Here is a 55,975-nt window from a genome sequence, read left to right as displayed (position 1 = left end):
CCGCAAGCTGCACGCGGCGCTCGATCTTCAGGCCGCGCGCGGCCAATGCATCGGCGGGCACCACATCGCGTGCGCCAGACCATTCGCCATTGGGCTCGACGACGGCCTCGGCCTTGAGCACCACGGCAAGCGGCGACGCGCCGGTGTTGCGCAGGCTGAGCTTCTGCACGATGGCATCGTCCGCGCGCAGCAGCTCGGGCAGGCCGCTGAAGATCTGCAGCGGCTGCGTGCTGGTGATGGTGGTCTCGCCCTGGCCGAATTGCGCCTCGCCCGCACTGGCGATGGCGACGATGCGGAACTGGGTGAGTGCGTCGTTGAGCGGGACGGTGGCGCGGGCGATGCCTTGGGCGTCGGTGCGCAGGTCGGTGCGCCAGAGGATGAGCGAGGAGAGGTCAGTGCGCGGGGGCGGTTCGTCCGGCGCGTCCGGCTTCGAGGCGCGCATCGCGGCGGCCGCGACCGGGGCCGGAGCGCCCGGTACGGCGCCGAACAAGCCGCGCGCGGCCTCGTCGTCCGGCCGGTGCTGCGGCTGCAGACCGAGCTCGACCCGGCGCAACAGGCGGGCATCGAGCGCCGTGCTGGTGACCGAGTTGCCGCGCGCCGCGAACATCGCCCGGGCCAGCGCCCAGGTGCCATTGGGCTTGAGCGCCAGCAGGGCCTGGTCCACCGCGACCAGTGTGACGCGCGCGCCCCCCACGGGCTGGCCGGCGACATCGCGCACCGCCACCTCCATCGGCAGCTGCGTGCGCGGCCGCGCCGTTGCAGCCTCGGGACGCAAACCGACGGAAAGCGTCCACGCGTCGGGACGCACCGGCACCTCCGCGCGCTGCACGCTCGCCAGCGGTGCGTCCTTGCCTGCGTCCTGCAGCGGATACACATAGCGCGCCGCCAGATGCACGTTGGGCGCATGTTGCGCAGTCAGCGGCAGTTCGATGCGCTGCGCCATCGCGGTGATCGCATGCACGCTGGCTGCCATCACACCTTCGCGTTCCACGGTGAGCAGCAGGTTCGCCGGCAGACGCTCGGGACGCGCGATCACGATGGCGGTCTCGCCAGGGCCGAAGGCCGGTCCGTTCTCCAGCTGCAGCGCTGAACGGGCCAGCGCCTCCTGCCAGCCCAGTGTCCAGCGGTACTGCAGCATGTCGGTGCGCACGACGGCGCGGCTGTGCTTCAGGCTGCTGGCGCTCGCGCTGAACAGCCATTGCTCGGGCACCTGCTGGCCCGACACCGCGGCGGGTAACTGCCACTCGCAGGCCCACCGCCCTTGCGCGTCGGTGCGGGTGCTGCACACATCCACCTCGGGGCCGAGGTCGGTGATTCGCGTCTGTCCGTTGTTCCAGTTCCGCTGCACCGGCTTGACACGCACGCTCACGGGTTCGTCGGCCACCGGCCGGTTCTGGTCGTCGAGTGCAATGCCTTCGATGGCCTGCGGCCGATCCCGGTCTTTCGCCCGCACGCGCAGGCCGAGCTTCATGCGGTCGGGCCACAGCATGGTGCTGGCGCCGACGGTCTGGGTTTCGCCGTTGGGGTCCTGGAACTTCAGCTCGGTCTGCAGCAGCATCGGCCGTTCCAGCGATGGCGCCTTGAGCCGCAGTTGCGTCCTGCCAGCGGCATCGAGCTTCGTGGCCTGCGGTGGAATGGACGGCGGCATGGCAGGCACGGCATCGAGCGTTTCGTCGTAGAACGCGTAGCCGGGCTGCGGACCTTGCACCTGGCGCGCCCAGCCCTGCTGCACGGTCACCGGCAGCCCGGCCGCGGCGCCGCCGGCGAAGTAGCTCAGCCGCGCATCGACCACCGCGAGTTGAGCATCACGCTCCCACAGCGCCTTGGTGCGCAGTTCGCTGTCGAACACCGGCGTGCGGAACTCCTCGACCTGGAACTGCGCACTGGCCAGCTGCCGGCCGCCCTGCAACACCAACACGGTGTAGTTGCCGAGCTTGGCGTCGAACGGGATCGTCCATTGGCTGGTGGCGCTCCCGTCGGGGCCGAGCGGCACACTGGACGTGCTCACCTTGTCGCTCCAGCTGTAGCGAATCTCGATATCGAGCGTGCCTGCCGGCGGCAGCGCGAAGCCGCGGCTTTCAAGCAGCCGCACGACGTGCTGCATGCTGACGGTCTCGCCTGCCTTGAACAGCGTGCGGTCGAGCACGGTGTGGGCACGGAAGTTCTGCGCATCGCGGCCTACGGAAAAGCCGTTCCACCCTGCGAAGACCTGCATCAGCGCCATGTCGTCGCCGGCGCGCACCACCACCCAAGGGCTGTTGTTGCCGCCGCCACCGTAGCGTGGCGTCACGGCGCGGGTGTTGTTGCTGCACGCCAGCTTGCCGCGCAAGGCCTCGTCCGGCCGGGCCAGGCCCTGCGCGTCGGTCTTGCCGCGCCAAAGCAGTTCGCGGTTGCACGAGTACACGGCCACGTCGGCGCCCGCCACCGGCTTGGCGCTGTCGAACGCGGTGACCCAGATCACCGAAGCACCTGCATTGCCGAAGCTCGCGCCGGGGTTGAGGTTGGTGGCCTGCACCACCGCATAGCGCTGGCGTGGCGAGGCATCCCGGGTTTCGTTCGGACCAAGCGGGCGTGTGTCGATGTATTGCGTGAAGGCGGCGCTGTCGGCGCGCACCACGTGCAAGCCGGGCGCGGCGAGCGGCACACCGACGAATTCCATTGCATCGCCCTGCGTGGCCAGCGTCGATGTACGCGGTGCCCCTGCCTTGGCGTTCAGCTCTTCGGTGGGCCACTGGCCGGCCTGCTGGTTCTGCAGCAGTTCGATGGCGTAGGCCTCGATGCCCACGCCCATCTCGCCGCCGAGCCGCCATTGCCGCAGCGGCACCGACTTCTCGACGCGGCGCACGGCAAAGGCCGCCACTGCGTCGGACTTGCCGGCTTGCCACGGCATGACGGCGAGAGAGTTGGCCACACCCAGATATGGCGGCAGGCGAGCGAATTCGACTGTCTTGGGAAACTCCGACGCGTTGACCAGCGGCCGGCCGAGCACGTCGCGGAAGTCTTCGGGCAGGCGCACAGTGAAGCGGGTTCCCTCGCCGAAGCTGCCCTTGGGCGGCATCACGCGCAACTGCCGAACCTCGTCACGACGCCATGTGTCGACGGCATCGAAAGACAGGTCGGCGCCCGACGCGTCGGTCAGGCGAATGCCGCCGGACCTCATGAGGCCGATGCCGGCGGAGAAAGTCAGTTCGACCGGCCGTCGCGGGTCGCAGGCCTTCTGTCCCTGGGGGTAATCGAGCACCGTGCACTCGACACGCGCGGTGAAGCGCGGACGAGTGGTGTAGTTGAAGAGCTTCGGCTCGGCACCGCCCACGGGCGCCTGGCGCAAGCGCAATTGCACGCCTTCGGGCAGCGGCTGCGCACAGCGCAGTGCCAAGGCATAGGTACCCGACTGGGCTGCGCGCAGCGCCGAGGCCAGGGCGGCCCCGGTGACCAGCTCTGCCGGCTGGCTCTGCACCTTGTCGCCGTCGCGCAGCTCGCAGGTGAAGCCGGCCGCCAGCGTCTGCGGATCACCCACGGGCTGGGGGTCGTAATGGCGCAGCAGGAAGACCTGGTCGGGCGCAACCTGCGAGCCCTCGGCCGGAAAGGAAGTAGAGAAACCATGGGGGCCGGCCACGAAGCTCGCAGCCGGCGGCGTGGTCACCGCCTCGCCCGCCAGCGTCTTCAGCCCAGCCTTGAACACGACATTGCATCGCGTCCCACCACGCACATCCTTCTCGAACTCAAAGGCCCAGGCGCGCGGACCGATCCAGCGCGCGCGACCTGCTGGCGTCTGCGGCGAGCACTGCACGTTCGCGGGCTCGGCGCCTTCGCTCTGGCCCAGTGGCACCATGTCGGCGTCGAAGCGGATCGACACCTGCCGCACGTCGCGCGCTTCGCCTTGCGGGCTCACGCTGAGCACGCCGGCAGCGTGCAGCGTCGGCGCCGCGACGAGCGCCACGGCCAGGGCCAGCAGCCGCCAGAGCGCGCCGCCGGCCGAAGCCGGGTTTCGGAAAGTCCTCGTGTTGTTGTTCGCAGCCATGTCTCCTCGGTCCTCTCTGGTCTTCTGATGCTGGACGCGGGATGCGTCCGGGTTTCTAGGCGGTCATGGCGAACTCTACGGAAGAAACGTTTCAGAACCCGAAGGATCGGAGAGACCCCGGCGACGGTGGCCGGGGGGCCTGCTTTTACTTGGCAGTCGGCATCACGAACTCGGCGCCCTTGCCGATGCTCTCGGGCCAGCGCTGCATCACCGACTTCTGCTTGGTATAGAAGCGCACGCCCTCTTCGCCGTAGGCATGCATGTCGCCGAACAGCGAGCGCTTCCAGCCGCCGAAGCCGTGCCAGGCCATGGGCACCGGGATCGGCACGTTGATGCCGACCATGCCGACCTGGATGCGGCGGCTGAACTCGCGCGCCACGTTGCCGTCGCGGGTGAAGCAGCTCACGCCGTTGCCGAACTCATGCGCGTTGACAAGGTCGACTGCGTCCTTGAAGTTGGCCACGCGCACGCAGCTGAGCACCGGGCCGAAGATTTCTTCCTTGTAGATGCGCATCTCGGGCGTGACGTTGTCGAACAGCGTGCCGCCCATCCAGAAACCGTCGCCGCAGCCTTCGCCAGCGGTGCTTCCATTGAAGTTGCGGCCGTCGACCAGCAGCTTCGCGCCTTCCTTCTCGCCCAGGTCGATGTAGCCGGTGATGCGCTCGTGCGCGGCGCGCGTGACGATCGGGCCCATCTCGGCGGCGAGATTGGTGCCGTTGAGCACCTTCAGTGTCTTCGTGCGTTCGATGAGCTTGGGAATGATCTTGTCGGCCACGTCGCCGACCAGCACCGCCACGCTGATGGCCATGCAGCGCTCGCCGGCAGAGCCGTAGCCCGCGCCGATGAGGGCGTCGACCGTCTGGTCGATGTCGGCGTCGGGCAGCACCACCATGTGGTTCTTCGCGCCGCCCAGGGCCTGCACGCGCTTGCCGTGACGGGCGCCGGTTTCGTAGATGTAGTTGGCGATGGGCGTGGAGCCGACGAAGCTGATGGCCTTGACGTCCGGATGCTCGAGCAGTGCGTCGACGGCGGCCTTGTCGCCCTGCACGACGTTGAACACGCCGTCGGGCAGGCCGGCTTCCGTCAGCAGTTCGGCCATGCGCAGCGAGGCGCTCGGGTCGGTCGGGCTGGGCTTGAGCACGAAGGTGTTGCCCGCGGCAATGGCCACCGGGAACATCCACATCGGCACCATCACCGGGAAGTTGAAGGGCGTGATGCCGGCAACCACGCCCAGCGGCTGGCGCAGCGTCCAGTTGTCGATGCCGGTGCTCACCTGGTCGGTGAAGTCGCCCTTGAGCAGTTGCGGAATGCCGCAGGCGAACTCGACGATGTCGATGCCGCGGCTGACTTCGCCCTGCGCGTCGGTGAAGACCTTGCCGTGCTCGGCGGTGATGAGGTGGGCCAGCTCGTCCTTGTGCTCGTTGAGCAGCTGCAGGAACTTGAACATGACGCGCGCGCGGCGGATGGGCGGGGTGTCGGCCCAGGCCGGGAAGGCGGCCTGCGCGGCGGCGACGGCGGCCGCGACCTGCGCGGTGTCGGCCAGGCCGACCTTGCCGGTGACGGCACCGGTGGCGGGGTTGGTCACGTCCTGCGTGCGGCCGGAGGTGTTGGCGGCAGGCTTGCCGGCGATGAAGTGGTCGATGGAGGTGGGCATGGGGAGGGCTTTGAGAAGGCTTTGCTGGCGGAAGAGTGCAATCAGTTTAGGCAGCACCTTGTTCCGCGCCTAGTCACGAAGACTGAACTTATTGTTCACAATAGCGAACAATAGAACCATGAAACCCCAAAATATCGAGTCGCTCTGGACGCACCTGCACTGGCTCACGGTGCTGGCGCAACAGGGCAGCTTCACGGCGGCGGCGCTGCGCCTGGGTGTGAGCAAGGCAGCCATGAGCCAGCGCATTGCCGAACTGGAGCGCGCGGCCGGCGCGCCATTGGTGCAGCGCACCACGCGCAGCGTGCGGCTCACCGAGGCCGGCCAGCGGCTGGTGGAAGACATGCGCGGCCCCTTCGAGCAGATTGCCCACAGCTTCGCGGGCGTGCGCGATCTCGCGGGGGTGCCGCGCGGGTTGGTGCGGGTAACGGCGCCGGTGGCCTTCGCGCGCCAGCAGCTGGTGCCGCGGCTGGCCGACTTCCTGCGCGCGCAGCCCGAGGTGCGCCTCGAGCTCGATCTGTCGGACCGGCTCAGCTCGCTGGCGATGGAGGGCTTCGACCTGGCCATCCGCCACACGGCCGCGCCGCCCGACACGCACGTGGCCTGGACGCTGTGCGAAACCCGCTCGGTGCTGGTGGCCAGCCGTGCCTACCTGCGCCGCCGCGGCACGCCGCGCGAGCCGCAGGCGCTGGCGGAGCACGACTGCCTGCACTACCCGCGCGCGCAGGAAACGCCGACCTGGCACTTCGAGGCAAAGGCCTCGGCGCCGCGCATCACGGTGCCGGTCTCGGGGCCGCTGGTCGCGAACAACAGCGAGGCGCTGCGCGATGCGGCCCTGAGCGGGCTTGGCATTGCGCTGGTGCCCGATTTCAGCGCGCAGGCGGCGCTGCAGTCGGGCAAGCTGCAGCAGGTGCTGCCGCAGTGGCGCTCGGTGGGTGCTTTCGGCGAGCGGCTGTATGCAATACGGCCCTACGCCACGCATGTGCCGCAGGCTGTGACGGCCTTTGTGGGGTGGTTGCGTGAAGCCCTGTCCGAGGGCTTTTCAGCGTGATCGCACCTGCCCTGAAGAAAACCTGAAGAAACGGCGTTGTGCCCTACGCAAACGAGGGGTCTGGAGCACCTTCACACAGGATGCACCCGGTTACGATGCGCGATTCCACCCCCGCCTTTGTTAACTTTCCCGCTCACCCGCCCTATGTCCCCTGCCACATCGACTGCCGACGCCTCCGCCGCCGACAGCGCGTGGCCTCGCGTCGAGCAGCGGGAGCAGGAAGGCCGCCAGTGGACGGTGGCCAGCGGCTGCTGGACCACGCTGGCGATGTCGTCCAAGCCGGCATGGCAGGCGCTGGCGAAAAGCCTGGAAACCGCCCCGCCCGCCGACGACCGCGCGTGGGACCTGCGCCCCATCGGGCAGCTCGACCACATCGGCGCGCAGTTGCTGTGGGAACACTGGCGCCACCAGTGGCCGGCCACGCTCGAAATGTTGCCGCAGCACAAGGCCGTGCTCGACCAGGTGGCGCAGTACACCGTCGCCACGCCGGACGAGCCCCCGCCCTCGCTGAGCGACCGCATCCGCGCGTTCTCGCACAACGGGCCGCGCGCGATGTACGTGGTGCGCGACTTCACGAGCCTGATCGGCCAGCTGGCGCTCGACGTGGGCCGGCTGATTCGCGCGCCGCACCGCGGGCCGTGGCGCGATTTCTCGGGGCACCTGTATCAGTTCGGCGCCACGGCGCTGCACATCACGGCGCTGGTCGGGCTGCTGATCGGCGTGGTGCTGGCCTACCTGATCTCGCAGCAATTGCGGCAGTACGGCGCCGAGACTTTCGTGGTGAACATCCTCGGGCTCTCGCTGATCCGCGAACTGGGGCCGGTGCTGGCAGCCGTGCTGATCGCCGGGCGATCGGGCTCGGCCATCACGGCGCAGATCGGCGTGATGCGGGTAACGGAAGAACTCGACGCAATGCGCGTGATGGGCATCCCGCACGGCTTTCGCCTCGTGATGCCGCGCGTGCTGGCGCTGGCCATTGCAATGCCGCTGATCAGCCTCTGGACTTCGATGGCGGCGCTCGCGGGCGGCATGCTGGCGGCCGATGCGGCGCTCAATATTTCGCCCGCCTACTTTCTTTCGGCGCTGCCGCGCGCGGTGCCGATTTCAAACCTCTGGCTGGCGCTGGCCAAGTCGGCGGTGTTCGGCATTCTGATTGCGCTGATCGGCTGCTACTTCGGCATGAAGGTCAAGCCCAACACCGAGAGCCTCGGGCGCGGCACCACGCAGTCGGTCGTCACGTCGATCACCGCGGTGATCCTCGTAGACGCGCTCTTCGCCGTGCTCTTCAAGGGCATCGGATTCAGGGCCTGACACCATGAGCATGCCCGTACGCTCCGACACCTACACCACCGTGGTGGACATCCGCGGCCTGTGGACGGTGTTCCAGAGCCCCGACGGCGAGCAGGTGGTGCACCGCGACCTGCAGCTGCACATCGACCGTGGCGAGGTGCTGTCGCTGGTCGGCGGCTCGGGCACCGGCAAGACGGTGCTGTTGCGCCAGATTCTCGGGCTCGAGAAACCCACGCGCGGCCACGTCGAGGTGCTGGGCCAGGAGCCTGGCGAGCTCAGCGCATCGGGCGCGGCCAACGTGGGCATGCTGTTCCAGCACGGCGCGTTGTTCTCGGCCTTCAGCGTGCTGGAGAACATCGCCTTTCCGCTGCGCGAGCTGAAGCTGCTGCCCGACGAGCTGATCCGCCACGCGGCGCTGGTGAAGCTGCAGATGGTGGGCCTGGGCCCGCAGCATGCGAACAAGAGTCCATCAGACCTCTCGGGCGGCATGATCAAGCGCGTGGCGCTGGCGCGCGCGCTCATCATGGACCCGCCGCTGCTGCTGCTCGACGAGCCCACGGCCGGCCTCGACCCCGAGGCGTCCGACAGTTTCTGCGACCTGCTGCGCGGCCTGCACCGCGAGCTGGGCCTCACGGTGGTGATGGTCACGCACGACCTGGACACGCTGTTCGACCTGAGCACCCGCATCGCGGTGCTGGCCGACCAGAAGGTGATCGTCACCGGCGCGGCACGCGAAGTCATCGCGTACCCGCATCCCTTCATCCACGAATACTTTCTCGGCGGGCGCGGCCAGCGCGCCCTGGAGGCTCTGCACGACAAGCCCGCCGAACAATCTCCGTCGCAGCCCGCCGCCGAGGCGGGCCGCTGAAAGGTAGGTAGCCACCATGGAAAACAAGGCTCACGCCCTCGCCGCCGGCGCCTTCGTGCTCGGCCTGATCGCCGCGCTCGTCGGGCTGGTGATCTGGTTCACACGCGACAACACCGTGCGCAACATCTACGAGCTGTCCACGCGCGACGCCGTCAGCGGCCTGCAGCCGCAGGCCATGGTGCGCTACCGCGGCATCGCGGTGGGCAAGGTGGCGTCGATCGACTTCGACCCCAAGGTGAAAGGCAATGTGCGCGTGCGCATCACGGTCGACGAGCGCGTACCGCTCACCACCTCCAGCTTTGCCACGCTGAGCTACCAGGGCGTGACCGGCCTGGCCTTCATCGCGCTGGACGACAAGGGCGAGTCGACGGTGTCGCTGAAGCCGGACGACGACAACCCGCCGCGCATTCCGCTCAAGCCATCGATGCTGGCGCAGCTGCAGGACCGCGGCGAGGCCATCATCAACCAGGTCGAGGAAGTGACGAAGCGCGCCAACCAGCTGCTGAGCGACCCCAACCAGAAGCGCGCGGCCGAAGCGCTGGAGAACATCGCGGCCGCCTCGTCCAGCGCCAACACGCTGCTCAAGACGCTCGACAACACGGTGAAGACCGGACTGAACCCCGCACTGACGAAGCTGCCCGACACGCTGGCCTCGGTGAAGAAGGCGGCCGGCGACGTCTCGCGCGTGGCCACCAACTTCAACACCACCGTGGGCCGGCTGAACGCACCCGACGGCCCGGTCGAGCGGCTGAGCGACGGCACCAAGGCGCTGGCGCAGGCGGTCGATTCGTTCAACGCGGCGACGCTGCCGCGCGTGAACCGCGTGGCCGACGACACCTCGCACGCCGTGCGCCGGCTGGGCCGCGCGGCGGACAACATCAACGACAACCCGCAATCGCTGCTGTTCGGCAACGGCGGCGCAGTCGCGGGCCCGGGCGAGCCGGGGTTCAGCGCGCCCGCTGCGACGCGGCCCTGAGCAGCATCCAGGGAGGACCATCCACCATGAAGAACGCCATTCGCTCCTTGATGAACCCGGCCGGCATCGCGCTCGGCGCCGCGCTGCTGGTCGCAGGCTGCGGTGCGCTGCCGGACAAGCCCGCACGCACCACGCTGTACGACTTCGGCCCCGGCCTGACGGCGCCTGCTGCTGCCGCTGCGCCTGCCGCGGCCACCCTTCCCACGCTGGCGCTCGCCGAGTTCGACAGCAACTCCCGCCTGGACGGCACGCAGATCCTCTACCGGCTGGGGTACGCCGACGCCAACGAGCTGCGCCCCTACGGCCAGTCGCGCTGGAGCCTGCCGCCCGCGCAGCTGCTGCGCCAGCGGCTGCGCGACACGCTGTCGGAACGCCGCACCGTGCTCGGCCCCGAAGAAAGCGCCACCATCTCGCGCAGCCGGGGCGAGACGCCCGACACGCTGCGCATCTCGCTCGACGAGTTCAGCCACTACTTCGATTCGGCCAGCGCCAGCGTGGGCCTGGTGCGCCTGCGCGCCACGCTGGTCCGCAGCGCGCCCGCCGGCGACCGCGTGCTCGGCCAGCGCACTTTCACCGTGCGCCGCCCTGCTTCCAGCGCCGACGCACCCGGCGGCGTGAAGGCGCTGATCTCGGCCAGCGATGCCGCGATGGCCGAGGTGGTGCAATGGGTGGACCAGCTGCAACAGCAGACACCGCAGCAACCCCGGCAATAGCAGCCATTCAACGGACGGAGGATCGACCCCATGAACGCAACACGCATCGTCGGCATCCTGCTGATCGTGGCCGGCATCGCCGCCCTGGGCCTCGGCAGCTTCAGCTTCACCAAGGAAACCCACGAGGCCAAGCTCGGCCCGCTGGAGTTCTCGATGAAGGAGAAGCAGACGGTCAACTTCCCCACCTGGGCCAGCGTGGCCGTGATCGTGGTGGGCGGAGCGCTGGTGCTGCTGGGCGGCAAGAAGGGCTGATCGCCCTCAGCCCCTGAGGCCTGGCAAGGCTGCCAGCAGCTGTGGCAGCAGGTCTTCCGAGGCGCCGCGCAGCACCACGGTCGCCGCCTCGTCCAGGTGCGGCAGCGGCTCCAGGTTGAGCGTGATGAGCTGCGCGCCATGCGCCAGCGCGGTCTGCGGCAGCTCGGCCGCCGGGTAGACGATGGTCGTGCTGCCGACCACCATGAACAGATCGCACTCCTGAGCGGCCACCTGCGCATCGAGCAGCACGCCTTCGTTCAGCATCTCGCCGAACATCACCACGTCGGGCCGCGCGTGCGAGCCGCAGCGCAGGCAGCGGTGAAAGGGCCATGGGCCGCTGCGGTTGCCACAGCGGTCGCAGCGCCAGCGGCGCAATGAGCCGTGGAGTTCGAGCACGTCTAGCCCGCCCGCCTGGGTCAGCAAGCCGTCGACGTTCTGCGTGACCAGCCGGGTGGCAGGGCGCAGCCTTTGCAGCAGCGCCAGCGCGGTGTGGCCCGGGTTGGGCTGCGCAGACTCGATCAGCGACAGGCGCTGCGCCCAGAATTTCGTGAAGCCCGAAGGGTCGCGCTGAAGGTCTTCGGCATGCGAGAACTGCAGCGCGTTCTGGTTCTTCCACAGGCCGTCGGCGTCGCGGTAGGTCGGGATGCCCGAGGCGCGAGACAGGCCGGCGCCGGAGAAGACGACGATGCGCCGGGCGTTGCGCAGCAGCTCGATGGCCGCGTGGAGAGGAGAAGAAGAGATGTCTGGTGTGACTGGCGTCATCGCTCTGTTCTGAGGGGATTCGCGGCAGGCGGGTTGGCGGTGGCGCCCAGGCGCTGCGACACGGTGTCCGCGCAGGCCTTGAGCGCGCGGGAAATCTCGCCGTCCCACGCGGTATTGAAGATACCGGCAGGGCCGATGGCGGTCACGGCCAGCACGATGGCGCCAGTGTGGTCGAAGACGGGCGCCGCCATGGCGCTCACGCCTTCGATGACCTCGCCGTCGGAGCGGCTGATGCCGTGCGCGCGCACTTCCTGCAGCTGGCCCTCGAAGTCGCTCCACGAGGGCAGCGGCTGCACCGGCGGCATGCCGGCGGCCGGAACGGGCTCGGAGCCCTTGCGCTGCTTCTGGCGCTGGCGCTCGTCCTCGAGCAGCTGGCGCACCGCGTCGGCATCGAGGAAGGCTGCGAACACACGGCCCGAGGCCGTGTTGGTCAGCGAGAACACCGTGCCGTGCCGCATGTTCACGTGCACCGGCGAGGGCGATTCGGCCGTGCGCACGATGGTCGCGCCGCGCGCGCCCCACACGGCCAGCGCCACGGTGTGGCCGGTCTGCTGGGCCAGCTGGGCGATCAGCGGGGTGGCAATGTGCACCGGGTCGGCCTGCTGCAGGCTGATGAGCCCCAGTTGCAAGGCGAGCGGGCCGAGCAGATAGTGGCCGCTGGCACGGTCCTGCTCGATCAGGCCCAGGCGCCCGAAGCTGACCATGTACGGGTGCGCCTTGGCGGCCGTCATATCGGCTTCCCGCGCCAGGTCTTTCAGCGCCATGGGCCGGCCGTGGTGCACCAGCGCGCGCAGCAGCTGGCCGCCGACTTCGATGCTCTGGATGCCGCGCTGGGCGCGGTCGGTGTCACTGGCTGCCATGGCCGGCCTCGCCTTCTGGTCGTTCGTTCATGAAGAAGGGATTAGACATTAACTGATCAGCGGCTTACACTGCGGAAAATTCGTTCACCGCGAATTCGTTCAGATTAGACGAATCCCAAATCCCGAAACTCACCCACCCCCACCCCACAGACGGAGACAACCGATGAGCCAAGCCAAGAAATTCGCCAGCCAGGCCGACATGGAAGAAAAGAAGATCACCTTCAGCCAGATCTCCGAACATGCCTGGGCCTACACCGCCGAGGGCGACCCCAACACCGGCATCGTCATCGGCGACGACTGCGTGCTGGTGGCCGACACCCAGGCCACCCCCGCCATGGCGGCCGACGTGGTGCGCCGCATCCGCGAAGTGACCGACAAGCCCATCAAGTACGTGGTGCTCACGCACTACCACGCGGTGCGCGTGCTGGGCGCGGCGGGCTACGGTGCCGAACACATCCTGGCCAGCCAGGACACGCGCGACCTGATCGTCGAGCGCGGCGAGCAGGACAAGGCCAGCGAAATCGGCCGCTTCCCGCGCCTGTTCCAGAACGTCGAGACAGTGCCGCCCGGCCTGACCTGGCCCACCATGACCTTCACCGGCAAGATGACGCTGTGGCTCGGCAAGCTTGAAGTGCAGCTGATCCAGCTCGGCCGCGGCCACACCAAGGGTGACACCGTCGTCTGGCTGCCGGGCGAGAAGACGCTGCTGTCGGGCGACCTGGTCGAGTTCGGTGCCACGCCGTATGCGGGCGACGCCTACTTCAAGGACTGGCCGCAGACGCTGGACAACATCGCCGCGCTCAAGCCCGCCGCGCTGGTGCCGGGCCGCGGCGCCGCGCTGACCACGCCTGCCGAAGTGGCCGAGGGCCTGACCGGCACGCGCAACTTCATCTCCGACGTGTACGCCAGCGTGCAGGAAGGCGTGAAGGCCGGGCGCGACCTGAACGCGGTCTACAAGGACACCTACGAGAAGCTCAAGCCCAAGTACAGCCAGTGGGTGATCTTCGACCACTGCATGCCCTTCGACGTGAGCCGCGCCTACGACGAGGCCTCGGGCCATGCCGACCCGCGCGTGTGGACGGCCGAGCGCGACATCGAGATGTGGAAGGCACTGGAAGGCTGATTGCGCGAGACGACAGAAGAAGACACGGAGACAACACGTGATCGACTATCAGAGCCTGCGCTTCGACTATCGCCGCCACGCTGACCAGGACTCGGCCACGCCCGCCCGCCACCCGGTGGTGATCGTCGGCGCCGGCCCGGTCGGCCTCGCGCTGGCCATCGACCTTGCGCTGCGGCAAGTGCCCGTGGTGCTGCTCGACAACGACAACACCCTCTCAAGCGGCTCGCGCGCGATCTGCTTCGCCAAGCGCACGCTGGAGATCTTCGACCGCCTCGGCTGCGGCGACCGCATGGTCGACAAGGGCGTGTCGTGGAACGTCGGCAAGGTGTTCTTCCACGACGAGCAGGTCTACCGCTTCGACCTGCTGCCCGAGCCCGGCCACGAGCGCCCGGCCTTCATCAACCTGCAGCAGTACTACGTCGAGGGCTACCTCGTCGAGCGCGCGGCCACGCTGCCGCTGATCGACCTGCGCTGGAACAGCAAGGTCACGGGCATCGAGCAACGCGACGACGGTGCGGTGCTGACCGTGGAGACGCCCGAGGGCGACTACCGGCTGCACGCGGACTACGTTGCCGCCTGCGACGGCTCGCGCTCCAACCTGCGCCAGCTGCTGGGCCAGGAAGCAAAAGGCCGCGTGTTCCGCGACCGCTTCCTGATCGCCGACATCACGATGGACGCGCACCTGCCCACCGAGCGGCGCTTCTGGTTCGACCCTTCGTTCCACCCCGGCCAGAGCGTGCTGCTGCACAAGCAGGCCGACGGCATGTGGCGCGTGGACTTCCAGCTCGGCTGGGACGCCGACCCGGTGGAAGAACGCAAGCCCGAGAACATCACGCCGCGCGTGCGTGCGCTGCTCGACAGCATCGGCTTCGAAGGCGTGCAGTTCCAGATCGGCTGGGCCAGCGTCTACACCTTCGCCTGCCAGCGCATGGAGCACTTCCGCCACGGCCGCGTGCTGTTCGCGGGCGACTCGGCGCACGGCGTGTCGCCCTTCGGCGCGCGCGGCGCCAACTCGGGTGTGCAGGACGCGGACAACCTCGCATGGAAGCTCGCGGCGGTGGTGCGGGGCGACGCGCCCGATGCGCTGCTCGACAGCTACGCCAGCGAGCGCGAGTTCGCGGCCGACGAGAACATCCGCAATTCCACACGCGCCACCGACTTCATCACGCCCAAGAGCGAGGTGAGCCGCCTCTTCCGCGACGCGGTGCTGGAGCTGACCAAGCGCCACGCCTTTGCGCGCACGCTGGTCAACAGCGGGCGGCTGTCGGTGGCCACGGTGCTGCGCGATTCGCCGCTCAACACAGCCGATGCCGAAGCCTTCGCCGGCGTGATGGTGCCGGGCGCCGCAGCGGCCGATGCGCCTGTCGTACGCGCCGATGGCAGCACCGGCTGGCTGCTGCGCGAGTGCCATGTCTCGCAGTTCACCGCACTCGTGTTCGGCCAGGGTGAGACGGCCGAGCGGAGCCTGCAGGCGCTGAAGGCGAGCGACTTTCCGCTGCACGTGGTGCACGTGGAAGGCGGCGGCGCCGACGTCGCACTCGCCACCCGGCGCTACGACGCGCAGCCCGGCACCGTCTACCTGCTGCGGCCCGACCAGCACGTTTGCGCGCGCTGGAGGCGACCCACGGCGGCAAACATCCGCGCAGCCGTCGGCCGCGCACTGGCAAAGGCGTGAACACCATGCAGCAGCAACAGCACCTGACCACCGCACCGAACCTCGAAGCGCCCGACGACTTCTACGAAGCGCTCATCGAGGCGCATCAAGGGCTTTCCACCGAGGAAAGCCATGCCTTCAATGCGCGCCTCGTGCTCGTGCTGGCCAACCACGTCGGCTCGCTCGCCGTGCTGCGCGAAGCCTTCGAGGCGGCGCGTGCCGGCTAGGCTGCACGCATTCCGACCTCCTCATTGCGACTTTCGAAAGAGAAGCCCATGACCCCAGCAACCCCAGCCTCCGAACGGCGCTACCAGAGCGGCTTCGGCAACGAATACGCCTCCGAGGCGGTGCCCGGCGCCCTGCCCCAGGGCCGCAACAACCCGCAGCGCGGGCCCTTCGACCTGTACACCGAGCTGATCTCCGGCACCGCCTTCACCGCGCCGCGCCACGAGAACCGCCGCACCTGGCTGTACCGTCGCCAGCCCTCGGTGGTCTCGGGCCGCTACCAGCCCTACGCGCAGGCGCACTGGACGACCGGCGCCGACCGCGAGATCCCCCTGCCGCCCGAGCCCCTGCGCTGGCATCCGCAGCCACTCGACGGCGCGGCCGACATCGACTTCGTCGACGGCATGCGCACCATCGCGGCCAACGGCGATGCCGAGTCGCAGGTCGGCATCGGCTCGCTGATGTATCTCGCGGGCCGCTCGATGGAGCGCCGCGCCTTCGTCAACGCCGACGGCGAGATGTTGCTGGTGCCGCAGCAGGGCCGCCTCGTCATCACCACCGAACTGGGCGTGCTCGACGTGAAGCCCGGCGAAATCGCGGTGCTACCGCGCGGCATGGCCTTCAAGGTGGCGTTGCCCGACGGGCTCTCGCGCGGCTACGTGTGCGAGAACTACGGCGCGCACTTCCGCCTGCCCGAGCTCGGCCCCATCGGCTCGAACGGCCTGGCCAACGCGCGTGACTTCCAGGCGCCCGTGGCAGCTTTCGAATCGGAAGAAGGCGCCTACGAAATCGTCAAGAAGTTCGGCGGCCGCTTCTGGCAGGCGCCGATGAAGCAGTCGCCCTTCAACGTGGTCGCCTGGCACGGCAACCTGTCGCCGGTGAAGTACGACACGGCGCATTTCATGGTGATCGGCTCGATCAGCTTCGACCATCCCGATCCGTCGATCTTCACCGTGCTGACTTCGCCCAGCGACACGCCCGGCACGGCCAATTGCGACTTCGTGATCTTCCCGCCGCGCTGGATGGTGATGGAAAACACATTCCGCCCGCCATGGTTCCACCGCAACCTGATGAGCGAGTTCATGGGCCTGGTGCTGGGCGAGTACGACGCCAAGCCGGGCGGCTTCAAGCCCGGCGGCGCGAGCCTGCACAACTGCATGGTGCCGCACGGCCCCGACGAGGAAGCCTTCGACAAGGCCACGCACGCCGACCTGAAGCCGCACAAGCTGGACAACACGCTGGCCTTCATGTTCGAGAGCCGCTACCGCTTCATTCCGACGGACTTCGCGCTGAAGAGCCCTGCGCTGGACACCGACTACGCGGACTGCTGGGCAGGACTGAAGGACCAGTTCAAGGCATGAAGAACGCATTCACCCTCACCCGCCGGGCGGCGGCCGTGGCGCTGCTGGCGGCGCCCTTCCTCGTGCACGTCGCACAGGCCGCAGACTTTCCGTCCAAGCCCATCCGCTTCATCGTGCCCTACACGCCGGGCGGCACCACCGACCTGGTGGCGCGCACCGTAGGCCAGAAGGTGTCGGAGAAGCTGGGCCAGCCGGTGCTGATCGACAACCGCGGCGGCGCGGGCGGCAACATCGGCATGGACGCCGTGGCCAAGGCCGCGCCCGACGGCTACACCATCGGCTTCGGTGCCATCTCGACCAACGCGCTGAACCCGCACATCTACAAATCGATGGCCTTCGATCCGCGTAAGGATTTCACGGCCATCAGCCTGCTGGGCACCTCGACCATCGTGCTCGAAGTGCCGGCGGCCTCGGCCATCAGGACCGTGCCCGACCTCGTTGCCGCCGCGAAGAAGAACCCCGGCCTGCCCTACGCCACCGCGGGCGCCGGCACCTCGATGAACCTGGCCGGCGTGATGTTCGCGCAGATGACCGGCACCGAGCTCGTGCACGTCGCCTACAAGGGCAGCGGCCCGGCCATCACCGACATGCTGGGCAACAACATCGGCGTGATGTTCGACAACCTGCCGGCCTCGCTGCCGCACATACAGGCGGGCAAGCTGCGCGCGCTGGCAGTGGCGGGCCCCACGCGCTCGCCTTCGCTGCCCGACGTGCCGACGATGGTCGAAGCCGGGCTCAAGGGCTACGCGCTGGAGCCATGGTTCGGCGTGTACGGCCCAGCGAAGCTGCCGGCGCCGATCGTCAAGGCGCTGAACGAGGCCTTCGTCGAAGCGCTTGCCATGCCTGACGTGAAGGCCAAGCTGGCGCAGGCCGGCTTCTCGCCGCGCGGCTCGACCGCGCAGGAGCTGACCACGCTGACCGAGACCGAATACAAGCGCCTGGGCGATGTGGCCAAGAAGGCCGGCATGACCGCAGACTGAACCAATTCACAGAAAGACATCCATGACCGCACTGAACGCCACCCATGACCCGAAGCTGCGCAGTTGGGTCGCCTCGGCCAATGAAGCTGGCACCGACTTTCCGATCCAGAACCTGCCCCTCGGCCGCTTCCGCACGGCCGGCAGCAGCGAGGCTTTCCGCATCGGCGTCGCCATCGGCGACCAGGTGCTGGACCTGCGCGCAGCGGGCCTCGTCGACACCGACGACATGAACGTGCTGATGAACGCCAGCATCAAGGACCGCCAGGCCCTGCGCGCCGCAATCTCCGCTGGCCTCGCCGAAGGCAGCGACAAGCAGGCCGCGTGGTCGAAGGCGCTGCTGGCGCAGGCCAAGGCCGAGATGACGGTGCCCTGCCGCATCGGCGACTACACCGACTTCTACACGGGCATCCATCACGCGACCACCGTCGGCAAGCTGTTCCGCCCCGACCAGCCGCTGCTGCCCAACTACAAGTGGGTGCCCATCGGGTATCACGGCCGCGCCTCGTCCATCGTCGTGAGCGGCCAGAGCTTCAAGCGCCCGCAGGGCCAGACCAAGGCGCCCGACGCCGCATCGCCGAGCTTCGGCCCCTCGAAGCGGCTCGACTACGAGCTGGAACTGGGCTTCCTTGTGGGCCGCGGCAACGCGCAGGGCGAACCCATTGCCATCGGCGAGGCCGAAGACCACCTGTTCGGCGTGACGCTGCTCAACGACTGGTCGGCGCGCGACGTTCAGGCCTGGGAGTACCAGCCGCTCGGCCCCTTCCTCTCGAAGAATTTCGCGAGCTCGCTGTCGCCGTGGATCGTGACGATGGAGGCGCTGGCGCCGTTCCGCGCGAAGTTCGAGCGGCCCGCGGAAGACCCGCAGCCGCTGCCGTATCTCGACTCGGCATCGAACCGCGAGAGCGGCGCGCTCGACATCACGCTCGAAGTGCTGCTGCAGACCGCGAAGATGCGCGCCGAGGGCGTTGCACCGGCGCTGCTCACGCGCGGCAACACCACCGAGGCCGCCTACTGGACGGCCGCGCAGCTCATCGCTCATCACACGGTGAACGGCTGCAACCTGCAGCCGGGCGACCTGCTGGGCTCGGGCACGCTGTCGGGCCCGAAGCCCGACGAGGCCGGCTCGATGATGGAACTGACGCTGGGCGGCAAGCAGCCGATCACGCTGCCGAATGGCGAGAAGCGCACGTTCCTGGAAGACGGGGACACGCTGATCATTCGCGGTTACTGCGAGCGCGCGGGCGCCGTGCGCATCGGCCTCGGCGAAGTCAGCGGAACGGTGGTCTGAAGGGGTATCAGGGCGCGGTGGCGGGCGTCGCCACGGGCGCCGGCCACGCCACTTCACTTGCCACGCGCGGCTTGCCGATCGGCGCGGTCGCCTTGCCGGTCTTGATGGCCGCCAGGTCGGCCTCGCTCGGGTACTGGTTCGCAAGCCAGTAGTCGAACACCCGGCGCGCGATGGGGGCCGCGGCGCCCGCGCCCCAGCCGGCGTTTTCCACGATCACGGCCACGGCGATCTTCGGGTCGTTCACGGGCGCGAAGGCCATGAAGAGGGCGTGGTCGCGCTGGTGTTCTTCGAGGGCGCGCGCGTTGTACTTGGTGTTCTGCGCCTGCGTTACCGCCTGCGCCGTGCCCGTCTTGCCGGCTGCCTGGTAGGCTGCGCCCGCAAACACGCCGCGCGCAGTGCCGGCAGTGACCACGCTGGTCAGGCCGTCGCGGACCACCGCGACGTTGGCGGCCGAGAAGCCGAGGTTTTCCGCCGGCGGCTGTGGCAGCGGCACCACCTGCCCGCTCACGGTGTTGCGCGTGGCCAGCACGAGGTGCGGCTTGTGCTTCAAGCCACCGTCGGCCACGATGGCCGTGGCCTGCGCCAGCTGCAGCATCGTGAAGGCGTTGTAGCCCTGTCCGATGCCCAGCGAGATGGTCTCGCCCGCGTACCACTTCTTTTGCTCGGGACGCTTGTAGGTGTTGCGCTTCCACTCGGTGCTGGGCAGCACGCCGCGCACCTCGCCACCCAGGTCGATGCCGGTGATCTGGCCGAAGCCCAATGGCTTCATGAAGTCGTGGATCAGGTCCACGCCCATCTCGTTGGCCAGCGAGTAGTAGTAGATGTTGCTCGACAGCTGGATCGAGCGGCGCATGTCGACGCCGCCCAGGTTGCCTTCGGGGCTGCCGAAGCGGTGGCCGCCGAAGTTGAAATAGCCGGGGTCGTTCACCACCACGTTGGGTCCGCGCTTGCCGGTTTGCAAGGCCGCCATTGCCATGAAGGGCTTGTAGGTGGAGCCGGGCGGGTAGGTGCCGCGCAGGGCGCGGTTCAGGAGCGGCTTGTCGAGGGACTCGGTCAGCGCCGCCCAGCTTTCGTTGTCGATGCCTTCGACGAACAGGTTGGGGTCGAAGGTGGGCTTGCTCACGAAGGCCAGCACCTCGCCGGTCTTGGGGTCGATGGCCACCAGCGCGCCGCGCCGGTCGCCGTACATGTCTTCCACCAGCTTCTGCAGCTTGATGTCGAGTGACAGCATCACGGTGTTGCCGGGCGTGGCCGGGTGGCTGGCCAGGCGACGCACGGCGCGGCCGCCCGCGGAGGTTTCCATCTGCTCGACGCCGGTCTGGCCGTGCAGCGTCTTCTCGTAGCTCTGCTCGATGCCGAGCTTGCCGATGTAGTCGGTGCCCTTGTAGTTGGCCTGGTCTTCTTCGTCCCAGTCTTCCATCGCGGTCTTCTCACGCTGGTTGATGCGGCCGATGTAGCCGAGCACGTGCGAGGCCAGCTCGCCCTGCGGGTAGTTGCGGAACAGGCGCGCCTTGATTTCCACGCCCGGGAAGCGGTAGCGCTGGGCCGCGAAGCGCGCCACCTCTTCGTCGCTCAGGCGGGTGCGGATCGGAATGGAGTCGAAGCTGCGCGAGTCTTCGCGCAGGCGCTTGAAGCGGCGGCGGTCGCGCGGCGAGACTTCGAGCACCTGGGTCAGGCTGTCGATGGTTTCCTCGACGTCGTTCACCTTCGAGGGCGTGATCTCCAGCGTGTAGGCCGAATAGTTCGAGGCCAGCACGATGCCGTTGCGGTCGAGGATCAGGCCCCGGTTGGGCACCACCGGCACCACGGCCGTGCGATTGCTCTCGGCCTGCTCGGCCAGGTCTTCGTGGCGCGTGACCTGCAGGTACACCAGCCGCGCGCACAGCAGGCTGAACGCGAAGAGCACCGCCAGGCCAATGACGATCACGCGGCGCTTGAAGCGCGCGAGGTCGGCGGCGACGTTGCGGATTTCGGTCATGGCGGTGGGAGCTTAGGCGCGTGCAGTCGCTTTTGGCAAATGCGGCAGGCAGGGCTTAGAGGGGGCGGTTCTCGTCCGGTTCCGGGGTGCGGCGCTGGGGCGCGAGCAACAACGCCGTGACCAGCGGCCACAGCGCAGCCTCGATGGCGGGCGAGATCAGCACAGACCACCCCGGGAACACGCCGCCGCCGATCATCCGCGTGACGACCTCGATCAGCTGCGACAGCGCAAAGAGCGGCAGCACCTGCAGCGCCTGCGACAGCACCGGATACCAGAGCAGGCGCCGGTGGATGGTGATCGCGAAGAAGCCCAGCGTGGTGTAGGACAGCGCATGCTGGCCCAGCATCGACGACTGATGCACGTCCATGCACAAGCCGAACACGAAGGCCGCGCCGATGCCCACGCGCGCGGGCTGGTGCACGCCCCAGAACACGATCACCAGCGCCAGCAGGTCAGGCATCCAGACCGCGCGGCCGATGGGGATCATGTTGATGAGCAGCGCCACCACGAGGCTGCTCCACATGAAGAGCGGGCTGACGGGCAGCAGGAGCTGCTGCTGGCCTGGACGCTTGATCATGGGCGTGCTCCCGCAGGCTTCTTTTCGTTCTTGCCCGCGCCGGGCTTGCCTTCAGGCCGCTTGCGCTGGGCGGCGGCGGGCGCGGCAGGCGGCGGCGCGGCCGGCGTGCCGGTGGGCTCGAGCACCAGCACGTAGCGCGCAGCCGTCACATGGGCCAGCGGCACGCAGTAGATGCGGGCGAAGGCCGAGTCGGCGCGCCGCTCGATGCGCTCGATCTTCGCCACCGGCAGGCCGGCGGGGTAGATGCCGTCGACGCCGCTGGTGGAGAGCAGGTCGCCCTCCTGCAGGTCGGCATTGGCGGCCATGAAGCGCAGCTCCAGCCCGCCGCCGTGGGCCGAGGCGTCGCCGAAGGCCACGCTACGCACGCCGGTGCGGGTGTTCTGCACGGGAATGGAAAGATCGCGGTCGATCACCAGCGTGACCTCGCTCGTGAAGGGCAGCACCTGCGTGACCTGGCCGAGCACGCCGCGCGCGTCGATCACCGGCGAGCCGGGCGCCACGCCCTGGGTCAGGCCCTGGTCGATGACGATCTTGCGGGTGTAGGGGTCGGCCGCGTCGTAGAGCACCTCGGCCGCGCGGCCCGGCGTGGCCGTGGTCTGGCGCAATTCGAGCAGCTCGCGCAGGCGGGCGTTGTCCTGCAGCAGCGTGTCGGCCTGGGCGGCTCGTTCGGCCTGCATCATCAGCGCCTTGCGGGCGTCTTCCTCGTTGCGCTGCGCGGTCTGCAGGTCTTCGAGGTAGCGCCCGCCCCCCAGCACGGCCTGCACCGGCTTCAGCGCCACCCATTGCACCGGGTAGAGCACCGCGCCGATGGCCGCGCGGATCGGCTGCACGATGTGAAAGCGCGCATCGGCCACCATGAGGAACAGGGACAGCGCGCCGAAGAAGATCAGCTTGCTGAGCGCCGACTGCCCCTGGTTGAACAGGGGTGGCGCTGTGCGATCGAGCGTGCCCAGAGGCATGAATTCAGACCCGGCGGTGGTGCGGAATCAAATAACAAAAAGCCGGCCTGCGCAAGCAGAGGCCGGCCGATGATGGCTTTCGCCTTTTACTCGCTCGTGAAGATGCTGCCGAGACGGTCCATGCGCTCCAGCGCAATGCCGCAGCCGCGCACCACGCAGGTCAGCGGGTCTTCGGCCACCAGCACCGGCAGGCCGGTTTCCTCGGCCAGCAGGCGGTCGAGGTCGCGCAGCAGCGCGCCGCCGCCGGTCAGCATCATGCCGCGCTCGGCGATGTCGGCGCCCAGCTCGGGCGGCGTCTGTTCCAGCGCGTTCTTCACGGCCGAGACGATGTTGTTGAGCGGATCGGTCAGGGCTTCCAGCACTTCGTTGCTGCTGATGGTGAAGCTGCGCGGCACGCCCTCGGAAAGGTTGCGGCCCTTGACTTCCATTTCCTTGACTTCGGAGCCCGGGAAGGCCGAGCCGATGTTCTTCTTGATGACTTCGGCCGTCGGCTCGCCGATCAGCATGCCGTAGTTGCGGCGGATGTAGTTGATGATGGCTTCGTCGAAGCGGTCGCCGCCGACGCGCACCGAGCCCTTGTAGACCATGCCGCCCAGGCTGATGACGCCCACTTCGGTGGTACCGCCGCCGATGTCCACCACCATCGAGCCCGAGGCTTCGCTGACGGGCAGGCCCGCGCCGATGGCCGCGGCCATGGGTTCTTCGATGAGGTAGACGGAGGTGGCGCCTGCTGCTTCGGCCGCGTCCTTGATGGCGCGGCGCTCGACCTGGGTGGAGCCGCAGGGCACGCAGATGATGATGCGCGGACTCGGCGTGAGCAGCGTGCGCGGGTGCACCATCTTGATGAACTGCTTGATCATCTGCTCGGTGATCACGAAGTCGGCAATGACGCCGTCCTTCATCGGGCGGATCGCCTCGATGTTGCCGGGCACCTTGCCCAGCATGGCCTTGGCCTCGCGGCCGACGGCCTGGATCACCTTCTTGCCGTGGGGGCCACCTTCGTGGCGAATGGCGACAACCGAGGGTTCGTCCAGCACGATGCCCTTGTTACGGGCAAATATCAGGGTGTTGGCGGTGCCGAGGTCGATCGCAAGGTCGGTGGAAAAGTACCGACGGAAAGCTCCAAACATGTGCGGAATTCCTCTGAGTACGGCCTGCGCATCGGCAGGTCGTCACTCTATTTTTTGGGTCGTTTGACGGGGTGAATTGATCGTTTTTGGCGCAAAAGCCGGCGCGTTCGCGGGGGTTGCGGCAAAGGCGGGATAATACCCGAATCCCCTCTGATTCCTGTATTAGCACCCGCTTCGGCGTGCGATTACCTTCGCTTTTTTGGGCCGTTCCGACCTATGTCACTCTCCGCTTCCGATATCGAGCGCATTGCCTCTCTGGCGAGGCTGCAGCTTGCCTCCGATGAAAGCGAGCGCATGCTCAGCCAGATCAACGGCTTTTTCGATTTAGTCGAACGTATGCGTTCCGTGGACACCACGGGCGTCGAACCGCTGGCCCATCCGGTGGCCGCGCTCGAAGACATCACGCTGCGCCTGCGCGACGACGTGGTGAGCGAACCCAATAACCGCGAAGCCAACCAGAAGAGCGCCCCGGCCGTCGAAGCCGGCCTGTTTCTCGTGCCGAAGGTGATCGAATAATGAGCAGCGGTGAATTGCACCAGATGAGCGTGGTCGCGCTGGCCAAGGCGCTGGCCGAGCGCAAGGTCTCGGCCGTCGAGGCCTCGCAGGTTTTTCTCGGCCGCATGAAGGCGCACGAGTCGCTCGGCACCTTCGTCGACGTCAATGAAGAAGTCACGCTGGCCCAGGCCCGCGCCGCCGACGCATTGATTGCCACCGGCAACGCACCGGCGCTGGCCGGCGTGCCGATCGCGCACAAGGACATCTTCGTCACCGCCGATTTCGCCACCACTGCCGGCTCGAAGATGCTCGCGGGCTACCGCTCGCCCTTCGACGCCACCGTGGTCAGGCGCCTGGCCGAAGCCGGCGCGGTCACGCTCGGCAAGCTGAGCTGCGACGAGTTCGCCATGGGCTCGGCCAACGAGAACATCGCCGTGCCCGCCGTGGGCCACGACAAGGCCGTGCCCGTGCAGAACCCCTGGAACCGCGAGCGCATTCCGGGCGGCTCTTCCGGCGCCAGCGCGGCTGCAGTCGCGGCACGCCTGGCCCCCGCAGCCACCGGCACCGACACCGGCGGCTCGATCCGCCAGCCCGCGTCGTTCTGCGGCGTGACCGGCATCAAGCCCACCTACGGCCGCGCCTCGCGCTACGGCATGGTGGCCTTTGCGTCGAGCCTCGACCAGGCCGGCCCGATGGCCCGCTCGGCCGAAGACTGCGCGCTGCTGCTGTCGGCCTTCTGCGGCCCTGACCTCGACCGCGATTCGACCTCGCTCGACAAGCCCGCCGAGAACTTCGGCCGCTCGCTGAACGACTCGCTCGAAGGCCTGCGCATCGGCGTGCCGAAGGAGTTCTTCGGCGAAGGCGTGGCGCCCGGCGTGCGCGCGGCCATCGACGCGGCGCTCGCGCAGTACGAGAAGCTCGGTGCCAAGCGCGTCGAGGTCACGCTGCCGCGCACCGAGCTGTCGATTCCCGTGTACTACATCATTGCCGCGGCCGAAGCCTCGAGCAACCTGAGCCGCTTCGACGGCGTGAAGTTCGGGCACCGCACGCAAGCCTCCTACGATCCGAAGGACGAACAAGAGAGAAGCGCGCTCACGCAGATGTACGAACGCACGCGCGCCGAAGGCTTCGGCGACGAAGTAAAGCGCCGCATCATGATCGGCACCTACGTGCTCTCGCACGGCTACTACGACGCCTACTACCTGCAGGCGCAGAAGGTGCGCCGCATGATCGCCGACGACTTCCAGCAGGCCTTCAAGCAGTGCGACGTGATCGCCGGCCCCGCTGCGCCCACCACCGCATGGAAGCTCGGCGAACACGGCGACGACCCCGTGGCCGACTACCTCGCCGACATCTTCACGCTGCCCGCCTCTCTGGCTGGCCTGCCCGGCATGAGCGTGCCCGCGGGCTTCGACGGCGGCATGCCCGTGGGCCTGCAGCTGATCGGCAACTACTTCGGCGAAGCGAAGCTGCTAAATGCGGCGCACCGCTTCCAGCAGGCCACCGACTGGCACGCACGCACGCCGGAGGGCTTTTGAGATGAGCGAGACCGTGAACACATTCGAAGCACAACAACAGGGCCGCCCGACCGGTCCGCTGGTGCGCGGCTATGAAGTCATCATCGGCTTCGAGACGCACGCGCAGCTGTCGACCGCGAGCAAGATCTTCAGCCGCGCCTCCACCGCCTTCGGCGCCGAGCCCAACACGCAGGCTTGCGCGGTCGACCTGGCACTGCCCGGCACGCTGCCCGTGATGAACAAGGGCGCCGTCGAGCGCGCCATCAAGCTCGGCCTCGCGCTGGGCTCGCACATCGCGCCGCGCAGCGTGTTCGCGCGCAAGAACTACTTCTACCCCGACCTGCCCAAGGGCTACCAGATCAGCCAGTTCGAGATCCCGGTCGTCCAGGGCGGCTCGGTTTCGTTCTTCCTCGGCGAAGAACAGAAGACCGTGCGCCTCGTGCGCGCCCACCTCGAGGAAGACGCGGGCAAGTCGCTGCACGAGGACTTCATCGGCCAGAGCGGCATCGACCTGAACCGCGCCGGCACGCCGCTGCTTGAAATCGTGACCGAGCCCGACATGCGCTCCACTGCCGAGGCCGTGGCCTACGCGAAGGAGCTGCACAAGATCGTCACGTGGATCGGCATCTGCGACGGCAACATGCAGGAAGGCAGCTTCCGCTGCGACGCCAACGTGTCGGTGCGCAAGCCCGGCGACAAGCTCGGCACGCGCCGCGAGATCAAGAACCTGAACAGCTTCAAGTTCATGCAGCAGGCGATCGACTACGAGATCCGCTGGCAGATCGAAGAGATCGAGGACGGCCGCGAGATCGAACAGGCCACCGTGCTGTTCGACCCCGACACAGGCGAGACGCGCGCGATGCGTGCCAAGGAAGACTCGGCCGACTACCGTTACTTCCCTGACCCCGACCTGCCCCCGCTGGTCATCGCCGCCGACTGGATCGAGCGCGTGAAGGCCACCATGCCCGAGCTGCCGCGCGCGATGGCCGAGCGCTACGTGCGCGACCACGGCCTGTCGGAATACGACGCGGCGCAGCTCACGCAGAGCGCCGCGCTCGCCGCCTACTTCGACGAAGCCGTGAACGCGGGCGCCACGCCCAAGCTCGCGAGCAACTGGATCACCGGCGAAATGGCGCGCCGCCTGAACGCCGCCGAAATCGGCATCGAAGCCGCACCGGTGAAGGCACAGCAACTGGCCCAGCTGGTGAAGCGCATCGCCGACGGCACGCTGCCCAACAACGCCGCGCGCCAAGTGTTCGAAGCCCTGTGGACCGGCGAAGGCAGCGATGTCGACGCGATCATCGAGGCCAAAGACCTGAAGCCGATGAACGACACCGGCGCGCTCGACAAGATCCTCGACGAAGTGATCGCGAAGAACGCCAAGAACGTCGAGGAATACCGCGGCGGCAAGGAGAAGGCGCTCAACGCCCTCGTGGGTCAGGTCATGAAGGCCAGCGGCGGCAAGGCCAATCCGGCGCAGGTCACCGAGCTGCTGAAAGCCAAGCTGGGCTGATGGCAGGAAACCGGGGCCTTGGTGCAAGGCCCCGGCAGGTTCATCAGCGGGGATTCCCGCCGTTCTGCGGCGACCAGAGCGTCTTCAGACGCGTGCGCTCTTCGTCGAAGCGCGCATTCACCCGCTTCTTCTCTTCTTCCTGCTCCGCAATGAAGCGGTTCTGCACCGCCACGCTCTGCGTGTTGTCTTCGAGCTTGCGGCGCACAGCGCCCGGCGCCTTGGTGGTGTCCTGCTTGTAGAACTCCATCTCCTCGTCGATCTTCTTGCGGTCTTCGCTCAGCTCGGCAATGCGCTTGCGCGCCGCCTGGGTCACCGCATCGATCTGCGCCAGCGCCTCGCTGCGCTCGCGGTCGTGCGTGGCGAGGTTGGGGTAGCGCACCAGCAGCGCACGTTCACGGCGCCGCTCGTCGGTCAGGCGCGCGGTCTGGATGGCGGCTTCGCGGGCGCGGTCTTCGCGCTCCTGCAGCTCGCGCGCGGTGTAGGTCGGCTCGACCTTGCGGCGCACCGAGCCGCTCGGGTTCAGTTCGCGCTGCTCGCGGTCGGTGCACTCGGCAATCGGCCGGTCGGCCGTCAGCGTGCGGCCGCGGGCGTCGGTGCAGGTATAGATGCCGGGGGAGGCGCCTTCCACTTTCTGCGGTTGCGCTTGCAAGGCGCCGCAGAACGAGGAAACCGCCAGGAAGAAAGAAGCCGACGCCAGCAGGCGAATCGGCTTGCCGTGATCGTCGCGTGCGTCGTGCATGGGCGCCCTTGCCTCAGCTGGTGGCGCCGTAGCGCGTGCGGTAGGCCAGCACGCGCTCGCGGTGCGCGCCCAGGTCGGCAGCGGCGTTGCCCGAGAGGTAGCTCAGCAGGTCGTCCAGCGTGGCGATGGCAATCACCGACAGGCCGAGCTGGTTGCGCACGTACTGCACGGCGCTGTGGTTTACGTCGACACCGTTCTCGGTGGCCTTTTCCTGCCGGTCGAGCGCGATGGCCACTGCATGCGGCGTGGCGCCCGCTGCCTGGATCGCCGCGATCGACTCGCGCACCGCGGTACCGGCCGACATCACGTCATCGACGATCAGCACACGGCCCTTCAGGGGCGCGCCCACCAGGTTGCCGCCTTCGCCGTGCGCCTTGGCTTCCTTGCGGTTGTAGGCAAAGGGGTAGTTGCGCCCGCGCCGGGCCAGCTCGGCGGCTACCGTGGCGCCCAGTGGAATGCCCTTGTAGGCGGGGCCGAAGATCATGTCGAATTCGAGCCCGCTTTCGATCAGCCGGTCTGCATAGAATCCGGCGAGCCGGGCGATCTTGCCGCCGTCGTCGAAGAGCCCCGAATTGAAGAAATAGGGGCTCATCCGACCGGCCTTGGTCTTGAATTCGCCAAAGCGCAGCACGCCGGCATCCAACGCAAACTGGACGAAGTCCTGTGCGACCGCGCTGCTTTTCTCACCATCTACAGCCATCGGGAATTCCTTGTGTTCAAACTGACCAGTCTCAATCTCAATGGCCTGCGTTCGGCCGCTACCAAAGGCGTGGCCGACTGGGTGGCCGAACTTGCGCCGGATTGTATTTGCATGCAGGAGATCCGCGTCCAGGCCAGCGACATCGAAGGCCGGTTCGAGGAAATGGCCGGCCTCAAGGGCCATTTCCACTTCGCCGAGAAAAAAGGCTACGCCGGCACCGCCATCTACACCAAGCACAAGCCAAGCCAGGTCGTGGTGGGCTGGGGCGACGCCGAGTTCGACGCCGAGGGCCGCTACCTCGAACTGCGCTTCGACACGCCCAAGCGCAAGTTCTCGGTCATCAGCTGCTACTTCCCGAGCGGCAGCTCGGGCGAGGAGCGGCAGGAGGCCAAGTTCCGCTTCCTGAAAGGCTTCTTCCCGCACCTGGTGGCACTGAAGAAGGAGCGCGAGTTCGTGCTGTGCGGCGACATCAACATCGCCCATAAAGAGATCGACCTGAAGAACTGGCGCGGCAACCAGAAGAACAGCGGCTTCCTGCCCGAAGAACGCGCCTGGATGACGAAGCTGCTCGACGCCGGCGCCGAGGGCGCAGGCCTGGTCGACGTGTACCGCATGCTCAAGCCCGACACCACCGGCGATGCCTACACCTGGTGGAGCAACCGCGGGCAGGCCTATGCGAACAACGTGGGGTGGCGGCTCGACTACCACCTGGCCACGCCGAAGACCGCGGCGCTGGCGCGCACCGAGCAGATCTACAAGACCGTGAAGTTCTCGGACCACGCGCCGATCACGGTGGACTACGACTTCAAGCTGTAAGGCGCGGCCTAGCCGCAGCAGCCACCCATCCGCCCGCGCCGATAGAACGGCCCGAGGTCCTCGGCCAGCGCCTTGACGGTCCCGCGCCACGACAGGGCGCCAGCAGCATCCGCCGCCAGTGCGCCGCGCATGCGTGCCAGCAGTTCGGCGCGCAGCGCGGGCTCGTCGACGCCCTGCACGCGGCCCGCATCGACCACCACGCGCCCGCCGACCAGCACCTTGGCAATGTGGCGGCCGTTGGCCCGCGCCAGCAGCAGATCGAGCGGATCCGTCTCGGCGAAGACCGCGTCGTCGTCGAGCGCATCCCAGTCCAGCAACACCAAGTCGGCCGCGGCGCCGGGCACGATGCTGCCGCCGCCAGCCAGCCCGCCGCGCACGCTGCGCGGACCGTTGCGCGCGGCAAAGGCCCAGAGCTGGTCGCGCGTCATCGTGGTGTCGTAGCCCCAGCCGCGGTGCAGCGAGTACGCCAGCCGCATCTCGCGCAGCGCGTCGTCGTCTTCGTCGAAGGCCATGCCGTCCAGGCCCATGGCCACGCGGCATCCGTGCCGCAGCATCTCGGGCACCGGCGCAATACCCGACTTGAGCCCCAGGTTGGAGCTGGTGTTGACCGCGATCGTCGCGCCGCGCTCGGCAATCAGCGCCAGTTCCTCGGGCCGCGCCCAGGCGCAGTGCGCGAGCGTGAGGCGCGGGCCCAGCAGCCCGATGTCGTCGAGAAAACGGACGATGCCGCCGGGGTGGTTGGCATCGGCCCAGTCGCGCTGGTAGCGCGTTTCGAGCAGGTGCATGTGAACAGGCCGGCCCGTGTCGGCCGATGCCTGCGCAATTGCCTCGAGCAGCGGCGTGCTGCACCACTGCACCGCCGTCGGGCCGTACTGGACGGTCGCGTGGCCGCCATGGTCGTCCTCTTCCAACATGCGCGCGACCTCGTCGACCAGCGCAAGCTGCTGCGCGGGAGCCACCGGCTTCACCGCCAGCCGTTCGGCCACTGCATGGCGGATGCCGGGGCGCAGCGCCGCCAGAACGCTCGCGTCGTCGCAGTAGGCAATGCCGTGGCGGTCGCGCATGGCAATGGCGAAGCCGATGCGCACGCCGACGTCGCGCGCCGCGCGCGCCACCGCCCTAGCCTCGTCGACATAGGCCATGCCGCCCTGCACGCGCGTGTAGTGGACCATCAGGTTCGCCACGCCATGCCGCACCGAACGCGCGAACGAGGTCGCGGCGCAAAGGTACGGGTCCATGCCCGGCACCACGCCCAGGAACGGCAGCCAGCCTTCGAGCGGCTGGCCGAAGGCGCCCAGCGTGGCGCTGCGGAAGGTGCGCGCATGATCGTGCGCGTTGGTCAGCGCCGGCAGCGCGAGCAGGCGCGGCGTGCCCGTGCCGGCGACGGCCTCTTCCGCCAGCGGCGCGATCGACCGGATGCAGCCGTCCTCCAGCTCGATGCGCACATCCGATTGCGCAGGCTGCGCGCCGGGATCGGCCAGCAGCCAGGCGCAGTCGAGCGGGCCTTCGTGCATGCGAGCGGACATGGCGTTTCCTTCGTAGTCGGGTGGGCGTTCAGGGCGCAGCGATCTTGCGCTCCGCAAGCGGCGGCAGGAAGCGCCGGTCGAAGACCTCGCCTGCGGTCGGTGCATTCGCCAGTTCGAACGCTTCCTTCACCTGCCCGATGGCACGCGTCATGCGCTCGTCGTTCACGTCACCGATGCCGCCGGTGCCAACCTCGGGCGTCAGCATCACGGTGCGAAGCGTGTAGAGCAAGCGCCGCTTCTCCAGCGCCTGGTTGAGCAGCGGCTCGCGCTTCATCAACGCGGCAATGGCCGCGTCGGGGTCGGCCACCGTGTCGCGCACCGCCTTGTTGACGGCACGCACCAGCCCGGCCACGGCCTGCGGCTTGTCCCTGAGCAACTGGCGGGACACCAGCACGCCGTTGCCGTACAGGTCGACGCCGTGGTCGCCGTAGTGGAACCAGCGGATGTCCTTGTCCGGGTCCACGCCCTGCGCCACCAGGTTCATGTAGCTGGTCACCGAGAACACGGCCGAGCCCTCGACGTGGTCCTTCAGCAGCATCTGCTCCTGCAGGTTGGGTGCCATGCTGGTCCACTTGACCTTGCCCGCGTCCACGCCGTTGCGGGCCGCCATCAGCGGGAACATGCGTTGCGCGGCGCCGCCGGCCGGCGAGCCCAGCGTGCGGCCCTCAAGGTCCTTGAGGGTCCTGATGGGGCTGCCCGCCTTCACGATGAGCGCGAACGGCGCGCGGTTGTAGACCATGTAGACCATCACGGGCGCGGCGCCGGGCTTGGCGGCCGCGTTCTGGATGACCGCATTCACGTCGCCGAAACCCGCGTCGTAGGCCCCGGCCATCACCTTGGTCACGGCCGCCGCCGAGCCGTCGCCCTGGTCGATCGTCACCGCGAGCTTTTCCGCGGCGAAGTAGCCCCGGTCTTCGGCGAGGTAGTACCAGGCATGGATGCCCTGCAACTTCCAGTCGAGGACGAACTTGATGGGTGTGAGCTGCTGGGCGCGTGCTTCGCGCACCGGAAGCGCCGCGAGCGATGCGCCCAACGCGGCGGACACCGCGACGACCGCTGCGCGGCGGGATACTGGAAAGAACATGCGAGGCTCCCGTGGGTTGAATCAGATGGCTTCGAAGAGAACGTCCTGCGCGCCTTCCCACAGCACCCTGGTGCCGAGCGTGCGCAACTGCTCCCGCCCTTCGACGATGGTGAGGAAGTGGTTGCCCGCAAGCGTGCCCATCTTGCTGGCGAAGCTGCAGGCGCCGTAGGCCAGGATGATCTCGGTCTCGCTGTAGCCGCCGGGGTAGAACAGGATGTCGCCCACCGACGGATGGCTGGTGTGGTTCTCGAAGCCCACGCCCAGCTGGAAGTCGCCCAGCGGCACCCAGCAGCCTTCGCCGCTCCAGCGCACGTGAATGAGCTTCTGCCGGTAAGGCAGCAGCCGGCGGAAAGCCGCGACGGTGAGCGGCGCGTCGGGGTGCGTCTGCGCCACGAAGCGCAGGCCGCCGGCGGTGATACGGACGAGATCGCTCATGTCGTTCATGCCATTGCCATGTCGGTCTTGCGCTGGGCCCAGCCCGTCATGCGCCGCTCGACCAGCGACGAGACGGCATACAGCGCCACCCCCATCGCAGCAAGCAGGAAGAGCCCGGCGAACACCATCGGCACATCGAAGTTTCCGCTGGCGATCATCATCACCGTGCCGATGCCCTGGTTGGACGCGACCGTCTCGCTCAGCACGGTGCCCACGAAGGCCAGCGTGATCGCGATCTTGAGCGAGGCGAACAGGTAGGGCAGCGCACGCGGCAGGCCCACGTTCCAGAGAATGTCGCGCTTCCTCGCGCCGAGCACGCGCAGCACGTCCTCCAGCTCGGGCTCGGTGCTCGCGAGGCCGGTGGCCACGTTGACCACCACCGGAAAGATGCTGATCACCATCGAGGTCAGGATCGCCGGCACCGTGCCCGCGCCGAACCACACCACGAACAGCGGCACCACCGCCACCTTCGGAATGCTGGAGAACCCCACCAGCAGCGGATAGGTCACGTCGTAGGCCAGCTTCGAAGAACCGATCATCACGCCGATGACGATGCCCGCTCCCACGCCCAGCACGAAGCCGGCGAGCGTGGTGTAGAGCGTCTGCACGGTGTGCGGCCACAGCAGCGGCATCTTCTGGATCAACACCGCCGCGATCTGGCTCGGGCGCGGCAGGATCAGGTCGGACACGCCGAAGGCCAGGCACACCACCTCCCAGAGCACGAAGAAGCCGACGAGCGCGCCCGCGGAAAGCAGGCGCTGCCGTGCGAGCGGCGCGATCATGCGGCCACCTCTTCGAGCACATTCCCAGGCGGCACCGGCATCGGTACTGGCACCGCATCGCTTTCGCGGCGCGCCTGCGCGATGCGCATGCGCAGCTGCTGCACCAGCGCCGCGAACTCGGGCGCATAGCTGCTCTCCAGCGTGCGCGGCCGCGCGAAGCCCACGTCGCGCGTTTCGAGAATGCGCCCCGGCCGCGCGCTCATCACGCAGATGCGGTTGGCCAGGTAGGCCGACTCGCGCAGGTCGTGCGTCACCAGCAGCACGGTCGGGCGCTTGGCGATCCACAGCGTCTGCATGATGTCCCACAGCTCCTCGCGCGTGAACTGGTCGAGTGCGCCGAAGGGCTCGTCGAGCAGCAGCAGTTCGGGCTCGTGCACGAGCGCACGGCACAGCGAGGCGCGCTGCAGCATGCCGCCCGACAGCTGCCACGGCCGCTTGTCGCCGAAGCCCTTGAGCCCCACCTGCGCCAGCAGCGCATCGGCGCGCTCGGCGTATTCGCTGCGCTTCTTGCTGCGGTAGTGCTGCCGGAAGGGCTCGACGATCTTCAGCGGGATCATCACGTTCTCGCGGATCGTGAGCCACGGCAGCATGGTCGGGTTCTGGAAGGCGAGGCCGATGCGAAGGCGCGGCGCCGCCGACGCATGCGCACCCGCCGGGGCCAGCGTGCCGGCCGCGCCCACCTCGCGCCCGCCGGCAATCACCGCGCCCGCACTCGGCCTCAGCAGGCCGGCCACCAGCTTCAGGATGGTCGACTTGCCGCAGCCGCTCGGGCCCACCAGGGCAACGAAGTCGCCCTTCTCGATGTCCAGCGTCGTATGGTCCAGCGCGATGGTGCCGCCGGCATAGCGCAGCATCACGTCGGACAGTTGGATGAATGCGTTGCCCATGAGGTCCTTCAGGAAAATGTGGAGTCCGTGTCGTCCACCCGCAGGATCGCGGCCACCGGGCCGCCTCCCGCGGGCCCCTGGTGCTCGGCGCCGCCCGACACGTACAGCGCCGTATGGCCGGCCACCGAGGCCAGCACACCGCCCACCACGGCACGCGCATGGCGCGTCGAGTGAATGTCGGAGTCGTTGAGCATGGTGTGGCGCGTGTCGCGCACGCGGCCGTCGGGGCTGGCCTCGGCCTTCGCGAGCAGGTTCACGAGCCGCGCCGACAAGGCCTGCGCATCGCGCTCCGGGTCGAGCCCGAAGGCATCGCGCAGCAAGGCGCGCACGCTCGCGGCGTCGATCGCATCGCGCATCACCGCATGGGCGATGCGGAACGCCGACGCGCTGCCTTGCGCCTCGCCGAGCACGATGACGACGTTGTCTTCCAGCTCGATGCCGGCCGAGGCCGATGCGCGCGCGGAGAACAGCCGCCAATCGCTCATCACGCTGGCATCGCAGACCTCTTCGCGCGCGACTTCGCCAAGCGCGACCGCCACACCGAGCGCCGATGCGCCGCGCGAATAGCCCATCGACTCATAGCTGTCGTGGGTCACGGGTGCGGCGCCGCGTGCCAGCGCGGCGGAGACCTTGGCCGCGGTAAGCAACGGGCACTTGACCTGCACGAAGTGCACGTCGTCCGCGCTCTCGATGCCCGCATCGCGCATGGCCTCGGCCACGGCTTCGGCCGTGGCGTCGACCTGTGCGGTGCGGCCCAATTCCTCCGGCAGGAAGGCGCGCGTGTGCGCGACGCCGACCACGAGGCGCTTGCCCAGGCCTGCCGGCGCTTCGGCCACCCAGCGCCGCGTGAACACCGTGAAGTGCGGCGACAGCACGCCCTCGGTGCCGCCCGACATCACCAGCGCCACGCGGGCATGCAGCGCGTCGGGCGTGCAACCCAGCGCGGGCGCCAGCAGATGGCACCAGGCACTGGATGCGTACTCGCGCGTGAAGTCGTTGACGCAGCCGTTGCCTTCGGTCTTTCCCATCACGGCCACGATGTCGGCCGCGACGATCTCGCCCGCATCGATCAGTGCCCTGGCGCCGCTCAGGTCGCCCGGGCCGTTGCACGGAATGCGCCATACCTGCACCTGCTGCACGCGGCCCGCGTTCATGCGGCGCTCCAATCCACCGCACCCACCGGCACGGCCGTCGCAGGCACGCCGGCCGGCGTCTGCAGGATCGCGCTGCTGTAGTGCTCGGTGTTGCGCGGCTTCGGAGTGGGCATCTTCTGCACACCCTTCACCGTGCGCCCCCAGCCGACCGCATCGCTCACCAGCTTGCCTTCGCGCATCACGAAGCGCCCGCGCAGCAGCGTGTGCAGCGGATAGCCCTTCACCGCGCGGCCGTTCCACGGCGATATCTTGCTGATGCTCTGCAGCCGGTTCTGCGACAGCGTGCCGGCGCGCTGCATGTCGACGATCGCGATGTCGGCGTGCGCACCCGGCGCGATCACGCCCTTGGTGCCATACAGGCCCCAGGCCCTGGCCGGGTTCACCGCGCTCCAGCGCACGTAGTCCATCAGCGTGGCGCGCTCGCGGTTCACCTCGGTCAGCATCAGCGGCATCTGCGTCTCCACGCCCGGAAAGCCGCAGTCGCAGTCCCAGATGCTCTCGCGGGTCTTCTCTTCGGGGGTGTGCGGCGCGTGGTCGGTCGCGATCATGTCGAGCGTGCCGTCGAGCAGCGCGTCCCACAACGGCTGGTTGTGGCGCGCCTCGCGGATCGGCGGGTTGAGCCGCATCACGCCGCCGAGCTTCAGCATGTGGCTGGTGTTCAGCAGCAGGTACTGCGGGCAGGTCTCGGCCGTCACGTCGACGCCGCGGCGCTTGGCTTCGCGCAGCAGGAAGAGCGAATCGGCCGCGCTGTGGTGCGCGATGTGCACGCGCGCGCCGGTCCACTCGGCCAAGGTGAGCACGCGGCCAATGGCTTCGATCTCGGCCACCGCCGGGCGCGCGGCCAGGTGCGCCATCGCATCGATGCGGCCGGCGGCCTGCATCTGCTTCTGGCGGCGCTGCAGGATTGACGAGTTCTCCGCATGCACCACGGTGCGGATACCCAACGGGGCGAGCTTCTCGAAACCCTCGAGCAACGCACCATCGGTGGGCGCGGGCAGGTTGCCGAAGGTGTTGCCGACAAAGGCCTTGAAGCTGGTGACGCCGGCGTCGAGAAGTTCTTCGAGCCGCTCGACCGTATCGTCGCCCAACAGGCCGTGGATGCCGAAGTCGCAATACGACGACTCGGCTGCCTTCTGCTTCAGGCGCAGGGCCTCGACGGTGCCCGTCGCCGGATTGGTGTTGGGCATCTCGAACACGGTGGTCACGCCGCCCATCGCGGCGGCGGCCGATCCGGTCTTCCAGGTTTCCTTGTTCGGGTAGCCCGGGTCGCGGAAATGCACGTGGCTGTCGATGGCGCCCGGCAGCAGGAACAGCCCGTCGGCGCGCATCTCCTCGCGCGCCGGCGGCATGGTGTCGTCATGGCCGACGGCCACGATGTGCTCGCCTGCGATGGCCACGCTGGCTTCGATGATCTGGTCTGCGGACACGACGCGCGCGCCGCGAATGACGAGGTCGACTTCTTTCATGCCGGTCTCCTCAGAGCATGGCCCAGCCGCCGTCGACGGGCAGGTCGACGCCGGTGATCTGTCGGGACACATCGCTCGCCATGAAGAGGCAGGCGTTGGCAACGTCGGCATCGGTGGAGACGCGGCGCAGCGCATAGTCGGCCGCGTGCCGCGTCATCGCTTCTTCCAGCGTGATGCCGAGCTTGTCGGCCATGTTGGCGCACACCTTCTCGCGAAAGCGCGGCCCGTCGACCATGCCGGGCGCCACGCAATTCACATTGATGCCGTACGGGCCGGCCTCCAGCGCAAAGCTCTTGGTGATGCCGCGCAGGCCCCACTTCGAGGCCGAGTAGGCCATGCGGCCGGCGCGTCCGCGCATGCCGAAGGTGCCGCCGACGTTCACCACCTTGCCGCTCCTGCGCTCGATCATCGAGGGCAGCACGGCGCGCATTGTGTTGAAACAGCCGGTCATGTTGAGCTGCACGATCTCGTCGAATTCCTCGCTCGTGGTTTCCCAGCCGGTCTTGCCGATCGGGCCCGAGCCGCCAGCCACGTTGACCAGCACGTCGATGCGGCCGAAGGCCTCCAGCGCATGCGCGGCCAGTGCCTCGGTCTGCGCGCCCACGGTCAGGTCGCAGGGCACGACGACCGCATCGACGCCGAGCACGCGCGCCTCTTCGGCCACAGGCTCGATGGCACCGGTGTCGCGCCCGGCCAGCACCAGCTTCGCGCCTTCCCGTGCAAAGGCCAGCGTCACGGCGCGCCCCATGCCCTTGGCCGGGCCGGTGATGAGCGCCACCTTGTCTCTCAGTTGCAGTTCCATGTCGTTTCTCGCTTTCAGTTCAAAGTCTTGGAGGGGCGCTCGGCGCGCGCGGGCAGGAAGCTGCGGTCGAACACTTCGGCGGGCGCCGGTGTGCGCGGCAGCTGGTTGGCGTCCACCACGATGTCGATGGATTTCTTCAATCGCGCGTCGTCCACGTCGCCCAGGCCGATGCGGGCCACCTCCGGGTGGCTCATGTCGTTGCGCAGCGTGGCGAGCAGCTTTTCCTTCTCGACCTCGCGCTTGAGCAGCGGCTCGCGCTTCATGACGTAGTCGATGCCCATGTCCGGGTCGGCAATGACTTCCTTCACCGCGCGGTTCAGCGCCTTCACGAAGCCTTGCACCGCCTTGGGGTTGTCCCGGGCGAAGACGCGCGAGAAGAACACGGCGTTCGAATACAGGTCCATGCCGTGGTCGCCGTAGCGGATGAAGCGCAGGTCCTTCGCCGGATCGAGCCCCATCGCCTTCGCGCTGAAGCTCACGGTGGTGACGTAGCCGAAGGCGGCGTCGATCTGCCCGCGCGTGAGCATCTGCTCGCGCAGGTTGGGCGCCATGTTGGTGATGCTTACCTTCGACGCATCGACCTTCGCGATCCTGGCGAAGGCCGGGAACAGCTTCAGCGCGCCGTCGTTGGCGGGGCCGCCGATGGTCTTGCCTTCGAGGTCCTTGGGCGTCTTGATGGGGCTGCCCTCCTTCACCACCAGCGTGAAGGGCGGCGTGTTGTAGAGCATGTAGACCGCCACCGGCGCATCGGCCGGGCGTTTCGATGCCAGGTCGACCAGTGCGTTCAGGTCGCCGAAGCCGGCCTGGTAGGCGCCCGCCGCCACCTTCGGGATCGAGGCCGCGGAGCCCTCGCCCTGGTCGATCTCGACGTCGAGGCCCTCGGCCTTGAAGTAGCCCTTGTCCTGGGCGACGAAGAACCAGGCCTGCGGGCCTTCGTACTTCCAGTTGAGCACGAGCTTGACGGGCACCTGCGCGGCGGCGGAAACGGCCGCCAGGGCCAGGCCGGCGGCAGCGCCCAGCGAAGCGAGCGAACGCACGAGGCGCGAGTTGGCGAAGAAGGACAGCGGCATGCGGAGGACTCCTAGCGTTTCTTGGAGAGTGAGGAAAGCGAAGCGAGCAGCGACTCGGCGGTTGCAACGAAACCGTGCAGCTGCTGCACGATGAAATGAATGCCGCGCGTCACGTAGGCCGGCGACGGGGTGCCGCACGCGTCCTTCAGCAACACGCAGTCGTAGCCGAGGAAGTTCGCGTCCTGCAGCGTCGAGAACACGCAGCGGTCGGTGTTGATGCCGGCGAACAGCAGCGTCGTGATGCCCTGCTGGCGCAGGACGCTGTCGAGCTCGTTGTCCCAGAAGCCGCTGAGGCGGTGCTTGTGCACCGTGATGTCGCCGGGCGCTACAGCCAGCTCGTCGATCACCTGCGCACCCCACTCGCCCTGCACGAGCGACGGGCCGTGGTCGATGGGCGAATGCTCCGCATAGCCCACGCCGTCTGCGCTGCGCTTGCCCTTGAATTGCACCGTGGGCGACAGGTTGAGGCGGTCCGCGCGAATACCCCAGTTGAGCCACACCACGCCGCCGCCAGCCGCGCGCCATGCCGGCAGGAGCCGCGCGATGGTCGGAATGGGCTTGCGCGCCGCGCGAATGCCGATGCCCTTCTGCGCGAACCAGCCCTCGGGATGGCAGAAGTCGTTCTGCATGTCGACCACGACGAGCGCGCTGCGCGCCAGGTCGAACTCGATCGGCTGCGGCTCGGCGGGCATCTGCACGGGCCGTGGCCGCTTCGGGGAGCGCACGAGGCTGACCCGGCCGCCGGCGAGTGTCCAGGCGTTGTGGGGCGCCGGACCGAAACGGACGGGCGGTTGCGCCGCATTGGTGCGCGAGGGTGCAGATCGGCGTGTCATGCTAGATCGGCACGCAGTCGCCGTGCCAGAAGGTGCTCCGAATCCATACCGATTCACGTACTGCCCGTTGCCGTTGCGGCAACAGTCAAGGCAGTGCTCCTGGCGCGCTTCGTGCAATCTCTGCGGGCATGAATCACCTTCGCTTCCTGCGCTATGCAGACGAGGTCGCCCGGGCCGGCTCGATCCGCCAGGCGGCCGAGCGGCTCCATGTCGCGCCCTCCGCCGTCAACCGCCGCATCCAGGACCTGGAGGACGAACTGGGCACACCGCTCTTCGAGCGTTTGCCGCGCGGCATGCGCCTGACCGCCGCGGGCGAACTGTTCGTGCGCTACATCCGCGGCCGCTCTTCGGAGCTGGAGCGGGTGCGCTCCGAAATAGAAGACCTGCAGGGCCTGCGCCGAGGCGCCGTCCGGCTGGTGGCCAGCCAGGCGCTCGCGCCGCGCTTCCTGCCGGCGGCCGTGAATGACTTCGCTGCGGAGCACCCTCTGGTGGCTTTCGATGCGCGCATCGGCGACCACGTACAGGCCGCCGACGCGCTGCGCAGCTTCGAGAGCGACCTCGCGCTGGTGTTCAACCTGGCGCCGGAGTCCGACATCGAGCGCGTGTGCGCGGTCGAGCAGAAGCTCATGGCCATCATGCACAAGCGCCATCCGCTGGCGAAGTCCAAGACCCTGCGCCTGAGCGATTGCGCCGACTACCCTGTGGTGCTGCCGAACCGCGACACCGGCGGGCGCCAGATGCTGGAGCGCTTTCTCGCCCGCAGCTCCACGCGGATAAGGGCCATGGTGGAGAGCAACAGCTTCGAGTTCCTGCGCGGCTGCCTCTACGACGGGCGCTCGATCTCGTTCCAGATGGCCATCGGCGCCGCGGCCGAAGCCCCCGACATCGTGGCGCGGGACATCGAGGACCGCGGCTTTCCGCGTGGCGAACTGGTACTGGCCAGCCTGCGCGGCCGGCAGTTGCCGGTGATCGCCTATGCCTTCGCGGAGTTCCTGCGCAAGCGGCTCGCCGGGGCGCAGGCCGCGGACGCCCGCTAGCGCGACAGCGCGGGCAGCGCCTTCTCCAGCGTGGCGACGAAGGCCTGCATGGCTTCGGTCTCGTGCGCGCCGCGCTTGGTGATGCGGAAGAAGTCCAGCCCCACCTTCGGCTTGGTCAGCACGTCGGTGCGCACGCGGTGCCGGCGGCAGGCGGCCAGCGCAAAGGTCGGCATCACGGCCGTGCCGAAGCCGGCCTCCACCATCGAGATCAGCGTGCCGAAGAAGTTGAACGCGGGCCGCTGCGCGTCGGCGCGGCCGATGGTGGCCAGATGCTGGTCGATCACCTTCTGGATCGGGTTGCCGGGCGGCAGGCCGAGGAGTTCGGCGCTGCGCAACACGGACCATGGCGCGGTGCCGATGGCCGGCGGCTCTTCTTCATCACCATCGCAAGGCGCCACCCGCATCAGGTGAAAGCGCCCTACCGGCGTGCGCTCCAGCCCCACCGCGGCCTTGAAGAAAAAGCCCAGGCCCACATCGGCATCGCCGGCCGCCACCATCGCCTCCACGTCGCGCAGGTCGGCGTCGAACAGGCGCAGGCTCACCTGCGGATGCGCGGCGCGGAAGGTGGTGAACACCCGCGGCAGCAGGTGCGAAGACACCAGCGGCGTGGCCGCAATGCGCAGCGTCTGGCGCGCGGCGTCGCCCTCGGCACCCAGCTCGGCCGCCACGTCATCGAGGTCGGTCACCAGCCGTTCGACCACTGGCAGCAGGCGCCGCCCTGCCGGCGTGAGGCTCACCACGCGCGTGGTGCGATCGAACAGCCGGCAGCCCAGCTGCCTTTCCATCTCGCGGATCAGGATGCTGAGCCCCGCCTGCGTGATGTGCGCCTGCTCGGCCGCGCGCGTGAAGTTGCCCATGCGCGCGACCTGCAAAAAGGCGCGCATCTGCCGGGTCGATAGGTTCATAAGGATTCATGATAAATCCATATCACATCTAAATTTCCCAAATGGCTAGTCTGCGTTCCTAATGCGGCCCGAGACAAAACCGAACGCAACGACCGACCATTCATGAGCAACGAAGTCATCATCCTGGGCGCCGGCATCGGCGGCCTGACCCTGGCGCTGAGCCTGCACCAGGCCGGCATTCCCTGCCGCGTATACGAGGCCGTGCCCGAGCTGAAGCCGCTGGGCGTGGGCATCAACCTGCTGCCGCATGCCGTGCGCGAACTCACCGAACTCGGGCTGCTGGACGCCCTCGACAAGGTCGGCGTGCGCACGCAGGAGGCCGTGTTCTTCACCGAGCACGGCCAGTTGATCTTCCGCGAGGCCGCCGGCCAGCACGCGGGCTACGACTGGCCCCAGTTCTCCATTCACCGCGGCGACCTGCAGACGGTGCTGTACGAAGAGACGCTGAAGCGCCTCGGCCCCGACAGCGTGGTGTGCAACCGCCGCTGCACGGGCGTGACACAGGACGCCGGGGGCGTCACCGTGCACTTTGTCGATGCGCCTTCGGTGCGCGGCGCAATCGCGGTCGGCTGCGACGGCATCCACTCGGCGCTGCGCAAGCAGCTGTACCCGGATGAAGGCGCACCGCGCTATTCGGGCGTGAACATGTGGCGCGGCACCGCGCGCTGGAAGCCCTTTCTCTCGGGCGGCAGCATGGTGCGCGCGGGCTGGCTCGCGGTCGGCAAGATGGTGATCTACCCGATCCGCAACGACATCGACGCCGACGGCAATCAGCTCGTGAACTGGGTCGCCGAGATCCACGCGCCACGGCCCGCCCTGCGCGACTGGAGCCGCGCGGGCCGGCTCGAAGACTTCCTGCCTGCGTTTGCCGACTGGCACTTCGACTGGCTCGACGTGCCCGCGCTGATCCTCGCGTCGGACACCATCCTCGAGTACCCGATGGTCGACCAGGACCCGCTGCCGCGCTGGACGCACGGCCGCCTCACGCTGCTGGGCGACGCGGCGCACCCCATGGTGCCGCGCGGCTCCAACGGTGCCGGGCAGGCGATCATCGATGCGCGCTTCCTGGCCGGTGCGCTGAAGGACCTGGGCGTAGGCACCGCCGCGCTGGAAGACTACGACCGCGTGCGCGTCAAGGCCACCACGAACGTGGTGCTGACCAACCGCAGCAACCCGCCCGACGCGATCCTGCGCGAAGTGTTCGAGCGCTCGGGCGGCAAGCGCTTCCGGAACATCGAGGACGTCGTGCCCGTCGCCGAGCTGCAGGCCATCTCGGACAACTACAAGCGCGTGGCCGGCTACGACCCGGTGGCGCTGAAGGCGCGCGCCTCCTACCTTTGAGCATCACTGAAAAGAACACGGAGACACGACCATGCGTTCGCTGATCAAAAAGACCCTTGCCGCCCTGCTCTTCGCAGCCGGCGCCACCGCCGCCTGCGCCTGGCCCGACCAGCCGATCACGCTGGTGGTGCCCTACACGCCCGGCACCGGCATCGACCTGGTGGCACGCCAGCTCTCGGCCCGCCTGCCTGCCCTGCTGGGCCAGCCGGTGATCGTGGAGAACGTGGCCGGCGCCAGCGGCAACATCGGCAGCGAGCGCGTGGCTCGCGCCAAGCCCGACGGCTACACGCTGATGGTGCAGGTCAACACGCTGGTGATGAACCGCAGCCTGTATCGCTCGCTGAGCTACGACCCGGTGGCCGACTTCGCGCCGGTGTCGCTCACCTCGTGGGGCACGCTGCTGCTGGTGACGAACCCGAACGTGCAGAAGGCGACGACGGTGTCGCAGATGGTGAGCGCTGCCAAGGCGGCCCCCGGCAAGCTGACGTATGCAACGCCGGGCGTCGGCACGCCGCATCACCTGTCGATGGCGCTGTTCATGCAGGGCACGGGCACCGAGATGCTGCATGTGCCGTACAAGGGCACGGCAGGCGCGGTGACCGACCTGCTGGGCGGGCGCATCGACTACATGTTCCTGCCGGTGCACGTGGCGCTGCAGCACATCCAGGTGGGCAAGCTCAAGGCCATTGCCACCGGCAGCGGCAAGCGCCTGCCGCAACTGCCCGACGTGCCCACGCTGGCCGAGGCCGGCGTGACCGCCGACAACGTGGACATGTGGTACGGCGTGCTCGCGCCGAAGGGCACGCCGCCTGACGTGGTGGCGCGGCTCAACAAGGAGATCTCGGCGGTGCTGAAGCAACCCGAGGTGGCGAAGTCTTTCGAGTCCCAGGGCATGGTGCCGGCCAGCTCGACGCCGGCCGAATTCGGCACGCTGATGAAGAAGGATGCGGACCGCTGGGCCGCAGTCGTCAAGCGCGGCAACATCACCGCTGACTGAGGCAGCAGCAGGCTCGTTCAGCGCGGCGCCGCGGCCTTCCCCGCGTGCCGCGCCAGATGCACCTGGTGCAGCGTGATCTTGCGCACCTCGGCCTGGCTGGTCTCGATGTGCGCGCGCAGCAGCATCGCGGCCTGGTCGCCGCGATTGGCACGCACGGCCTTCAGGATCTTCGCGTGCTCGTCGTAGGTGGCGTCGATGCGCGGCTGCTTGGTGAAGTCGAGCCGGCGGATGATGCGGATGCGGTCGGTCACGTCGCCGTGCACGCGCGCCATCTCGGCGTTGCCGGCGGCCGCCACGAGCGAACAATGAAAGGCCTCGTCCCACTGCGCCACCTGCGCCATGTCGCTGCTGCGCTGCGCCGCGGGCACCAGCCAGATGCCGGCCAGCGTGTCGAGCAGGCCGCGATCGATGTGGCGGTCGGTCTCGCACAGACGATGCACGGCGGTGGTCTCCAGCACCATGCGCAGGTCGTAGAGCTGCTCGAACTGGTCGAAGTCGAAGGGCAGCACGCGCCAGCCGCTGCGGAACAGCACTTCGACGAAGCCTTCCTGCTGCAGCCGGAACAGCGCCTGCCGCACCGGCGTGCGCGACACGCCGAGCCGGTCGCTGATCTCGCTCTCGGTAAAGCGGTCTCCGGGCACGAGGATGAAATCGGCCACGTCGCGCTTGAGCTGCGCGTAGACCTCGTCGGCCCGCGTGCGGAAAACGGCCGTATCGGTGGCAGTAACGGGAGATTCGGGGCGGGTTCGAACGGTAGACACGTGTGGAATGGTAGTCGCTGGCGTCGGCGTCAAGAAGAAGGGCTGCTGTTCAACGCCTCGAGCAGCGCGGCGCTCGGCGCGGTCCAGCCAACGATGGCACCCTGTGCACGGACCATGTCGAGCGTGGCCGCCTTGAATGCCGGGAAATAGCTTTCGGTGCAGTCCTCGAGCAGCAGGCTGTCGTAGCCGCGGTCGTTGGCTTCGCGCATGCTGGTCTGCACGCAGACCTCGGTCGTGACGCCGCCGAACAGCAGGTGGGTAATGCCGCGCTGCTGCAGCAGTTCGTGCAGGCCGGTGGCATAGAACGCGCCTTTGCCGGGCTTGTCGATGACGATCTCGCCGTCGATGGGGGCGAGCGCTTCGATGATCTGGTTGCCAGGCTCGCCAGCCACGAGGATGCGGCCCATGGGGCCTTCGTCGCCAATGCGCAGCGTGGGATTGCCGCGGTTTCGCTTGGCCGGTGGGCAGTCGGAGAGGTCGGCAGCGTGCGCTTCCCTTGTGTGCACTACGAGGCCGCCGGATTGTCTCCACGCCCGCAGTGCTTCTTTGGTTGCGGGGACGATGGCTTCGAGCAGCGAGACATCGTTGCCCAGCGTTTCGCCGAAGCCACCGGGCTCGATGAAGTCGCGCTGCATGTCGATGAGGACCAGCGCTGTCTTTGCTACGTCGAACTCGTAGGGGAAGGGGTTGGCTTCGTTTATGCGCATGCTTTTGCTCGCTGGTTCCGATGCGTTCATGCCGCAGCCTTCAACGGCTCGTGATGCCCACCGCCCATGTGCGCTCCGATCACGTGTCTTTCCGCACCAGCCGCCGAAGTCTCGAAAACGATCTGCCCTTCGCTCATCACGACGATGCGGTCTGCCAGTTCGAGCAGTTCGTCGAGGTCTTCGCTGATCAGCAGCACCGCCCCGCCCTTCTCGCGCACCTGCACGATGCGTGAGTGGATTTCGGCGACGGCCGCGAAGTCCAAGCCGAACACAGGGTTCGCGGCGATCAGCACGTTGATGTCGCCGGCCAGCTCCCGTGCCAGCACCGCGCGCTGTACGTTGCCACCCGAGAGGCTGCGGATCGGCGCGCTCTCGCCCTGCGTCTTCACGCCGTATTCGGCGATCCAGTCGCGCGCCCTGCTGCGCCAATACGGAAAACTCAGCACACCGCCACGCGACAAAGGCGGTTGATCGAAATCGCGCAGCGCCATGTTTTCCGCGACGCTGAGGTCGCCGACACAGGCGTTGCGCAGCGGCTCTTCGGGAAGGCTGCGGACCTTGAGCTTGCGGTTCTCGGCGCGATGCGCACCATAGGCCTGCCCCATTACCGTGACCTTGCCTGCAAGGCGCGGACGCTGACCGACGAGCGCCTCTACAAGCTCGCGCTGCCCATTGCCGGAGACGCCAGCCACGCCGAGGATTTCTCCCGCGCGCACGGACAGGCTCAGGTCGTGCAGCGCCAGCGTGCCGCGATCGCCTTGCGCCTTGAGCCCTTCGACCTTCAATGCAACCGGCGCATTGGCAGGCACGGGCTTCCTGGCAACAGGCGTCGATGTCGTTGCCTGCTCGCCACCCATCATGGCCTGCGCCAGCTGCGCCGGACTGGTGTCCACAACTCGGCAGTGATGCACCGCCTTGCCCCGCCGCAGCACCGTCACGCTGTCGGCATACGCCATCACCTCGCGAAACTTGTGCGTGATGATGAGCACCGTGCACAGCCCGCTGCGCGCGAAATCGCGCACATGACCCAGCACCTCGTCGGCCTCCTGTGGCGTAAGCACCGAGGTGGGCTCGTCCAGGATCAGCAGGCGCGGCTTCAGGTACAACTGCTTGAGCAGTTCGAGCTTCTGCTTCTCGCCAGCCGCAAGCTCCGAAGGCCGCACGTCCAGGTCGAGGCTGAACGGCGTGGTCGCAAGAAAGTCTTTCAGCTCCGCGCGCTTCGTCTTCCAGTCGATCAGCGCCGGCGTCTTGCCGCCTGCGAGCAACAGGTTCTCCGCCACCGTCATGCCGGGCGCCAGCGTGAAATGCTGGTAGACCATACCGATGCCCAGCGCGCGCGCCACGATGGGGTTGGCGATGTCCTGCTCGCGCCCGTCGATCAGGATGCTGCCCTCCTCCGCGCGCTGGAAGCCCGCTACGCACTTCACCAGCGTGCTCTTGCCCGCGCCGTTCTCGCCAAGCAGCGCATGCACGGTGCCGGGCTCGACGCGCATCGTCACGCGGTCCATGGCGGTGAAGGCGCCGAAGCGTTTGGTGAGCTCGTAGGTGTCGAGCGCGAGTGCACCAGTGCCTGCAGGGAGGCCGCCGATGGCGCGGGGTGATGTGGCGCTCATGTTCGTTTGCCATCCCTTGAGTGCGTGTTAGGGCCGATCAACGACCGCTCTGAACGATCACGCCGATGGGGTGCCTTGCGCAGCGAAATAAAGGAGGAGGCCGCAGGCCGGGGGACATTCGCGGAGCAAGGTACCCCGTCGGCGTGATCGCACCCCGAACAAAGCAGCCTCATACAACCGCCAGCAAGGCCTGCGAGGTGGCATGCGCCCCGAACACGCCGCCCTGCATGGTGATCATCTTCAGCGCAGCAAGATGATTGCCGTAGTCCGTCGCAGCCGTGCAGTCCGACAACAACAGGCACTCGAACCCCCGGTCGTTCGCGTCGCGCATCGTGGTGTGCACGCAAACATCGGTCGTGATGCCCGCAAGGATGATGTTCTCGATGCCGCGCGTACGCAGGATCAGTTCAAGATCCGTCGCGTAGAACGACCCCTTGCCCGGCTTGTCGATCACGATCTCGCCCGGCAACGGCGCCAGTTCCGGAATGATTTCCCATCCCGGCTCGCCGCGCACCAGGATGCGCCCGCACGGCCCGTCGTCGCCGATGCCCACGCCATTCGCACCGATCTGCCGCGACCGCCATCGCTTGTTGGCCGGCAGATCTCCGAGGTCGGGCCGATGCCCTTCGCGCGTGTGGATGATGTGATAGCCCAGCGGCCGCAGCACCGCCAGCGCGCGCGCGATCGGCTTGATCGGCGCCTGCACCAGCGACAGGTCATAGCCCATCACGTCGACGTACCCGCCCTTGCCGCAGAAGTCGGTCTGCATGTCGATGACGATGAGCGCGGTGTTGTCGGGCCGCAGCGCGCCGTTGTAGGGCCAGGCATAGGGCTCGGCGGCCACGTGGCGTTCGGTGGTGTTGGCGATGGTGGTGGTCATGGTCGTCATCCTGCGTAGTTGCGTTGCGGCGGCGCAAAGCCGCAACTCGTGCCGTCGGTCACCTTCACCTCGACGCTCCATGGCAGCCTGTAGGTGCCGGCGGCCATGTCGTGCATGTAGGTGTAGGGGCAGTCCTGTGCGCCGCCCTTCACCGCGACATACCCTCGGTGATAGAGCTGGTAGATGTTGTTCTCCACGCCCCAGCCGGTGCGGGCCTCGCGCACGAGGTCGGGGCGCAGCTCGGCTGTGATGATCTCGTCCACGCGGCCACCGCCCTCGACCAGCACCGTGCCGTCGAAGTTGCAGAACATGCCCTCGCCCATCGAGTCGAAGCTGCCATCGCTGCCGCACAGGCACACGCTCGCGGTGTAGGCGAGGTTGCAGAAAGCGTTGGCCTGGTTGGTGATCTTCCACGCATGGCGGATGGGCGCGGTGTAGCCGGCCGTGCGCAGGATGATGTCCGCGCCCTTGTATGCGGCCTCGCGCGCCATCTCGGGAAACATGCCGTCGTGGCAGATGATCAGCGACAGCTTGCTGCCGTTGGGTCCGTCGCACACCGGAATGCCCAGGTTGCCGGGCTCCCACGGCTCGACCGGCACCCACGGGTGCAGCTTGCGGTAGTAGAGCCTGATCTCGCCGTGGTCGTCGATGATCAGGCCGCTGTTGTAGGGATTGCCGCCGGGGTTCGCTTCCATGATGGAGAAGCAGCCCCAGATGCGATGTTCGAAGCAGGCATTCTTGAAGGCCGCGACTTCAGGGCCATCGAGCGTGCACATGATCTCGGGGTTGGTGTCCATCGAGAGTCCGTGCAGCGCGTACTCCGGGAACACCACGAGGTCCATGGTCGACTGGTTGCGGCGGGCCTTGCCCACCATCTCGCAGATGCGCTGCGCCTGCGCGGCGAGGTCGGCCGGCGTCTTCACGCTCGGCAGCTGCAATTGCACCAGACCGACGACGACGCCGTGCGCCGATTTGTTGAGGCCTCCGAGACCGCTCATGACGTTCAACTCCTTGTCGACGAGAGTTCGCCGGGGCTGCCGACGGCCGCGCTACCCGGCTTGCAGGTGAACACCAGAATCACCAGCGTGAGCACATACGGCACGGTGTTGAAGAGGTGGTAGCCCCAGCCGATGCCGATGGATTGCAGAGCCGGGCCAATGGCGCCCGCGCCGCCGAAGAGCAGCGCCGCACCCACGCAGCGCAGCGGGCTCCAGCGCGCGAAGATCACGAGCGCCACCGCAATCAGGCCCTGGCCGCTGGAGATGCCTTCGTTCCAGCTGCCCGGGTAGAACAGCGTGAGCGACGCACCGCCGAGCCCGGCGATGAAGCCGCCCGCCGTGGTCGCCGCGATGCGCAGGCCCGAGACCGAGTAGCCGAGCGCGCGCGTGGCCTGCGCCGAGTCACCGGCCATGCGCACCAGCAGCCCGGCACGCGTGCGCGCGAAGCCCCACCACAGCAGCACTGCGAGCGCGACGCCAATGGGCACCAGCGCATTGAGCTGCAGCGCCGAGCGCACGACAGTGTTGTCGCTCCAGAAGCCCAGCGGGATCGCGGGAATCTGCGGCGCCTGCGGCTGGATGAGCGGCTTGCCCAGATAGAACGCGAGCCCCGTGCCGAGCAGCATCAGAGCGATGCCGGTCGCCACGTCGTTCACGCGGTCGAGCGAGCACAGCAGGCCGTGCAGCAGCGCGAGCGCCGCACCGGCCACCGCGCCGATCAGCACGCCGAGCCATGCGGAGTCGGTGAGGTAGGCACCGCCGAAGGCCGCCATGGCCGACAGCACCAGCACGCCTTCGAGCCCGAGGTTGATGCGCCCCGATTTCTCGGTGAGGCATTCGCCCAGGCTCACGAAAAGGAATGGAGCACCGACGCGCAGCGCGCCGCCGACGATGCCGGCAACCAGCGCGATCCATTGGTCGGCCGTCATGTGTAGCTCCTTGCCTCGGGCAGCATGCGGTCGCCGAACTTCTTCCAGTTGACCGTGCGCAGGCCCTCGCTCGCGAGGATCAGCACGAAGGCGATACCCTGCAGCACCAGCACCGACGCATCGGGCAGGCCGAGTCGCCGCTGCAGCAAGCTGCCCGCCGCGCCGAAGCCGCCGAACAGGATCGCCACCGGCACGATGGCCACCGGGTTGTGCCGCGCGATGAAGGACACGAGGATGCCCGCGTAGCCATACCCCGCGATCAACGAGGCGTTGGCATTGGTGTGCACTGCTGCAACCTCGACCGCACCCGCCAGCCCCGCGCACGCGCCGCCGAGTCCGCAGGCCGAAAGAATGAGCCGCGTGGCCGGCAGCCCCACGAGTTGCGCGGTGCGCGGATTGCCACCGACCACGCGCACCGAGAAGCCCGAAGCCGTGGCGCGCAGCCACCAGCCGAGCCCCAGGCAGGCCACGACGCCGATCACCAGGCCCCAGTGCACGTCGGAACCACCGATGCCGCCTATCAGCATCCCGTCGTTCAATGCATAGGTCGACGGCTTGTTCAGGCTCGCCGGGTCGCGCAGCGGCCCTTCGACCAGGTGCTTGAAGATGCCGATGGCGATGTAGGCCAGCAGCAGGCTGCTGATGGTTTCGTTGATGCCGCGAAACTGCCGCAGCCAGCCCGCGAGAACGATCCACACCGCACCGGCGATGGCGCCTGCGATGCACACGATCACCGTGCCGATGACATTGCCGGGCAGCGGCACCGCATGCGCCAGTGCCGCACAGGCCAGCCCACCCAACACCAGCGCACCCTCGCCACCGATGATGATGAGCCCCGCGCGCGCGGGCAGCGCCACGCACAGCGCGGTGAGCATCAGCGGCGCAGCGCGCTGCAGCGTGTTCTGCCACGAGAACCAGTCGCCGAACGCGCCCTTGAACAGCGTGGCCCAGACCTCCACCGGATCGACGCCCGCGAAGGCCACCAGCAGGCCGAACACCAGCAGTGCCGCCGCGATGGCGAACACCGGCAGTGCGAATTCCTTGAGCGCGTGGCGCATGGCGATGCTTGTTGCCGCGCGGCTCAGACCTGGCCGACGACGCCTTCGACGAGGTAGTTCATCTTCTCGAGCTCCAGGTCGGTCTGCTTGAGCACCTTGCCGGCCGGCACCACGACCGCACCCTTGTTGTCCTTGATGCCGTCCTTGAAGATGTCGAAAGTGCCCGCGATCATCTTCGCCTTGATGTCGTCGGCCTGCTTCTTCGCGGCGTCCGGCACCATGGGACCGTAGGCCGACATCTTCACGTAGCCCTCCTTCAAACCGCCGCGCAGGAAGTTGGGATGCGGCTTGCCGGTTTGCGCGGCTTCGATGGCGGTCTTGTAGGCAGTGAGCCAGTTCCACTCGGCGCCGGTGAGGTACGCATTGGGTGCCAGCTTGGCCTGGCTCGCGTGGTAGCCGCAGACCATCTTGCCGCGCTTGGCTGCCGTCTCGACCACCACCTTGGGGCCGTCGACGTGCATGGTAAACACATCGCAGCCCTGGTCGGCCAGGCTGTTGGTGGCTTCGGCTTCTTTCACCGCCATTGACCAGTCGCCCGTGAAGATCACGCTGCAGGTGATGTTCGGCTTGACCGAGCGCGCGCCGAGCGTGAAGGCGTTGATGTTGCGCAGCACCTGCGGAATGGGCTTGGCGGCGACGAAGGCGATCTTGTTGCTCTTCGTCATGTGCGCGGCAATCACGCCGTTCAGGAACTGGCACTCGTCGATGTAGCCGAAGAAGCTGCCGACGTTCTTCGGGTGCTTGCCTTCGGTCCAGAGGCCGCCGCAGTGCGAGAAGCGCACGTCGGGGTTCTTGGGCGCGACCGCGAGGATGTGCGGGTCGAAGTAGCCGAACGAAGTGGGAAACAGCAGCTTGGCGCCGTCCTGCGAAATCATGCCGGCCATGGTCTTCTGCACGGCGGCGGTCTCGGGTACGTTCTCTTCCTCGACCACCTTGATGCCGGGCAGCTTCTTGATCTCGGCGGCGGCCATGGCGTGCGCCTGGTTGTAGCCGTAGTCGTCGCGTGCGCCGACGTAGATCACGCCCACGGTGAGCGGCTTGGGCTTGGCCTGTGCGCTGGCAAGGGCGCTCCAGCTTCCGAGGCTGCCTGCCGCGCCAAGTGCGGCCAGGGTCTTGAGGGAATCGCGGCGATTGAATTGGCTGGTCATGACGTACTCCGGTCTTGGATTTGAGGTGGGTGCAAAGAATGTGCCCGCGGGTCAGCCGAGCAGGCTCACGTGGGCGGCGACTACGCGCCAGCCATCGGCCGTGCGCAACCAGGTCTGGCTCTGGCGGCCGGTCTGGCGGCTGCCTTCGCGGCGGAACTCGACGTTGGCGGTCGCGAAGTCGCGGCCGTAGGTGGTGATGACGGTGCGCAGCAGTTCGCGCGGCGGGCTCTGCTGGGGCAGCGATGCGCGGAATGCGCTGATGTCGGCGTGGCCGTAGTGGTTCTCGGAGAAGCCGTAGCGCAGCGTGTGCGGGCTGTTCCAGAAGAGCTCGTCGAGCACCGCGCGGTCGTTGCCGACCAGTGCCGCCTCGTAGCGCGCGAACACTGCGCTCACTTCAGCGATCACATCGGGGATGTTGATCTCGGGAGTCACCGGCGAACCTCCCGCTGGAAAATGTCGAGGCTGAGCTTCTTCATGGCGACGAAGCTCTCGGTGCTCAGCGTCTCGACGGTGCGCGGGCGTGCGTCGCCATAGCGCAGGATCTCTGCAACCTTGGTGGGCCGCTTGGTCAGCAGCAGCACTTCGTCGGCGAGGTACACCGCCTCTTCGAGGTCGTGCGACACCAGCAGCATGGTGGTGCCGGTCTGCATGAACACCTCCTGCAGCTTCTCGCGGATGAAAAGCGTCATCTCGAAGTCCAGCGCCGAGAAGGGCTCGTCGAGAAACAGCACCTCGGGGTTGGGCGCGAGCGCACGCATGATCGACGCGGTCTGCTGCTGGCCGCCCGAGAGTTCGTACGGAAAGCGCTTCAGGTCGAACTTCACGTCGAAGGACGCCACCAGTTCTTCCATGCGCCGGTCGACCTCGGCCTTGCTGCGCCCTTCGAGCTTCAGCGGATAGGCGATGTTGTCGATGGTGCGCATCCACGGGAACATCGCCTCGCGGTAGTTCTGGAACACGTAGCCGATCTTGGTGTCCTTGCGCTGCTTGCCGTCGAACAGGATCTCGCCCGAATCGATGGGAATGAGCCCCGCGATCATGTTGATGAGCGTGGACTTGCCGCAGCCGTTCGGCCCGAACACCGAGACGATGGCGTGCTTGGGAATGTCGAGGTCGAAGTTCTCGTACAGCGGCCAGCCCGCGAAATACTTGGTGAGGCCGCGGATGGTGATGTGCGTGCCTGCCGGGCCGGGCTTGAAGGCCGGCCTGGGCACGTCGGCGTATACCGGGCCGTTGACGACGATGTCTTGCGTGACTTTCATCTTCCGCTCCAGTGCACGATGCGGCGTTCGGCAATGAGGAAGAGGATGTTCAGCGCATAGCCCAGCGCACCCGCCGCAAGAATCGCCGCGTACATGCTCTTCACGTTGAGCACCTGCTGCGCATCGATGATGCGGTGGCCGAGCCCCGTGTCGGAGCCGATGAACATCTCGGCCACGATGACGATCACCAGCGCCATCGACACCGCCGAACGCAGGCCGACGAAGCTTGGCTGCAGGCTTTCCCAGATCAGCACGTCCTTGAAGACCTGCCAGCGCGAGGCGCCCATGACGCGCGCCGCCATCACGCGTTGCTTGCGTGCGTTGATGACGCCGTAGGCGCTGTTGAACACCACGATGAGCAGCGCGCCGAAGGCCGCGATGGCCACCTTGTTGACGTCGCTCACGCCGAAGATCAGCAGGAACAGCGGAATGAGCGCGGACGACGGCGTGGAGCGGAAGAAGTCGATCAGGAACTCCACGCTGCGGTACGCCTTCTCGTTGCTGCCGAGCAGCACGCCCAGCGGCACGCCGATGGCCGCCGCGATGACGAAGGCCTGCACAGTGCGCCACACGGTCATGGCGAAGTCGGTGAGCAGCGGGCCGCCGGCCAGGCCGGTGATGAGCGCGGCGATGGTGTCGGCGGGCGTGGGCAGCAATATCGGCTTGATGAAGCCGAGCCGCACCACCAGGTCCCACACGATGAACAGCACCACCGGGCCTATGAAGGGCAGCATGCGGTCGCGCAGCGGCGGCTTGGGCGCGGCAGTGGCCGTGCTGGCCGGCGGGGTCCACGGCGCGGCCGTGGTCGAGCTTGCGTCGGCCATGGTCGTCAGGCCTTGTAGAGGAGCGTATCCACCACGACCTTCTTCTCGAAGATGCCTTTGTCGGTGAACAGGTCGTAGAACTTCTGGAAGTACGCGACGTCGCTGGGCTTGAACTCGTTGTAGAGCATGTACGACGCGAGCGGCACTTCCGCCGTGAGCTTGCCTTCGATGGCTGTGTAGCCCTTCATGAACTGGCGCGCCTCGTCGGGCTTGGTGCGCACCAGCTCCACGCCGCGCGCGTAGGCGGCGATGTACTTCTTCGCAACCTCGGGGTTCTTCTTGATGAACTCGGTGGTGAGGCTGGCCGCCCCGCCGTGCCAGGGCGCCATCGGGTCGCCGAGGATGTACTTGGCGACCACGCCGGCCTCGATGACGCGCGTGGTGCCGTTCATGCGGCCGACGGTGCCGGTGGGCTCCAGCGTGTAGCAGGCGTCGACCTGGCCCGCGACCAGTGCGGCCACGTGCTGGCCGATGGGCAGTTCGCTCACGGTCGCGCCCTTGGCGCCCGCGCGCTCCAGCATGGTCTTGCACAGCGTGACGTTCTGGATGCCGGGGCCCGAGGCAACCTTCTTGCCGGCCAGTTCGGCCATGGTCTTGATGGGGCTGTCCTTGGCGACGATGAATTCGTCGAGCACGTATTTGGCGTTGCTCGGGTTGGTGCAGAAGATCTTGAAGAGGCCCGGCTGCGCGATCTCGCCGATGGCGAGGTTGGCCGAACCTGTGCCGTTGGCGCTGCCGTCGCAGCGGCCGGCGAGCATGCCTTCCATCACCTGCTGCGCGCCGGCGAACTTGAGCGGTTCGACGTCGAGGCCGGCTTCCTTGAAGTAGCCCTTGTCGACCGCCGCGAAGAACGGCAGGCCGGCGGCCACGGGCCAGAAACCGATGCGCAGCTTGGCGGCGCCCTGCGCACGCACGATGGCGGGCGCGGCCAGCACGGCCAGGCCCGCGGCGCCGGCCTGCAGCAGCTGTCGGCGACGCGATGCGGGAGGTTTGTCTTGGGTGCTCATCGGAACTCCTGGTCAGTTGGAACTCGGGGTGGCGCGGCTCGCGACGTATGCGCGCCAACCGCCATGGAGGGTCACGTCCTGCGCGCCGGCCAGCGCGTGGCCCTCGCAGATGAAGCCTTTCACCCAGCTGCCGTCGGCCAGTTCGACGCTGCCGAGGCCCAGGGGCGGTGGGATGAGGGCGAGAAAGCTGCCGACCTGTGCCAGGGGCACGGCCCACACTTCGAGCGCGATGGCGGCACCTTCATTACCTTCGACCACACGCTGCAGGCCGGGCTTGGGCGGCACGGTGCCCGGCAGCGCGTAGAGGCGGTAGAAGGGCGAGGTGGTGGTGGCGCGCAGCAGCGTCGCCCCACGCTCGGTGAGCTGGCTGTTGAGCGGCATGCCCGAGAGATGCGCGCCGACCACGGCGATGGGCAGCGTGCCGGCGTCCGGCGCGGCGAGGCCAGGAATGGCACGCGGCTCGGGCAGCGGCACGCCGGTCGCGCCTTGCGCGAGCCCGGTGGCGTGGTGGTAGCGCTGGCCCAGGTCGGCCAGCGCGAGGTCGCTGCCGCAGGGGCCGATCAGCGTGATGCCGAAGGGCAGGCCGTCCGCGCGCAGGCTGCTGGGCACGGAGAGCGCGGCGTAGTCGAGCAGGTTGACGAAGTTGGTGTACGCGCCGAGGTTGCGGTTGAGCACCACCGGGTCGGCGCGCATCTGCTCGCGGGTGTAGTGCGTGGGCGCAGTGGGCACGAGCAGCACGTCGATGTCGCGCCACATCGGCTCGACCTGCTGCGCAATGGCGCGCAACCGCGTCTGGGCCTCGAACACGTCGGCGGCGCTGTAGTTGCGGCCACTCGCAAGGATGCCGCGCACGGGCTCGATCACGTCGTCGCCGTGCGCATCGAAGAACTCGCGCACCGCGGCGTAGCGTTCGGCGACCAGCGCGCTTTCATAGAGCAGCGCGGCGGCCTCGGCGAGCGGGGCGTAGGAA

At 68.0% G+C, this 55,975-nt stretch carries 53 protein-coding genes (2 of these 53 only partly in view); 19 read left to right on the top strand and 34 right to left on the bottom strand.

All coding sequences use genetic code 11. The features are described 5' to 3' along the window. Together BMW87_RS13325 and BMW87_RS13320 are read right to left on the bottom strand one after the other, a co-directional pair. Window positions 1–4,021, bottom strand: partial view of an alpha-2-macroglobulin family protein gene (locus BMW87_RS13325; protein WP_093076774.1) — the 5' portion only. 1,682 nt of this gene lie to the left of the window's left edge; the window shows 4,021 of its 5,703 coding nt (coding positions 1–4,021); the start codon lies at window positions 4,019–4,021; its stop codon lies beyond the left edge, outside the window. Between the two features lie 145 nt (window positions 4,022–4,166). Beyond that, window positions 4,167–5,675, bottom strand: a complete 1,509-nt coding sequence (locus BMW87_RS13320) for a CoA-acylating methylmalonate-semialdehyde dehydrogenase (RefSeq protein ID WP_093076773.1) — start codon at window positions 5,673–5,675, stop codon at window positions 4,167–4,169. Between the two features lie 118 nt (window positions 5,676–5,793). On the opposite strand from BMW87_RS13320, the gene BMW87_RS13315 reads away from it, so the two are divergent. The 6 genes from BMW87_RS13315 (at window position 5,794) to BMW87_RS13290 (ending at window position 10,822) form a co-directional block, all read left to right on the top strand. Continuing rightward, the gene (locus BMW87_RS13315; protein WP_093076771.1) at window positions 5,794–6,723 is read left to right on the top strand and encodes a LysR family transcriptional regulator; all 930 of its coding nucleotides are present in this window, start codon (window positions 5,794–5,796) and stop codon (window positions 6,721–6,723) included. Window positions 6,724–6,867: 144 nt separating this feature from the next. Beyond that, on the top strand, window positions 6,868–8,034 hold the full coding sequence (locus BMW87_RS13310; protein WP_093053583.1) for an MlaE family ABC transporter permease: 1,167 nt from the start codon (window positions 6,868–6,870) through the stop codon (window positions 8,032–8,034). Between the two features lie 4 nt (window positions 8,035–8,038). Continuing rightward, window positions 8,039–8,881: an ABC transporter ATP-binding protein gene (locus BMW87_RS13305; protein WP_093053581.1), complete on the top strand. Its 843-nt coding sequence runs from the start codon at window positions 8,039–8,041 to the stop codon at window positions 8,879–8,881. Between the two features lie 16 nt (window positions 8,882–8,897). After that, complete coding sequence (locus tag BMW87_RS13300) at window positions 8,898–9,857, top strand: MlaD family protein (protein WP_093053578.1); 960 nt, start codon at window positions 8,898–8,900, stop codon at window positions 9,855–9,857. 26 nt (window positions 9,858–9,883) lie between these two features. After that, complete coding sequence (locus BMW87_RS13295; RefSeq protein ID WP_093076770.1) at window positions 9,884–10,570, top strand: ABC-type transport auxiliary lipoprotein family protein; 687 nt, start codon at window positions 9,884–9,886, stop codon at window positions 10,568–10,570. A gap of 30 nt (window positions 10,571–10,600) precedes the next feature. After that, a complete protein-coding gene (locus BMW87_RS13290) occupies window positions 10,601–10,822 on the top strand; it encodes a hypothetical protein (protein ID WP_093053572.1) in 222 nt (73 codons plus the stop codon). A gap of 6 nt (window positions 10,823–10,828) precedes the next feature. Here BMW87_RS13290 and BMW87_RS13285 read toward each other — a convergent pair whose 3' ends face one another. Together BMW87_RS13285 and BMW87_RS13280 are read right to left on the bottom strand one after the other, a co-directional pair. After that, window positions 10,829–11,584 carry an SIR2 family NAD-dependent protein deacylase gene (locus tag BMW87_RS13285; protein WP_093076768.1) on the bottom strand — a complete coding sequence of 252 codons (756 nt, stop codon included), beginning with the start codon at window positions 11,582–11,584 and terminating at the stop codon, window positions 10,829–10,831. Beyond that, entirely contained in the window at window positions 11,581–12,444 is an 864-nt protein-coding gene (locus tag BMW87_RS13280) for an IclR family transcriptional regulator (protein WP_093076767.1), read from the bottom strand. The genes BMW87_RS13285 and BMW87_RS13280 overlap by 4 nt, the downstream gene beginning before the upstream one ends. Window positions 12,445–12,607: 163 nt before the next feature. On the opposite strand from BMW87_RS13280, the gene BMW87_RS13275 reads away from it, so the two are divergent. Genes BMW87_RS13275 through fahA form a run of 6 tightly spaced genes read left to right on the top strand, consistent with a single transcriptional unit; the run spans window position 12,608 to window position 19,075 of the window. After that, on the top strand, window positions 12,608–13,567 hold the full coding sequence (locus BMW87_RS13275) for an MBL fold metallo-hydrolase (protein ID WP_093053563.1): 960 nt from the start codon (window positions 12,608–12,610) through the stop codon (window positions 13,565–13,567). A 37-nt stretch (window positions 13,568–13,604) separates the two neighbouring features. After that, window positions 13,605–15,242 (top strand): FAD-dependent oxidoreductase, encoded by a 1,638-nt coding sequence (locus BMW87_RS13270; protein ID WP_093076765.1) that lies wholly within the window; start codon window positions 13,605–13,607, stop codon window positions 15,240–15,242. A gap of 5 nt (window positions 15,243–15,247) precedes the next feature. Further along, on the top strand, window positions 15,248–15,448 hold the full coding sequence (locus tag BMW87_RS13265) for a DUF2783 domain-containing protein (protein WP_093054237.1): 201 nt from the start codon (window positions 15,248–15,250) through the stop codon (window positions 15,446–15,448). Window positions 15,449–15,496: 48 nt separating this feature from the next. Further along, a complete protein-coding gene (gene hmgA, locus BMW87_RS13260) occupies window positions 15,497–16,807 on the top strand; it encodes a homogentisate 1,2-dioxygenase (RefSeq protein WP_093076764.1) in 1,311 nt (436 codons plus the stop codon). Continuing rightward, on the top strand, window positions 16,804–17,787 hold the full coding sequence (locus tag BMW87_RS13255; protein ID WP_093076762.1) for a Bug family tripartite tricarboxylate transporter substrate binding protein: 984 nt from the start codon (window positions 16,804–16,806) through the stop codon (window positions 17,785–17,787). Before hmgA ends, BMW87_RS13255 begins: the two co-directional genes overlap by 4 nt. Window positions 17,788–17,809: 22 nt before the next feature. After that, complete coding sequence (gene fahA / locus BMW87_RS13250; protein WP_093053551.1) at window positions 17,810–19,075, top strand: fumarylacetoacetase; 1,266 nt, start codon at window positions 17,810–17,812, stop codon at window positions 19,073–19,075. A 7-nt stretch (window positions 19,076–19,082) separates the two neighbouring features. Here the strand turns inward: fahA and mrdA are convergent, their stop codons facing one another. From mrdA to BMW87_RS13230, 4 genes are all read right to left on the bottom strand, one after another. After that, window positions 19,083–21,053: a penicillin-binding protein 2 gene (mrdA, locus tag BMW87_RS13245; RefSeq protein ID WP_093053547.1), complete on the bottom strand. Its 1,971-nt coding sequence runs from the start codon at window positions 21,051–21,053 to the stop codon at window positions 19,083–19,085. A 55-nt stretch (window positions 21,054–21,108) separates the two neighbouring features. Beyond that, window positions 21,109–21,630, bottom strand: a complete 522-nt coding sequence (gene mreD / locus BMW87_RS13240; RefSeq protein WP_093076761.1) for a rod shape-determining protein MreD — start codon at window positions 21,628–21,630, stop codon at window positions 21,109–21,111. Continuing rightward, on the bottom strand, window positions 21,627–22,589 hold the full coding sequence (gene mreC / locus BMW87_RS13235; RefSeq protein WP_093076759.1) for a rod shape-determining protein MreC: 963 nt from the start codon (window positions 22,587–22,589) through the stop codon (window positions 21,627–21,629). The genes mreD and mreC overlap by 4 nt, the downstream gene beginning before the upstream one ends. A gap of 86 nt (window positions 22,590–22,675) precedes the next feature. Further along, a complete protein-coding gene (locus BMW87_RS13230; protein ID WP_007833435.1) occupies window positions 22,676–23,719 on the bottom strand; it encodes a rod shape-determining protein in 1,044 nt (347 codons plus the stop codon). A 216-nt stretch (window positions 23,720–23,935) separates the two neighbouring features. On the opposite strand from BMW87_RS13230, the gene gatC reads away from it, so the two are divergent. From gatC to gatB, 3 genes are read left to right on the top strand one after another with little or no spacing between them, the layout of a single operon-like run. After that, a complete protein-coding gene (gene gatC / locus BMW87_RS13225) occupies window positions 23,936–24,235 on the top strand; it encodes an Asp-tRNA(Asn)/Glu-tRNA(Gln) amidotransferase subunit GatC (RefSeq protein ID WP_093053537.1) in 300 nt (99 codons plus the stop codon). Beyond that, window positions 24,235–25,752: an Asp-tRNA(Asn)/Glu-tRNA(Gln) amidotransferase subunit GatA gene (gene gatA / locus BMW87_RS13220; RefSeq protein ID WP_093076758.1), complete on the top strand. Its 1,518-nt coding sequence runs from the start codon at window positions 24,235–24,237 to the stop codon at window positions 25,750–25,752. The genes gatC and gatA overlap by 1 nt, the downstream gene beginning before the upstream one ends. 1 nt (window position 25,753) lies before the next feature. Next, the gene (gatB, locus tag BMW87_RS13215; RefSeq protein WP_093053532.1) at window positions 25,754–27,244 is read left to right on the top strand and encodes an Asp-tRNA(Asn)/Glu-tRNA(Gln) amidotransferase subunit GatB; all 1,491 of its coding nucleotides are present in this window, start codon (window positions 25,754–25,756) and stop codon (window positions 27,242–27,244) included. Between the two features lie 43 nt (window positions 27,245–27,287). On the opposite strand, the gene BMW87_RS13210 is transcribed toward gatB, so the two are convergent. Both BMW87_RS13210 and pyrE read right to left on the bottom strand, forming a co-directional pair. Continuing rightward, window positions 27,288–27,983 (bottom strand): DUF4124 domain-containing protein, encoded by a 696-nt coding sequence (locus BMW87_RS13210; RefSeq protein WP_177192769.1) that lies wholly within the window; start codon window positions 27,981–27,983, stop codon window positions 27,288–27,290. 13 nt (window positions 27,984–27,996) lie between these two features. Further along, window positions 27,997–28,683, bottom strand: coding sequence for an orotate phosphoribosyltransferase (gene pyrE, locus BMW87_RS13205; RefSeq protein WP_093053529.1), 687 nt, complete (start codon window positions 28,681–28,683; stop codon window positions 27,997–27,999). Window positions 28,684–28,695: 12 nt separating this feature from the next. Between pyrE and BMW87_RS13200 the strand changes: the two genes are divergently transcribed. After that, complete coding sequence (locus tag BMW87_RS13200) at window positions 28,696–29,499, top strand: exodeoxyribonuclease III (RefSeq protein ID WP_093053526.1); 804 nt, start codon at window positions 28,696–28,698, stop codon at window positions 29,497–29,499. A gap of 8 nt (window positions 29,500–29,507) precedes the next feature. On the opposite strand, the gene BMW87_RS13195 is transcribed toward BMW87_RS13200, so the two are convergent. Genes BMW87_RS13195 through BMW87_RS13150 form a run of 10 tightly spaced genes read right to left on the bottom strand, consistent with a single transcriptional unit; the run spans window position 29,508 to window position 39,538 of the window. Next, the gene (locus BMW87_RS13195; protein ID WP_256216752.1) at window positions 29,508–31,025 is read right to left on the bottom strand and encodes an amidohydrolase family protein; all 1,518 of its coding nucleotides are present in this window, start codon (window positions 31,023–31,025) and stop codon (window positions 29,508–29,510) included. A gap of 28 nt (window positions 31,026–31,053) precedes the next feature. Beyond that, entirely contained in the window at window positions 31,054–32,109 is a 1,056-nt protein-coding gene (locus tag BMW87_RS13190; protein WP_093076755.1) for an ABC transporter substrate-binding protein, read from the bottom strand. A gap of 21 nt (window positions 32,110–32,130) precedes the next feature. Continuing rightward, window positions 32,131–32,544 (bottom strand): DUF3830 family protein, encoded by a 414-nt coding sequence (locus tag BMW87_RS13185; protein ID WP_093054233.1) that lies wholly within the window; start codon window positions 32,542–32,544, stop codon window positions 32,131–32,133. A 5-nt stretch (window positions 32,545–32,549) separates the two neighbouring features. Continuing rightward, a complete protein-coding gene (locus BMW87_RS13180; RefSeq protein ID WP_093076753.1) occupies window positions 32,550–33,326 on the bottom strand; it encodes an ABC transporter permease in 777 nt (258 codons plus the stop codon). Next, window positions 33,323–34,213, bottom strand: coding sequence for an ABC transporter ATP-binding protein (locus BMW87_RS13175; protein WP_093076752.1), 891 nt, complete (start codon window positions 34,211–34,213; stop codon window positions 33,323–33,325). The genes BMW87_RS13180 and BMW87_RS13175 overlap by 4 nt, the downstream gene beginning before the upstream one ends. A gap of 8 nt (window positions 34,214–34,221) precedes the next feature. Next, the gene (locus tag BMW87_RS13170; protein ID WP_093077160.1) at window positions 34,222–35,367 is read right to left on the bottom strand and encodes a cyanuric acid amidohydrolase; all 1,146 of its coding nucleotides are present in this window, start codon (window positions 35,365–35,367) and stop codon (window positions 34,222–34,224) included. Further along, window positions 35,364–36,833: an allantoinase AllB gene (gene allB / locus BMW87_RS13165; RefSeq protein ID WP_093053511.1), complete on the bottom strand. Its 1,470-nt coding sequence runs from the start codon at window positions 36,831–36,833 to the stop codon at window positions 35,364–35,366. Before allB ends, BMW87_RS13170 begins: the two co-directional genes overlap by 4 nt. A 10-nt stretch (window positions 36,834–36,843) precedes the next feature. Next, a complete protein-coding gene (locus BMW87_RS13160; RefSeq protein ID WP_093076750.1) occupies window positions 36,844–37,635 on the bottom strand; it encodes an SDR family NAD(P)-dependent oxidoreductase in 792 nt (263 codons plus the stop codon). 14 nt (window positions 37,636–37,649) lie between these two features. Then, window positions 37,650–38,705 (bottom strand): ABC transporter substrate-binding protein, encoded by a 1,056-nt coding sequence (locus BMW87_RS13155; protein ID WP_093053504.1) that lies wholly within the window; start codon window positions 38,703–38,705, stop codon window positions 37,650–37,652. Window positions 38,706–38,716: 11 nt separating this feature from the next. Then, window positions 38,717–39,538 carry a cysteine hydrolase family protein gene (locus tag BMW87_RS13150; RefSeq protein ID WP_093053501.1) on the bottom strand — a complete coding sequence of 274 codons (822 nt, stop codon included), beginning with the start codon at window positions 39,536–39,538 and terminating at the stop codon, window positions 38,717–38,719. Window positions 39,539–39,666: 128 nt separating this feature from the next. On the opposite strand from BMW87_RS13150, the gene BMW87_RS13145 reads away from it, so the two are divergent. Beyond that, window positions 39,667–40,575 carry a LysR family transcriptional regulator gene (locus tag BMW87_RS13145; protein WP_093053498.1) on the top strand — a complete coding sequence of 303 codons (909 nt, stop codon included), beginning with the start codon at window positions 39,667–39,669 and terminating at the stop codon, window positions 40,573–40,575. Here the strand turns inward: BMW87_RS13145 and BMW87_RS13140 are convergent. Beyond that, a complete protein-coding gene (locus BMW87_RS13140) occupies window positions 40,572–41,480 on the bottom strand; it encodes a LysR family transcriptional regulator (RefSeq protein WP_093076748.1) in 909 nt (302 codons plus the stop codon). The genes BMW87_RS13145 and BMW87_RS13140 overlap by 4 nt on opposite strands. 102 nt (window positions 41,481–41,582) lie before the next feature. On the opposite strand from BMW87_RS13140, the gene BMW87_RS13135 reads away from it, so the two are divergent. After that, window positions 41,583–42,821 carry a flavin-dependent oxidoreductase gene (locus BMW87_RS13135; RefSeq protein WP_093076747.1) on the top strand — a complete coding sequence of 413 codons (1,239 nt, stop codon included), beginning with the start codon at window positions 41,583–41,585 and terminating at the stop codon, window positions 42,819–42,821. Window positions 42,822–42,852: 31 nt separating this feature from the next. Beyond that, window positions 42,853–43,818 (top strand): tripartite tricarboxylate transporter substrate binding protein, encoded by a 966-nt coding sequence (locus BMW87_RS13130; protein WP_093076745.1) that lies wholly within the window; start codon window positions 42,853–42,855, stop codon window positions 43,816–43,818. 17 nt (window positions 43,819–43,835) lie between these two features. Here the strand turns inward: BMW87_RS13130 and BMW87_RS13125 are convergent, their stop codons facing one another. The 13 genes from BMW87_RS13125 to atzF all read right to left on the bottom strand — a co-directional run. Continuing rightward, window positions 43,836–44,579, bottom strand: a complete 744-nt coding sequence (locus BMW87_RS13125; RefSeq protein WP_177192768.1) for a GntR family transcriptional regulator — start codon at window positions 44,577–44,579, stop codon at window positions 43,836–43,838. A gap of 29 nt (window positions 44,580–44,608) precedes the next feature. Further along, window positions 44,609–45,286, bottom strand: a complete 678-nt coding sequence (locus BMW87_RS13120; protein ID WP_093077158.1) for a cysteine hydrolase family protein — start codon at window positions 45,284–45,286, stop codon at window positions 44,609–44,611. A gap of 26 nt (window positions 45,287–45,312) precedes the next feature. Then, window positions 45,313–46,899 (bottom strand): ABC transporter ATP-binding protein, encoded by a 1,587-nt coding sequence (locus tag BMW87_RS13115; RefSeq protein WP_093076742.1) that lies wholly within the window; start codon window positions 46,897–46,899, stop codon window positions 45,313–45,315. A 169-nt stretch (window positions 46,900–47,068) separates the two neighbouring features. Then, window positions 47,069–47,779, bottom strand: coding sequence for a biuret amidohydrolase (locus tag BMW87_RS13110; RefSeq protein WP_093077157.1), 711 nt, complete (start codon window positions 47,777–47,779; stop codon window positions 47,069–47,071). A gap of 5 nt (window positions 47,780–47,784) precedes the next feature. After that, on the bottom strand, window positions 47,785–48,777 hold the full coding sequence (locus tag BMW87_RS13105) for a formamidase (RefSeq protein ID WP_093076741.1): 993 nt from the start codon (window positions 48,775–48,777) through the stop codon (window positions 47,785–47,787). 5 nt (window positions 48,778–48,782) lie between these two features. Beyond that, a complete protein-coding gene (locus BMW87_RS13100) occupies window positions 48,783–49,706 on the bottom strand; it encodes an ABC transporter permease (protein WP_093053407.1) in 924 nt (307 codons plus the stop codon). Continuing rightward, the gene (locus BMW87_RS13095) at window positions 49,703–50,764 is read right to left on the bottom strand and encodes an ABC transporter permease (protein WP_093076739.1); all 1,062 of its coding nucleotides are present in this window, start codon (window positions 50,762–50,764) and stop codon (window positions 49,703–49,705) included. Before BMW87_RS13095 ends, BMW87_RS13100 begins: the two co-directional genes overlap by 4 nt. 23 nt (window positions 50,765–50,787) lie before the next feature. Next, the gene (locus tag BMW87_RS13090) at window positions 50,788–51,912 is read right to left on the bottom strand and encodes a BMP family ABC transporter substrate-binding protein (protein ID WP_093076738.1); all 1,125 of its coding nucleotides are present in this window, start codon (window positions 51,910–51,912) and stop codon (window positions 50,788–50,790) included. A gap of 51 nt (window positions 51,913–51,963) precedes the next feature. Next, window positions 51,964–52,344, bottom strand: a complete 381-nt coding sequence (gene hpxZ / locus BMW87_RS13085; protein ID WP_093076736.1) for an oxalurate catabolism protein HpxZ — start codon at window positions 52,342–52,344, stop codon at window positions 51,964–51,966. Continuing rightward, the gene (locus BMW87_RS13080) at window positions 52,341–53,174 is read right to left on the bottom strand and encodes an ABC transporter ATP-binding protein (RefSeq protein ID WP_093053396.1); all 834 of its coding nucleotides are present in this window, start codon (window positions 53,172–53,174) and stop codon (window positions 52,341–52,343) included. The genes hpxZ and BMW87_RS13080 overlap by 4 nt, the downstream gene beginning before the upstream one ends. After that, the gene (locus BMW87_RS13075; protein ID WP_093076735.1) at window positions 53,171–53,998 is read right to left on the bottom strand and encodes an ABC transporter permease; all 828 of its coding nucleotides are present in this window, start codon (window positions 53,996–53,998) and stop codon (window positions 53,171–53,173) included. Before BMW87_RS13075 ends, BMW87_RS13080 begins: the two co-directional genes overlap by 4 nt. A gap of 5 nt (window positions 53,999–54,003) precedes the next feature. After that, window positions 54,004–55,005, bottom strand: coding sequence for an ABC transporter substrate-binding protein (locus BMW87_RS13070; protein WP_093076733.1), 1,002 nt, complete (start codon window positions 55,003–55,005; stop codon window positions 54,004–54,006). A gap of 12 nt (window positions 55,006–55,017) precedes the next feature. Continuing rightward, window positions 55,018–55,975, bottom strand: partial view of an allophanate hydrolase gene (atzF, locus tag BMW87_RS13065; RefSeq protein ID WP_093076732.1) — the 3' portion only. 776 nt of this gene lie beyond the right edge of the window; 958 of the gene's 1,734 nt are visible here — the last part of the coding sequence; the start codon falls outside the window, past its right edge; it ends in the stop codon at window positions 55,018–55,020.

Source organism: Variovorax sp. OV084 (assembly GCF_900111625.1).
Classification (GTDB): domain Bacteria; phylum Pseudomonadota; class Gammaproteobacteria; order Burkholderiales; family Burkholderiaceae_C; genus Variovorax.
This window is presented reverse-complemented; position numbering and strand designations above follow the sequence as displayed.

Bases quoted from the DNA above. Each gene is read 5' to 3' on its own strand.
- BMW87_RS13320 (WP_093076773.1), bottom strand. From the start codon at position 5,675: ATGCCCACCTCCATCGACCACTTCATCGCCGGCAAGCCTGCCGCCAAC.
- BMW87_RS13315 (WP_093076771.1), top strand. From the start codon at position 5,794: ATGAAACCCCAAAATATCGAGTCGCTCTGGACGCACCTGCACTGGCTC.
- BMW87_RS13310 (WP_093053583.1), top strand. From the start codon at position 6,868: ATGTCCCCTGCCACATCGACTGCCGACGCCTCCGCCGCCGACAGCGCG.
- BMW87_RS13305 (WP_093053581.1), top strand. From the start codon at position 8,039: ATGAGCATGCCCGTACGCTCCGACACCTACACCACCGTGGTGGACATC.
- BMW87_RS13300 (WP_093053578.1), top strand. From the start codon at position 8,898: ATGGAAAACAAGGCTCACGCCCTCGCCGCCGGCGCCTTCGTGCTCGGC.
- BMW87_RS13295 (WP_093076770.1), top strand. From the start codon at position 9,884: ATGAAGAACGCCATTCGCTCCTTGATGAACCCGGCCGGCATCGCGCTC.
- BMW87_RS13290 (WP_093053572.1), top strand. From the start codon at position 10,601: ATGAACGCAACACGCATCGTCGGCATCCTGCTGATCGTGGCCGGCATC.
- BMW87_RS13285 (WP_093076768.1), bottom strand. From the start codon at position 11,584: ATGACGCCAGTCACACCAGACATCTCTTCTTCTCCTCTCCACGCGGCC.
- BMW87_RS13280 (WP_093076767.1), bottom strand. From the start codon at position 12,444: ATGGCAGCCAGTGACACCGACCGCGCCCAGCGCGGCATCCAGAGCATC.
- BMW87_RS13275 (WP_093053563.1), top strand. From the start codon at position 12,608: ATGAGCCAAGCCAAGAAATTCGCCAGCCAGGCCGACATGGAAGAAAAG.
- BMW87_RS13265 (WP_093054237.1), top strand. From the start codon at position 15,248: ATGCAGCAGCAACAGCACCTGACCACCGCACCGAACCTCGAAGCGCCC.
- hmgA (WP_093076764.1), top strand. From the start codon at position 15,497: ATGACCCCAGCAACCCCAGCCTCCGAACGGCGCTACCAGAGCGGCTTC.
- BMW87_RS13255 (WP_093076762.1), top strand. From the start codon at position 16,804: ATGAAGAACGCATTCACCCTCACCCGCCGGGCGGCGGCCGTGGCGCTG.
- fahA (WP_093053551.1), top strand. From the start codon at position 17,810: ATGACCGCACTGAACGCCACCCATGACCCGAAGCTGCGCAGTTGGGTC.
- mrdA (WP_093053547.1), bottom strand. From the start codon at position 21,053: ATGACCGAAATCCGCAACGTCGCCGCCGACCTCGCGCGCTTCAAGCGC.
- mreD (WP_093076761.1), bottom strand. From the start codon at position 21,630: ATGATCAAGCGTCCAGGCCAGCAGCAGCTCCTGCTGCCCGTCAGCCCG.
- mreC (WP_093076759.1), bottom strand. From the start codon at position 22,589: ATGCCTCTGGGCACGCTCGATCGCACAGCGCCACCCCTGTTCAACCAG.
- BMW87_RS13230 (WP_007833435.1), bottom strand. From the start codon at position 23,719: ATGTTTGGAGCTTTCCGTCGGTACTTTTCCACCGACCTTGCGATCGAC.
- gatC (WP_093053537.1), top strand. From the start codon at position 23,936: ATGTCACTCTCCGCTTCCGATATCGAGCGCATTGCCTCTCTGGCGAGG.
- gatA (WP_093076758.1), top strand. From the start codon at position 24,235: ATGAGCAGCGGTGAATTGCACCAGATGAGCGTGGTCGCGCTGGCCAAG.
- gatB (WP_093053532.1), top strand. From the start codon at position 25,754: ATGAGCGAGACCGTGAACACATTCGAAGCACAACAACAGGGCCGCCCG.
- BMW87_RS13210 (WP_177192769.1), bottom strand. From the start codon at position 27,983: ATGCACGACGCACGCGACGATCACGGCAAGCCGATTCGCCTGCTGGCG.
- pyrE (WP_093053529.1), bottom strand. From the start codon at position 28,683: ATGGCTGTAGATGGTGAGAAAAGCAGCGCGGTCGCACAGGACTTCGTC.
- BMW87_RS13195 (WP_256216752.1), bottom strand. From the start codon at position 31,025: ATGTCCGCTCGCATGCACGAAGGCCCGCTCGACTGCGCCTGGCTGCTG.
- BMW87_RS13190 (WP_093076755.1), bottom strand. From the start codon at position 32,109: ATGTTCTTTCCAGTATCCCGCCGCGCAGCGGTCGTCGCGGTGTCCGCC.
- BMW87_RS13185 (WP_093054233.1), bottom strand. From the start codon at position 32,544: ATGAGCGATCTCGTCCGTATCACCGCCGGCGGCCTGCGCTTCGTGGCG.
- BMW87_RS13180 (WP_093076753.1), bottom strand. From the start codon at position 33,326: ATGATCGCGCCGCTCGCACGGCAGCGCCTGCTTTCCGCGGGCGCGCTC.
- BMW87_RS13175 (WP_093076752.1), bottom strand. From the start codon at position 34,213: ATGGGCAACGCATTCATCCAACTGTCCGACGTGATGCTGCGCTATGCC.
- BMW87_RS13170 (WP_093077160.1), bottom strand. From the start codon at position 35,367: ATGAACGCGGGCCGCGTGCAGCAGGTGCAGGTATGGCGCATTCCGTGC.
- allB (WP_093053511.1), bottom strand. From the start codon at position 36,833: ATGAAAGAAGTCGACCTCGTCATTCGCGGCGCGCGCGTCGTGTCCGCA.
- BMW87_RS13160 (WP_093076750.1), bottom strand. From the start codon at position 37,635: ATGGAACTGCAACTGAGAGACAAGGTGGCGCTCATCACCGGCCCGGCC.
- BMW87_RS13155 (WP_093053504.1), bottom strand. From the start codon at position 38,705: ATGCCGCTGTCCTTCTTCGCCAACTCGCGCCTCGTGCGTTCGCTCGCT.
- BMW87_RS13150 (WP_093053501.1), bottom strand. From the start codon at position 39,538: ATGACACGCCGATCTGCACCCTCGCGCACCAATGCGGCGCAACCGCCC.
- BMW87_RS13145 (WP_093053498.1), top strand. From the start codon at position 39,667: ATGAATCACCTTCGCTTCCTGCGCTATGCAGACGAGGTCGCCCGGGCC.
- BMW87_RS13140 (WP_093076748.1), bottom strand. From the start codon at position 41,480: ATGAACCTATCGACCCGGCAGATGCGCGCCTTTTTGCAGGTCGCGCGC.
- BMW87_RS13135 (WP_093076747.1), top strand. From the start codon at position 41,583: ATGAGCAACGAAGTCATCATCCTGGGCGCCGGCATCGGCGGCCTGACC.
- BMW87_RS13130 (WP_093076745.1), top strand. From the start codon at position 42,853: ATGCGTTCGCTGATCAAAAAGACCCTTGCCGCCCTGCTCTTCGCAGCC.
- BMW87_RS13120 (WP_093077158.1), bottom strand. From the start codon at position 45,286: ATGCGCATAAACGAAGCCAACCCCTTCCCCTACGAGTTCGACGTAGCA.
- BMW87_RS13115 (WP_093076742.1), bottom strand. From the start codon at position 46,899: ATGAGCGCCACATCACCCCGCGCCATCGGCGGCCTCCCTGCAGGCACT.
- BMW87_RS13110 (WP_093077157.1), bottom strand. From the start codon at position 47,779: ATGACCACCACCATCGCCAACACCACCGAACGCCACGTGGCCGCCGAG.
- BMW87_RS13105 (WP_093076741.1), bottom strand. From the start codon at position 48,777: ATGAGCGGTCTCGGAGGCCTCAACAAATCGGCGCACGGCGTCGTCGTC.
- BMW87_RS13100 (WP_093053407.1), bottom strand. From the start codon at position 49,706: ATGACGGCCGACCAATGGATCGCGCTGGTTGCCGGCATCGTCGGCGGC.
- BMW87_RS13095 (WP_093076739.1), bottom strand. From the start codon at position 50,764: ATGCGCCACGCGCTCAAGGAATTCGCACTGCCGGTGTTCGCCATCGCG.
- BMW87_RS13090 (WP_093076738.1), bottom strand. From the start codon at position 51,912: ATGACCAGCCAATTCAATCGCCGCGATTCCCTCAAGACCCTGGCCGCA.
- BMW87_RS13080 (WP_093053396.1), bottom strand. From the start codon at position 53,174: ATGAAAGTCACGCAAGACATCGTCGTCAACGGCCCGGTATACGCCGAC.
- BMW87_RS13075 (WP_093076735.1), bottom strand. From the start codon at position 53,998: ATGGCCGACGCAAGCTCGACCACGGCCGCGCCGTGGACCCCGCCGGCC.
- BMW87_RS13070 (WP_093076733.1), bottom strand. From the start codon at position 55,005: ATGAGCACCCAAGACAAACCTCCCGCATCGCGTCGCCGACAGCTGCTG.